Consider the following 57,671-nt stretch of genomic DNA (forward strand, 5'->3'; position numbering starts at 1 on the left):
CATTTCAATCCACACTCCCCATGCGGGGAGCGACAGCAAATATAGCTAAAACTATATTTGTAAATTTGTATGATTTATCCAGATCACGAGGATCTATAATCAATATTTGATGTATCGTCCCCCTTGTTCGCGTTATGATTTTAAGATATAGCTGCGATTTTGCGGTGCGAACCTCTCAAGGATTTTCTGATCGCTTAACGTTCGCACCTTTTACAACAGTAATGGTCCCTCAGGCTGGTAAGTGGGTTTGCAGCCAAAATGTTCGATCTTTCGATCATATCGATTACCCAAATAATAAAACCGTAAACTATCCTTTTCCGGGTCCATGATCGCACAGAGTTTTGCTTGCAGCATTTTACATTGGGCGGCATCCAGCAGGCACTCAAAAACCGAACACTGCACCCGCTGCCCATAATTGACACATTGTTTGGCAATCTGCCGCAATCGCTTTCTTCCGGCAGCATCCTCCGTATTCACATCGTATGTAATCAGTACTAACATTTTTTGCTCACTTCCACAAAAATGGCGGATATGCATCCAGATCTTCACGCAGGTATCGAGCCAGCAGCAGCGCCTGCAGATAAGTAACCAACCCCCAAGGAATTTTTTCTCCCAGATAGGGATGCGTCAACGTCTCTTTTTTTCGCTCCTGCCACCGTTTCAGAACGGTGCGCCGTGCGTCATCGCGCAAAAACACTCCACCGTTATCCTGCCGGACAAAATCTTCTTCCTTCAAAATACGGTTATTGATGAGTGTCAGTACGAAGCGATCTGCCACGCAGGGACGCAGCTCTTCCATCAGATCAAGCGCTAATGAACTGCGTCCCGGTCGGTCGCGGTGCAAAAAACCTACATAGGAATCTAATCCCACGCTTTCCAATGCCGCAGCACAGTCATACGAGAGTAAGCTATACACAAAGGAAAGCAGAGCGTTGGTCGGATTGAGCGGCGGTCTGCGGCTGCGCTTATCAAAGGCAAAGGTATCCCGATCGCCTAAGATCATCTCTTCAAACCCACCAAAGTAGGCATTCGCAGCCACACCCTCTAAGCCGCGCAGCTGTTCCAGATCTCCCGCCTGCAAAATTTGCGGAAGAAGCGCCTTCATCTGATCAGATACTACTTTCAGGCGTTCAGCGTCCACACGAAGTGCATGATCTCTGCGGGTGCGTTCAACGCTCCATCTTCCATTATGGATTTTTCCAAAAATCATGGTTCGTGCAATACGGCAGCTCTGATTTGGATCGTCTGCGGCACGGTATTGAGCGCGTCGCAGCAGCACATTTCCATTCGCTTCTCCGGTTACCCGTGCCAGAAACCGTCCGCGCGGCGTGCAAAACGATAGCGCAATACCACGCTGCGCACAGGCGCCCATAAGAGCTGGAGACGCGCCGGGATAGGAGAACGAGATAATCCCCGACAGTGTATGTAGCGGATACCGGGCAATGACCGTCTTGTCCCGATTGGCGACTATGTTTTCTCCGTCCAGCGTCAGATAGATATCTTCCGACGTGACGAACAAAGTATTGAGCAGATGTCTCATTCGTCTCCCTCCATCGCCTCTCCCAAATAGTCCTGTACAGATTTTTTGCGCATGAGCGCCGGCAGGCAAAGCTCCCTGAGCGAACAGGCGTTACAGGATTTGGAGGGTTTTACCTTCGGCGTATGGCCGCGCCGCGCCAGTTCGTGCATTTCCGCCGTCATCCGACGCACTTTTTCTCGCAGCTTATCATCCAAGGAAACGGTCATCCGGCGCTTGGTTTTACCGTAAAAGAGTGCGCCTTCCGAAATCGTACAGCACAAAGCTGCTTCCAGGCACATGGCCTGTGCGCATAACTGCAGGGCATCTGCATCATTTTCCTTGGGTTCTCCGCGTTTATATTCGATGGGATACGGCTGCCATCTGCCGTTTTCTCCCTGCAAGGGAACGCCGCCTTCGCAGGCACGAAACTCTACAACATCACATTGTCCGGATAACCCCAGTATAGGCGATGCAATCGATAGCCCCCGCACAATCAGGGTATTTCCCCTGCGCTCGCGTTGGCTGGCATCATGTGCACGCGCGTGCATCAGTTGCCCTTCTGTCGTGCGCAGGTTTTCTTTCCACTGTTTTTCTACATGGATAAGCGCCCATTGGCGGCGGCAAAAGGCAAAATGCTGAATGCCTGACAGCTGGAGGAAATCCTCCTCACGATAGATTACCCCATGCGCGTGCAGGTAACACCGGACGGCAGAGCATCCTGATCGACAGTGACAGTATAATCCTGATAACAACGTGCAGGCAGACCGTTGTCATCCTTTCGGGCAATCTTCACTGCCTCAAACAGCTTCCACGCCGGAGCGCAGCCCAGCTCGCTGTCGTGTTTGAATACAATCAGCTCGCGTACAGCCATCTTGCCCCGGGCAGCAGAGTGATCGTGCTCAAACATATTGAGGATGGCTTCCCACAACAGTGAGAGATCTTCCTCGGAAAATCCGGTCGTCTTGCGTGCTAGATTGGCAGAGATATAGCCCTCGCAGCGATAGAGACCATAAGGAATGATGTACTTGCGTCCCATCTCGGTGCCCTTCTTCTCTGCATCAGCCTCGGTTGTGATGGCCACACGGGTAATAGTTACTTCTTGCGGCACAACCGGCTCAACACTGCGGGCAAAGCCCAACTGTACCGGTCCGCGAACCTGTCCGCAGTTGAGTGCAGCCTTGACAAAGGTGGTCATAACCGCGCCAAAAGTACGGATATCGAAGAAGTTTTTGCACATCCAGTCCCGAATCTTGCAATCCAGATCGGGATCGTTTTTCTTTTTGTCCTTGACCGTCTTTTCGGTCACATCCAGTTCCGCATACGCCTCAGCATCACTGCGGTTGAGCGGCACGCCATCCTTAACATAGATACGATAGCCAGTCGCGTCCTCCTTGATGGTTTCTACATAATTGCGGATTTTACGCTTGAGACAAACATCGGTGACCAGTCCCAGACCGGTTTCGGGATCGACACGCGGCATGTTTCCTGCATCCGGATCTCCGTTGGGATTGCCATTTTCCACATCAAACAGGATTACAAATTCATAACGGTTCTTGATCGGTTCGGGCATTTTATTCTTCCTCCTTTTTTTTCATATCCTGATGGTAATAACCAATATAAAAACAATCAATTGCATCCGGAGAGAACCTTACCGGAATAGGCTGCGTGATTTTAGAAATCAACTCTTTTTTCTCCTGATTCAATGTTGTTGCAAGTCCCGGTTTATCTCGCATTAACTTCTTCATATGTGCCTCGCTGAGCGGAAACAGTCTGGAAAAGATAATTTTAGGCGTGTTGGCGGCTGAATTGAAATAGCTATCCTTGATTGTACGGCTAATTTTCCAATCAGCTGATGCTAGCTGTATTTTTTCCATAACAGAAAACAGTCGCCCCAACACATATGCTTGATTTATGCACGATTCATTTAAATTCATAGTAAACACCTCTGCTATTGATCCAAACTGAGGGAGATTTTCATATTTTTTAAGCATATAAGCTTTTAAGATCGCAATACGGCTTCGAGTAATATTCCGTTCTGCTCGTATGCGCAAAACAACACCATTGTGCAGAGATTCCGGATATCGCGTATTCATCAAAACAGCACGTAAAGTTTCACCAGCCATGACAGGCGAAACATTCTTGTCCAACTGCGCTCTGGCCTCCTCATATAAATTTGGTTCGTACTTTGATTGACTGCGAATCGTTGCGTATAGCAGCTTCCAGAGCGGGATGGTATCGAATTTGTCAAAGCTGGGCTTTACGATCTCCAAACGCTCTTGATGTGCCTGTACATTCTGGAGGAATGCGCCGAAAGTATTGCGCAGGAAAAATCGTACCGAAAGTCGTGCTGCGTTGGGTGACAGACCGAGTACATAGAATTCCATATTCGGATCCAAACGCTCAGCTTCAAACTCTACTGTCTGACCGGCACAGAGATTTTTCAGCGTACCTTGAATATCGGTCAGAGTATAAGAGGTTTGCTGACCGAAAAAGGCACAGCCAAACAGATTCTGATACGCGTCACCGCCGCCCTTGGCCCAACAAACGACGGTCGCATCGCCCATACGATACACATGATCACGGTCAGTGAGCAGATGATTGAGTGCTGCCGTATAGGCAAACGCCGCATATTTACTGGTTGGCGCATTCAAATTTTGCTCTTTTCCATAAGAACAGAATGCAGGTGCATTAAACGACACCACAGCCGCTCCACTTGACTGCGCTCCCTGTACATTCTTGATCGATGGATGCACCAGTTCCACAGGGCCTTTTTCGCCGGTAACCAGACAGACCATTTCTGGTCCATCATCAGCTGTTTGATAATATGTATTCCATGCCTGACGGACGGCAGGATCGGTATGGATAAATGTACCGTCGAAGCGGAAAACTAGATTGGCTCCCGCCATGATATCCTCCCAGTACTCAGTCAAAGCTGGATGTACCGCTGCCTGTTCAGGATTCCAAGTCCGGAAAAAGGCTAAAATTGCATCCGCTGCCGGACAGTTCATGTCTTTTAGAATGTCCTCGTGCAGCGCTTTGCAGGCAGCAAAGCATTCTGCACTGCGTTGCGGTTTTCCCTTATTGTCCACTCCCAATATATAGCTGGAATTATCACAGAGGAAATTTGCCGCAATACCGCTTGAGCGCTTGACTGGGGCGGGAAGAATGATGGATTGCGGTGCCAAAACAGTCTTTTTCCCCTTCATCTGTTCGGTTTGCAGAGAAATTACCCGCTCAAGTGTACCATCTTGGTCAATACACAAAGCAAAGGATACCTTGACCGGACTCCAGCCCGGTGCGGACAGTTGCCCCTGCCCCTCCAACGTCCGATAGTAATCGGTCAGCGCTTGTAAAATCATCGGTGCACCTCCCCACTTTCCAGTGTCGGAACATCCAGAACACCATCGCGCAGTACCGCGCGAAAAAACATAGGCTGGATATTTTCTGGGTCGGTGTAGTCCATATCCCACAGCATCCACCCGAGATCACGTTCACCTTTGAGTGATTCGGGACAGTCCGGAATCTGCTCGCACAACTTGAAATTGACCGGGAATTCACGGCATCCGAAATAAGGCTGGTGGTAAAACTGTCCTTTCCGGACACGACGCTTGATAATATCCTGAAATTTTCCCGGATTGTCTCCTGGTGCAGCGCGGTCAGTCATGTCAAAATGCGCTTCGATCACATAGTGTACATCGCGCAGCAGCATGGACGCACGCTGCTGGATATTCTCGGGTGTGCAAAGATATAGATCCCCTGTACCACGCTCCATCACCGTGCGGGCAGAACGTGCAGACACGGTAGCCTTAACCTCATTGCGCCGCAGATTGGTAAAGCGAATGGGAGAGCAGACATGAATCCGATCCACGCTCCACCTCATTCCAGGATGCCAGTAAACAGCTTCCATCAGTCCACGCGCAGCTGAAGGCGTCATCACGTCATAGCTGACACGTTCGACTTTCATTTCCGGTCTGGTGAACAGAGCGTAATCTCCCCATACTTCCAGACGAATTGGCATAGTATTTCACCTCACTCAAATTTATTTCTGTGAATTTCTGATTTCATCATAAACCCATAGATTACAAATGTCAATATAAATTTTCATGTAATATTTTATAGATATATAATTTAATTGACTTTGGAAGCACTCGTATCTATAATGAATATCGTCAGGTTGTTGAGCCTGTGGATTGAAACATGTAGTATTTTATAGAAGCGAACTGGTCAGAACCGGAGATACCGCCGTATCTCCGGTTCTGATTTTATATGAACAGCCCCTTCCCAAAGTCAAGCTCCAGCGATAGTCCGGTCTGCTCAGAATACAATGACAAATCACGTAAAATAGCCGTACCATCCGACACGATTTCCAATGCACCCGCTTCATCCAGTGCTTCAAAGTGCTGCTGATAAACCGATACCCCATATTGTCCCAACTGCCGGAACAAATTCCGGCTATGTTCACCTGATAAAAGACGCGCAATCAGTCCTTCGCCGTCCCCAACGGGGATGTAGATTGTATTGGTCTGGTTATCAATCAGATGAAAATCCCGTGCAATCGATCGGAACGGGAAAAATTCAGTCTGTATTCTGTGCAGGATCTTCTGCTTGTCCTGCGCATCTGTCCCTGTTAGATCCAGCAGTCGGCAGAAATAATCGTGAATGGCTTCACGGGACATGAGATCTTCATACTTTTGCATAACCTCTTGTCCGGCTCCGATTGACTTTGAAAATAGGGGCGGTGTTCGTTCCTCGCTTTGGAAAATGGTCACGACACTGTCTTTGGCATCTCGTTTTCCCTCCCGGTTGCATCTTCCGGCAGCCTGAAGAATGGAATCCAATCCGGCAATCTCACGGTAAACGGCAGGAAAATCCACATCGACACCAGCCTCGATTAGCGAAGTAGATACAACACGGCAGGTCCGGCCAGTTATCAGACGATTTCGGATTTCCGTTAATTGCGCACGCCGATGCGCCGGATGCATCAAAGTTGACAAATGAAAACATCCGTCGCCCGCAAGGCGTGTAAACAATTCTTGTGCACCCTTTCTGGTGTTAACGATGCACAGAACCTGTTTATGCCCGTTCAACCGATTGGCCAGTGCACTCCATTCCAACCCACCAGCTTGTGCAAAGGTTACTCTGTGAAAGATCTCCCATTCACAGGTGCTCTGCGGGCAAAGCTCAGTTATGGGGTGATCGGGCAGAAATTCTTGAAAAATCGGTTGCAAGGCGGGCTGTGTTGCCGTACAGAGCACGGCAGAAACACGATAATGAGCGACCAGTTGAGCGATTGCATGGACACATGGACGCAAATATGGAACCGGCATCATCTGCGCCTCATCAAAGATCACTACGCTGTTTGCAATATTGTGCAGCTTGCGGCACTGGGAAGAACGGCAGGCATAAAGTGATTCAAAAAACTGTACTGCGGTTGTCACCACGACTGGCATATCCCAGTTTTCGGTTGCCTGTGCCAGATGAATATTCCGTGTGTCTGCCTCACCTTCCAAGTCATATAGCACATTGGAATGATGTTCCAATACATTTTCGCTGCCCAACACTTCTCGGAACACAGCAGCGGTCTGCTCAATGATGGATGTATAGGGGATAACGTAAATCACACGATCCAGCCCATGTTGTCTGGCATGAGAGAGAGCAAACGCGAGCGAAGCGATGGTTTTTCCACCGCCCGTGGGCACGGTAAGGGAAAACAACCCACGACTGCGATTTTCGCCTTCCTTGATACAACGCTCCAAGATGGCACAGCGCTGACGGTTAATCTCCCGGACAGGCGGAAACCAGCCAGCAGTATATGCGCATAGCCTGTCCCATAGTTGTTCGATGGAAGCACATCGATCTGAGGATCTTGTGTTCCCTGTCATAAACGCTTCCGTATCCAGATAATCGGCGTCGACCAAACAGGAAGACAGCATACGGGTAAAAAACATCCCTTCTGCCAGGCCTTTTCTGGTGAAATCAGGAATATATGCTTGTGGTGGGTTAATCTCTGGCTTCCAAGCATCATACACTGGAAGTTTCCCTTGCATCGCACGCTTCATACGTCCATAAAAAGTAGCGGCATCCACGCAGTCCGTCTGTGCACCTCCATCTGGCAAACCACCATGATGGCCAGCGATTGCAAATGCTGCAAAGGGTTGACCGCGCTGATAGCATTCAAAAGCTCCTGCGGTTGCATGATCTACCCGGTGCGAGTCTCCGTGTATGCGTTTTTGAAATTCCTGAGAATATTTTCCGACATCATGCATTCCTCCGACCAATTCACCCTGATCGTCTGCTTGAAATGATTGCGCAAAATTTTGAGCCAATCGCGCTGCGCCAGCAAGATGGTCGCAAATAGTTTGTTCTCGACCATCTGCAGCAATATGTGCCAGATATGTTGTAAAAGGTTTCATGCAGATTCAATCCTTCCTGCTTCGAGAGTACTTATCAGGAGAAGCTAAGTCACATAACAAAGTTTCTTAACGCGCAATAGCCTGTTTTGTTGAAACGAAAAATCTATGAAAATATGTTAATAACCAAAGCATGCAGAGCAATATATGTTATAAAAATCCCGGGATAAACTTCGATATCTCGAGCATAATGTACAATCATTATAACAATTCTCATTTTTTGTTTCAATCCTATAAAGCACTCTTGAATGAGACGCATTTCAAACTTGGTTTCATGTAAGATGCTATTTGGCACATACACAAACAGTAACAATCATTTAATTTGACAATATTTTATAATAAAGAAGCGGCTGCACAAGAGGTGCAGCCGCTTAAAAAGATTTGGGTAAACAATATAGGGTTAGAAATCGTAGCCGCGCTCTTGCAACAGTTTACGCGCCGCTAAGTTTTGAGCTTTCGAACAGCTTTTTGTAAGCTTAAGGAGCTTCTCATCATCTTCGTTTTGATAAATATCCATCCAATGCTCCACATCCGCATTGAACTTCTCTGCTTTTTCATATGCTGCTTGACCCAGCGCACTTGCTTTTTCCCAGAATGACATAAAAAACCTCTCCTTGGTAGTGAATGAGAATTATTTCTTGGACAGAAAGCGCGAGAAAGGAGTTTTCTTGCTCTCGCGAGAGACAATACGGCCGGTACTGCGGATGAGATCGGGCACGGTGTCGCGCGTGTCATCCTGCTTGGAGCGGTTGCAGTGCCTGCACATACATTGCAGGTTCCATTCTCCATCAGCACCGCCTCTGCTTTGGGGAATGATATGATCGATATCCACATCACCGCGCCGCAGTTTCCGACCACATCTAACACAGGTATACCAGCCATGATTACCAGGGTTGTTGCCAAAATAAGTATCACGATAATTTGCCATCTGCTGCACCTCTTTCGTACATGGAAACGTACGGGATCATTTGTACCTTACAAGCATATATTATCTCAAAACGAGATAAAAGTCAATGCTGGAGTACAGCATCTTTACAATGGATACAAGGAGGCTGCCCATGTATCCAAATCGAATCAAAGAACTGAGAGAAGACCGTGATATTACCCAGCGGGAAGTTGCAGAATATCTCCAGGTTGCGCAGAACACATACTGTAACTATGAAAATGGGGTGCGTGAGATCCCGATTGAACTTTTGATCCGTTTGTCCCGGTTTTACAAGGTCAATGTGGAGTATCTTCTGGGATTGACCGATCAGGCAGCCATGCTGCCGCCATCTAAAACCTTTCATTCTCGCCACAGCATGTTTTCAAAAGAACCCAAAAAGTAAGACTCAAATAAAATCGAATATATAGTATAGAAGTGAAGCCGAAGGAGAAATCCTTCGGCTTTTACTATTCTATAAGGAGCTGATCCAAATGAAACCCCGTTACATCACCCGTGGTATCCAGACCACCATTCCGCCTTGGCTACAAATACTGTTGTGGTACATGCGCGACAGCATGGAAGTGCCCGAGCGGGATTATCTGCAAATCTTCCGATTATCCTGTGATGGCGAGCGCCAGCGCATTGAGCATGCTCAGGAACAGCCGGAGTATAAGCACGTTGTTGTGATTCCGGGCGAGCAGCCTGTTGATGCCAAAGTCTACATCATCGAAGATCCTGGCCACGTGACCATGTTGTTAGCAGACGAATACTAAAAGGAGGCTGTGAAAATGGAAGAGACAACCTACATTTGCGAGCGCTGTGGCGAACGAGTCCCGGTGGATGCCTGCACGATGGTAGCCGATACGATTTTGTGCCCGGATTGTGTGGACACATACACAACAGTCTGTGATTGTTGTGGCGAGCGGCTGTTCTTATCGGACGACCACGGAGACGAAAATATCACTTTGTGCGAGCATTGCTACGAGCGGCATTATACGCACTGTGAACGCTGTGGGCGCGTCATTTCATACAGCGATACCTACTACGAGGACGACGATGAGGACGAACCGCTGTGCTATGACTGCCTGCAAGCTCGTTTGCAGCAGGCGACGATCCACGATTACAGTTACACACCGCGATTGATTTTCCACGGAGAGCGCAGCAACGAACGCTTCTTCGGTGTCGAATTGGAGATCGACGGCAATGGCAAGAGCCACAAGAATGCTGGCGAAATCCTGAACATTGCCAACGAGGACGCACAGAATTTGTACATCAAAAGCGACGGATCGCTGGATTGCGGCATGGAACTGGTCACGCATCCGATGACCTTGCAATACCACCTAGAACAGATGCCATGGAAAAATGTTCTGCGCAAGGCAGTTGAACTCGGATATCTCAGCCACCGCACTACCACCTGCGGCCTGCACATCCATATCTCCCGCGCTGCTTTCGGAGAAACCGAGCAGGAGCAGGAACTGCCGATTGCGCGGCTGCTCTACTTCGTCGAGAAATTCTGGACTGAGCTCCTGCGGTTTTCCCGACGCACCGAGCGGCAGATCAACCGCTGGGCGGCACGCTATGGCATGAAATTATCGCCGAAAGCTGTGATGGAGTCGGCAAAGGACTCCCGTGCGGGACGCTATACCGCGGTCAATCTGACAAATGAGGATACTGTTGAGATCCGAATTTTCCGAGGTACGCTGAAATATAACACTTTAATTGCCACGTTACAGCTGGTCAATGCCATCTGCGACGTGGCTGTTTTATTGCCCGACGAGGAATTGCAAGAGCTGTCTTGGCACGGATTCCTTGACCGGATTCATGAACCCGAGCTCATTCAATATCTGAAGGAGCGAAATCTCTACAAAAACGACCCTGTTATGTACGAGGAGGACGAATGATGTGCAGCCTATTTGGACTGATCGATTACCAGAACGCCTTAACAACACGGCAAAAAAACCGGATTTTGCAGGTGCTTGGCAAAGAATGTGAGGTACGCGGAACTGACGCGACAGGTATTGCCTACAACTTTGGCGGCAGCATCAAGGTCTATAAACGCCCGCTCGCCGCACATAAGCTAAAGTTTCATGTGCCCAATGGTGTGAGTGTCGTCATGGGACACACCCGGCTTGCCACCCAAGGCAGACCGGCAGACAACTTCAACAATCACCCTTGGTCGACCGGAACTTTTGCACTGGCGCATAATGGTGTGTTGTGGAACGACAGAGCACTCCGGCAGACCGAGAATCTGCCGGACACCCACATTCAGACCGACAGCTATGTTGCCGTACAGCTGCTCGAACAACAGAAAACCCTGGATTTCACGACCATCAGCGCAATGGCGGAGAAAATCCAGGGTTCTTTTGTCTTTACGCTTCTCGACCGGGACGATAATTTGTTCTTTGTGCGCGGCGACAACCCGCTCGCAATCTTTGATTTCGACGGCTTCTACCTGTACGCCTCGACCGAAGAAATTCTGCGTCAGGCGATGCGCAAGCTGCGCCTGCACCACCGAGAAGCAATCCATACCAAGGAGGGCGATATTTTGAAGATTGATCGAACCGGTCAGTGCAGTTTGGGGCATTTCAATCCGAATCACAGCATGGAACACTTCTGGCGCCATCCTCGGTTTCGCATGCTGTCGTGGTTCGACGAAGTGGATGAGCCGGCGGCGATAGATGGACAGACCGACCTTTTGATCCAGACTGCGAAATCTATGGGTGTGTCCGAAGATGAAGTGCTGGCACTGCTCGATTTGGGGTACGATCCGTGCGAGATCGAGGAGCTGCTGTACAATCCGGCGCTGCTGCACGAAGCCGCGGCCGAGTTGCTTTGCGCTTACTATTAATAAAGAGAGGAGATGAGCCTATGGGTCTGGGGACCATTCTGGTCGTGATCGGTGAGATCATCGACCTACTGGAAGACGAGGACGACAGTTGCAACTAACTCTTTGCGTACAGAGGGCGATTTGTCTTTACCCAAATCGCCCTTTTCATGTCCACTTGATCTCATTCGATCAACAAGTCTTCCAGTTCTAACTCCCTATGACATGCCGCACAAACTTCTACAAGCACGCTCGCGTGAAGAATTCTCATAAACTTCTGTTGAGATTTCTCTGTGATCTCGAAATTGATCTTTTCAGGATCATATAGCACCGTTTCTGCCATTTTATTGCTCACATCAATAAAAAGCTTTTCCCACGCATCACCAAAAGTGCCTTGCTCAACAAGCTCATCCAGAATCAAACAGCCCAATATTACAGCACGCTCCAAGTACTTCGAAAAGACTTCCGCATACATCTGCGTTATTTGCAATGGCAAATCAAAAAGTCTTTCATAGATACTTGGAAAGCACACGTCATCCAGCCAAACCATTTTCAATAATGCCTGTATTTCCTCTTCATCTGAATTGCACTTTTCTAACCTTTTAACCTCATGCGTGATAGTATACGGACGCATTCTTCGCTCGAAGCGATACAAATTGATTCCATAGTATCCCAAGTCATCCAAAATGCGTGTTTTGATGGCTTTTTGAAGTTCTACATATTTCGAATACTCTAATTTTTTCAATTTAGAGCGAAACTTTTTATAAGCCTCCGTGATTTTCTCTTCGAAACCATCTTGATCTACAAATTTCATGGTGTTTCGGATGTCCGAGTACAAATTTTTTTGCCGTTTGAACACATCTTGCACATCATAAGACTCTTTTGCTAAATCATAATAAAATCTCCACTCATATTCAGCATCTTTCGAAATTGCATTCCATTGGCAATCTTTAATATATATTTTTCCTTGAGATAACAAACGATTACGATATTGCCTTAACCTATCAATTTCTGATCTTTCCAGAGATGGTGTTCGATAATTAAATGAAGTGACTTCCGAAAATCTCAAAGGACTGTGCTCAACTACGAAATCTTGTAGTGTTTTTCCCCGTATACGTTTGCTAGTATTCAAAAAACGAGCACAAAATAATAAACACACACACTTCTGATATATTGGATGCAATATCATAGCAAAGTGATGCTTCTTGTTTTGTTTTCCTTATCATGCTGCATAGCTTCTCTAAGATTTTCGTAACACGTTCTGCTGCACTCAATCCTTCCATATAACGACTCTCACTAAATTTAATCACTAAGTCACGCAATATTATGCAGTTCAAAAAACTCTCCTCGTTTTCTAACGTCGTGACATTCCACCGAAAATTCTTTGTTCTCTGCATCAGCTCATGTCCTGAAAACTCCACCAGCATGCCGCCCTTCACATTTTATAGTAAGTTTTAGTATATCACACCACATGCCCTATTTGAACATTGCGCATCTTTTCTACCTATTCATTTTTGTCACAACTTTTTGTCATTTGGTTTGGTAGACTGTACTCAAGATAAAGCCGCGGCACAAAGGAGTTTTCAACATGAAACCATTTCGCAAAAATCTCGCCCGTGTGTGTGAGTACGATCGCACCGTACGAAACGGTGCAATCGCATTCGAAAATCACAATTTTCTGCACAAAAATCAATCCGAACAACATCCAGACTTTGGGTCGTTGCTACTTCAGCAAGGGCTCGATTCTGGCATGTACTTCGGTCAAGCCCCTACTCGTTCCGCTCCTTATTTCATTGGTATGCCTGAAGGCTCCGATGGCAATATCATTGTCGTTGGCGGCAACGGCAGCGGCAAGAGCCGCTACATCGCAATGCCCACGCTCTCCACATGGCACGGTGCGATCTGTGCGACCGACATCAAAGGTGAGCTTTCCAATCACTATGCGCAGCTCTTTCGGTAAGGTTGTGTAACTCGGCCGCATATTATCTTCGATCCCACAGAGCCAGGCAGTCCCAGTTACGACCCGTTCTGGTGGCTCCTGTCGGACGATGAGAGCAATCTCCTCAGCAACATCTGGGACATCGTGCGCTCCATCATTCCGCTGTCACCCGAAGATAAACAGCCCTTTTGGGTGGAGACCGAACAGGGAGTATTCGCAGCGGCACTTTTGTATTACTTCCAGTGCGGCTTGAGCTTCAGCGAATCGGTATCGATGATCGTTTCCGAATCAATTTCTGCCCTCACATCCACGCTGCGTGCAAGCTCTGATATACGCATTCGGGCTCTGCTCGGCGAGATTTCGGAAATGAAAGCCGAAACCGTGGCTGCCGTCGATCGTGGCCTTCGCAACCATCTGATACTTTTCGCGATTGATCCGCAAATTTCTCACGCGCTTCGCGGCAAACGCGAATCTGCCCCCTGCTTTACTTGGGAGGATCTGCAAAAATATCAGATTTTTCTGCGAATCCCTGCGCACAAGGTAGAACAATGGAGCGGAGCGATCAACCTCATGTACGCGCAGTTTTTCCGTTATCTCGAACGCCGTCCCGAACGCTACACCCCTGAATCCGCTGCACATCCACAGCTTTTGCTGCTCATGGATGAGTTTGCACGATTTGGCAAGCTCGACAACATGACCGCTGCATTGTCTACCCTCCGCAGCAAGAAGGTTAATATCTGTCTTTTCGTACAGAGCATACAAATTCTACGGCTCGGAAGATCGCCGCATCATCTTCGATAATTGCCAGTATCAGGCCATCCTGCGTGCCAATGATCCCGAAACTCAAGAGTGCCTAAGCAAGCTCATCGGTACCACGATCCAACGGCAGCATGGCATCAGCAAACAACTCGACCGGGATATGAGTAAATCCGGCTTCGGTCTGCAGATCAGCGAGACCCGCGACTGGGTTATCCATCCGCACGAGCTTGGGGCATTGCACGATGTGCTTCTGCTCACGCCCAGCGGATTCTTCGAGGTCGAGAAAAGCAGCTCTCCGATCGGCAGCTACAAGGATATCCTGACGAAAATCGTACACGACGAGCCGGATAACGTCGCTCTCGAAAAGTTGATTTTACACCACAACACACAAATCCCCAAACAAGAAAATGAGGAATGCGTCATGTCGACTATGGAAGAACGTCAAAAAAATGCAAGCGAACGCGCGAAGCAGTTCGAACAGCAGCAACGCAAAACACAGCGTCAGACAAAAGCAGCGCAAAAAAAGAAGGACGAGCGGCGCAAGTTTATCGTCGGCGAGCTGGTCATTCAGTACTTCCCCAAGCTCCTTGAAATCGATCCCGGTACGACCCAGGAGGAGACCCAGAAACGCTTCCAAAACTTCGCTGTATTCTTAGAAGTACTGTCCAACTTTCCGTATCTGCACGAGCTCCAGGAGCGAGCTGTACAGCTCGTAACAACCAATGTGTAAGTGGACACAAAGAGGGAAACATCATGGCGAATTACCATCTTGAAGTACAGGCAATCAGCCGCGGCCAAGGGCGATCACTCACCCGACTCGTGAACTACATCAGCGGCGAACGGCTTTCTGATTGTTACAACCGGAGAATCTATTATAACCGCAGAGACGACGTGCTCGAATGCCGGATTTTCCAGCCGCAGCATGCACCTTCCGAGTTTTATGAGCTTCAATCACTCTGCAATGCCATCGAAACTGCCGAACGACGCTGCGATGCCAGAACTGCGCGGGAGTTCAAAGCCTCTCTACCGAACGAACTCCCTTTTGCGGAACTGCAAAATATTGTCGCTACATATATCACAGACAATTTCATAAAATACTGTTTATGCGCTATCTCCGCAATTCACGGGGGCCGAAATCCATCGGACCCTTCCAAAAACAACCCACACGTACATATCATCGTTCCAACACGCGCTGTCGAGCCCAGCGGTTTCAGCGAAAAAAAGGATCGCGAACACGACAAGCGCCCGTATATCCAGCACTGGCGCGAGCAATGGGCCAACGTACAAAACGAAGCCTATGCACGCTGCGGCCTAGATATCCGGGTCAGTCACGAAAGCTTGGAGGTGCAGGGTATCAATCGCGTGCCTACCATTCACCTCAGCCGTATCGACTGGCGAAAAGAACAGCGAGGCGAACGCACACCCGCTGGAGATCGAAAACGTGCCATCGAACGAGAAAATAAGATGCGCGAACTCTGCCAAAAACCTCATCTGCCCTATTACGACCTCGATTACACACGTTAAATTCACAAGAAAGGTTGAACACCATGAAAATTGTCGCAGACGTACCCGAATGCATTGCCAACCAGCTCGACGAGCTCACCGCGCTCTGTAATCGCTATCCCCAGAAAGTTCCCCTTGGCGAAGTTGCAAAACTTCTCGGCATTGACCGCGCCTCTCTTGAGGCCATGGTCATGGCACAGCGTTGTCCGTTCGGAATGGGCTGGCTACGTGAGACCGCAACCAATCGAACCTTTTTCATATCGACCGTCAAGCTGTACACTTGGTACACCGAATTCGTCATCAAGGCGATGCGGGAAGATCCCAAACTAATCCAATAATTGCAAAATTACATGATCACACAGTAGAGAAGCCGCTCCATCCATATTTGGAGGAGCGGTTTTCTTGACCCCAAATTCATCAAATTAGAAAGGAAACCTCATATATGCCCAGAAAAAAGTCAACGAAACGAGCCGACGGCAGCTACGAGTACAAGGCAACGATCGGCAAAGATCTGCACGGCAAAGCAATACGTAAATCATTTTATTCCAGCAAGAGTCTGGCACACGCAAAAGCCAAGGCACAAGAATACATCATCGCCTCTCAGGTATCAGCTCTGACCGGTCAATCCGTATCCGGTGCAGGACAGCATGACACCTCCTTTTCACATTGGGCAATGCAGTGGCTGGAGACCTATAAACACTCGTCCGTCACGCAGAATACCTACCACTCGTCCTATTATCTCCCTATTACGCGCTATCTAATTCCCTTTTTCGGCGATGCCGATTTGGCCGCGATTCAACCGATTGACGTACAGCGCTTTTTCAACCAGCATCGCAATCTGTCTTTGTCATATCTCAAAAAGATCAAGATGTGCCTGTCCGCTGTTTTTGATTGCGCCTGTGAGAACGGAATTGCCTGCCGCAATCCTGCCAAGCATATCCGGCTTACAAGCACAGCGCAAAAACAAACCAAGCGTGTTTATACCGACCAGCAAATCGCGACTGTAAAATACTGCGCCCGCATGGACTTCCCTGCTGCATACATCCTGCTCGAACTTGGTCTGCGTCGCGGCGAACTCTGTGGACTTAAATGGTCTGACATCGATCGCAAAGCACGCACCATTCGGATCGACCGATCAATTCGCGTTACATCCGGCGTGGTCTCCATCACTGAGCCCAAACATGGCTCACATCGTGTATTGCCGCTCTCCGATGAGTGTCTTGAGGTATTTTCTTCCATTCCCCGGCATGGCGCGTACATCTTCCCCAACGCGGTTGGAAAGCCTTGGGATCCAAATGGTTTCGCCAGAGCCTTTACCAAATTCATGGATACCCTCCCCTCTCAGATTCCGCGCCTGTCCCCACATGAATTGCGGCATACCTGTGGCACGGCATTGCGCCGGCGTGGTGTGGATATCTACACCATCCAGCAGTACCTCGGGCACCGCGACATTGAAGTCACTGCAAACACCTATGTACATAGCGAGGTGGAAGCACTGCGATCTGCGTTGTCTGGTTCCAGCAATACCACGACAAATTCACGACAAAGTGCACCGTAAACCGCTCTGAAACGCCCGATTTCTCAGCTCTGTTCTGTAAAGTCCTCTATCAAATTTCGCAACTTTTACATCAAATCAAGCTACTATTACATATAACACCCTCTCTTTTTCATATCATTTTATATCCAAAACCCATTTCCTTCCGGTTCTGAATGTTGGGGGTTCGAGTCCCTTCGGGCGTGCCAAAAAGTCCTTGATCTCATCTTTACGATGATTTCAAGGACTTTTTTATTTATAAAATTTCTCTTTCCCATGAAAAACGAAAGGCACCCCGACCACACGGCCGGGATGCCTTTCTTCAGAAAAGGGATTGTTTTATTCTTTTTATGCACTGAGGTCTACCGAACGCAGTGTATCCACGCCCTCGGCTTCCAGTACCAGCACGATACCGTTATCGTCCAGCATCGCATAGTATCCGCCGTTGCCATCGGAAGCACCAATAGTGATGGTATAAGATGCGGTACCGTCCTCAGTCGTATAGCTGACCTTAAGGGTCTGCGGTGCATCCAGACCATACGTCTGCTTGCGTGCGGTATCGGTCACACCATAGTCGGCACACGACAGAACGTACAGATTACGCACAACATTGAGGAACGTATCCATTGTGCTATCCTGTTCAATCGTGCGCGTGCCCGATGCGTCGGTGATCTGCCACTTGGCGACTTCCTCTTCTTCGGTCTCGTCCTCGCTGTCAGACGCCTCGCTCGCCTCACTCTCGTCGGCAGAAGCAGTCTCCTCTTCGAGCACACGGGTCACCGTGGTATCTCCCCAAACGATTTCGGTCAGGGAATCCTCGGTTGCATACGGAATGTTCTCGTATTCAATCCAACCATTCAAGCCCTGATCAAGACCCTCAGGCAGGTAAGCCGTCGTTGCATAGACCGTATCGTTTGCCTTCAAATAGGTCACGCTATCCTGCACACTAGCGGTCACAGTCACGGTCTGGCTGCCGTCGGACAACTCCATCGTATAGTCCGGGGCATCCAGTCCGTAATCAGCATCGGCGTCCGGATTGTCCAGCTTGCGGTCGGCCGTGATCTCTTCGATCTCGTCGACAAACTCCTGCACCGCCGTGCTATCGATCGGACAAGCCGCGTCATCGGCATAACTCCACGCATCGTCGGTCTTGGTCAGATGCCATGTACCCTCTGTGTTGGTGTAAGTCAGATCGGTGACATCCAGATCGGTCAGTTCCTCGATTGCGACCGTCTCTTCTTCCTCGGTTTGCTGTCCTGCCAGTGCAATATACGCGCCGCCCAGCACGATAAACGCCGCGGCTGCGATACAAAGATTTCTCGTCTGCTTTTTCATACCCGTCTCCTTCTGCGCAGCCAGTGTGCCAGTCCGACACCGAGCACGCCGAGCGGGATGATGGCAATGAACAGCATCCCCCATGCACCTGCGCCGGTAATGAGGTTATACGAGGTCGAAAGCGACTTGGCCGGAATGGAAATGTTGCTGACATCGTCAAAGTTTGCTGTCACAGCGTTCATAAACAGATCCTGATTGCTCAGGTTGCTGAACTGACCGATGATGCTGTCGTCGATCAGGCTGGCCGGCAAAACGCACATGGTCGCGGTCAGGGTCTCCGCCTCTTCTGTGGTTTCTTCGGTCGTCTCATCGGTCGAAGTCTCATCGGTAGTTTCCGTGGTTTCTCCACTCTCCGCTGTTACCTCCTGCTGTGCAATCGCACCCAGCAGATACTGTCCCTGGGTCTGACCTTCGTTGGTCACCAGGTAACCATTCGTGCTGGTCTGCATCACCGTGCTGAGCGTCACATTCTCGACGGTCGGGTCGGTCTCAAGCATACCTACCGCATTATACAGCAGAATCAGAGAGTCGCTTGTCATATCGGCTGTGATCGACGTACCGGTATAGATCTCCGGGAAGATGTCATAGCCGTTGCTGTAATAGCGCTCGGCATCGGCAATATAGCCGTTCTGGCGCTGCATACCGTAGGCTGCAAGCAGTGCATTGAGGTTGGGCTGGTCATTCTCGGTCTGTGCGAGCAGGATGATGACGTTTCCTCCCTTGGCCATATAGTCCTTGATAGCCTGGGTTTCGGTTGCATCCAAATCCTTCTGCGGTGCATTGATCACCAGCAGATCGCAGTCTTCCGGAATGCCGCCATCTACGACCAGATTCACCGTGTCAGTGCTCAGATTTGCCTTATCAATGGCATCCTGAATACTCGAGCCCAGCGACTGTTCACCGTGTCCCTCGGTGGTATAGATGACATGATCGGTCGGCGCGGATACGCTGACGATAGCTGCGGTCAGCTGACCTTCGCCGTCGAACGAATCCTCGACCGCTTCATAGCTGTACATGGAATAGGTGTGTGTGATAATCTCGCTGAACAGGATATTGCGGCTCTCGCCGGTCGCCTCACACGAGACAACGACTGTGCCATCCTCGGCACCCAATTCCTGCGCCTCTGCCGGATGCAGTACCGGGTCGACTGTCTCAACCGAAATATGGCTGGACAGCGATGCGTACTCGTCTACCAGACGCTGAATACGGGTATCCAGCGAGTCTGGCTGAGAGACGATGGTCAGGGTGACATCCTCGCTCAGTTCCTCCATCGCCGTTTTTGTCGTGTCACCGATCTCAAACAGGCTGTTGCTGGTCAAATCCAGCATGCGGGTACTGGTCGGCAGCAGTCCCACCAGCATATTGACAACAATCAGGATGGCCAGCACGATGGCGGTCATACCTGCACTGTACGAACCATGCCGGAAACCGGCTGCGTGCAGCGACTGCTTAATGGCAGCACCTGACGGACGCGGCAGAGACAGATGAATGCGTCTGTCCTGCGGTTTGGTCTGCGGCTCGGTCTGGCCTGCCTCATTCTGTTTCTTTCTCCCGAACATGTTATGCCCACCTCCGCTTCTGTAACGACTGCACGGTCAGGAAAACGCCAAAGAACGCCAGGCTGAGATAGCGTACAACCGCGGTCAAATCAAGCAGGCGGTAGTTTGCCAGCTCGACAAAGCCGGTATAGACGTCAAAGGTGCCCAGCGTCTTGGCCATCAGTCCTTCAAACGTCGTGCTGCTGACCAGATATGCGATGATGAGCGCTACGGTCAGGATAACAAACACACCGACCGCAACATAGGGATTGCGTGCAAGCGCGTAGTAGAGAGCGGCAAGCAGGGCGACAATCACGATCATGCCGATGAGGTTGCCGCGTGCGCTGGTCGGGAAATACTCAGCCAGTGCATCCCACAGATAGAGCACGAGCAGTACGCCGAAGCTGGCAACTGCGGCGATGAGCTGGCTCTCGGTGATCGAAGACAGGAACATGCCAATGGCGATGTACGCACAGCCCAGCAGGAAGTACAGGCCGATTGCCGCCCAGTCGCTTCCAAGACTTGCCGTACCACCGGTCATGATAATCAGCGGGCATAAACAAAACAGCAGACACGGGATGGCGAACACTGCCACCATTGCAAAATACTTGCCCAAAACGATATCCCAGACCGTAACCGGTGCGGACAGCATGAGCTGTTCGGCATGGCTGTGACGATCTTCCGCAAACGACTTCATGGTGAGAATGGGAACTGCAACCATGAGCATAAACAGCATATTTCCGATCGTGGCCGAAAAATACGGGTAGCCGTTGACCAGATTCAAAACCATGAAGTAAATGCCTGTCATCGCGGTCAGTATCGCGATAAACACCGGCCCGAGCATGGTTTGGAAGTACGAGCGTACTTCACGTGAAAAAATGGCTTTCATGCGCCCGCCTCCTCTCGCTCAAGAACCAGTTCTGCATCGGTATGGTCATCGGTCAGCTCGAGGAAGATTTCCTCAAGCGATGCCTTTTCCCGTTCGAGCTTGAGAATGGGATTCTTAGCCTCGGCGCACGCATAGAAGAAATCCTCGGTGACGCGGTCATCCACCGCACCGAAGCGCAGTTCGGTTTGACCGGCACGTGCGCCTGCGCTGATCTCAACCGGAATGCCGGGCAGCATCGTGCTGCACAGTGTGCGCATCTCTTCCGGCGTTGCCCGCACGCTTGCGCACAGTGCACCGCCTGCGTGCAGCTGCGCCTCCAGATTTTCCGGGGTATCGCTCGCGACCAGCTTGCCGTGAGAGAGAATAAAAATGTAGTCACAGACCGCGCTGACCTCGGACAGAATATGCGAGCTCAGAATCACGACATGCTCTTCGCGCAGCGAGCGGATGAGGTCACGAATCTCGAGAATCTGTCTGGGGTCAAGACCGACGGTCGGCTCATCCAGGATGACAACATCCGGATTGCCGAGCAAGGTTGCGGCCAGTCCTACACGCTGCCGATAGCCCTTGGACAGCGTGCGAATCAGGTGATCCTGCTCTTCCAGCAGGCCGGTCTTGCTCATCGCCTGCACCACTTGCTGTAACTGTTCGAGTCTGGGGACTTTCTTGAGCTTTGCCGCAAAAGTCAGATATTCTCGCACAGTCATCTCCGGGTAGAGCGGCGGCAGCTCGGGCAGATAGCCGATGCGCTGTTTGACCTTTTCCGGCTCCTGCTGCAAGTCCATACCGTCCACGATGACCGTGCCGCTGGTCGGTGCCAGACAGCCTGTCATAATGTTCATCGTCGTACTTTTTCCTGCGCCATTCGGCCCGAGAAAACCGTAAATCTGCCCTTTCTCTGCCGAAAAGCTCAAGTGGTCGACCGCCAGATAACCGCCGTATCGCTTGACCAAATCTTGTACTTCAATCATTTTGGGGTTCCTCCCTCCGTAGTCCTTATGGCTATCTTATCGTTCAATTGAGGAGATTGGATGACCGCTCTATGTACAATCCGGGTAGATTGTGTGTACATTATAAGGCGTTTCGGCAACAAAAAAGGAACTCCACAAAAGTGGAGTTCCGGTACTATGCATTTACTTTTCCGTATCCCAACCGGGCACATGATCTTCATCGTGCCAGTAGTCGAGTTCTTCCGGCTTCATGCCAATGTGACTTGCGAAGAATACAGGGTCCTTGCCCTCCTTGCGCTGGCGGTCGTAGTCGGCCAGCACCTTGAGCGCCTGATTGCCCAATACCAGGATGGCAAAGATGTTCACGATCGCCATGCAGCCCATCAGGATGTCTGCAAGGTTCCAAACCGTGTCAAAGCTTGCCTGGGCGCCAAGGAAAATAGCAGCAAGACAGGTCAAACGGAAGACAAACAGCAGGCGCTTGTCGTCCTTGATAAAGCGCAGGTTGGACTCGGTGTAGTAGTAGTTGCCCACCAAGCTGGAGAATGCGAAGAAGAAAATCGCAATGGTGATAAACAGGATACCAATCGGGCCGAAGGTGCCGCTGACTGCGTCCTGAACATAGGTGATGTCCTGCGAAACCGGTACACCGGAAACCATCAGGATCATCGCGGTGGTCGAGCAGATGACCAGCGTGTCGAGGAATACCGACAGCGTCTGAATCAGACCCTGCTTTGCCGGGTGAGAGACAGCTGCCGAAGCTGCTGCATTGGGTGCAGAACCCATACCAGCCTCGTTGGAGAACAGGCCCTTCTTGATACCGGTTACGACTGCACTGCCAGCAAAACCGCCGACGATTGCCTGTGCGTCAAATGCCTGGCTGAAGATCTCCTTGAATACGCCGGGAACAGCCGACAGATGGGTGAAGATCATAACCAGACCAATCAGAATATAACCGCCTGCCATAATGGGAACGATGACCGAGGTGATGAAACCGATACGGTGTACGCCGCCGAAGATAACCAGACCGGTCAGCGCCGCTATGACGATACCAATGATCATCGGCCACATGCTGTTGTCAAAATCCGGGATATAGAACTTGATTGCGGTTGCAATGTTGTAAGTCTGAAGGCCGTTAAAGCCGTAAGCAAAGCAGGCAATCAGAAAGACCGAGAACAGGCATCCGAGCCAGCGTTTGCCGATACCGCGCTGGATATAGTACGCCGGACCGCCGCGGAAGGAATCACCGTCCTTGACCTTGTAGAGCTGGGCGAGTGTAGACTCGATAAATGCGGATGCGCCGCCGATGACCGCCATCAGCCACATCCAGAACACCGCACCCGGGCCGCCGGTCGCGATCGCCGCCGCAATGCCCGCGATGTTGCCCGTACCAACACGCGAAGCGGTGGAGATCATAAGGGCCTGGAAGGATGACACCTGTTTGACACCGTCATCATCGCGGGATTTCTCCTTGAGGATGCGCATAACGTCGCCGATGCGCCGGATCTGGACAAAACCCGTCCGGATGGTGAAGTATACACCCGATCCGATCAGCAAAAAGATCAGAATGTAGGTGTACATGAAGTTGTTCAAGCTTCCTAAATACTCGTTCAGCATTCAGTTCCTCCTATCTTTTTTCCGTGCATAGTACATCTATCATACAGGAAAGCCGGAAAAATTACAAGGATGAATCAATTATCTTCTTTAGCTTGTCCGAAAAACTGGCAAAGTATCCGAACCCGGACAAAGTTTTCTAGCCAAAGCATACAAAAAGAGCCCTGCATATTGCAGGACTCTTTGTCAGATTCATGCAGAGGTCAGCCGCAGAATAATCACTGGAATTCCTCGATCGACTTGCTGATCGTGTGCGCAATCGGCTTCCACTCGATCTTGCGGAAGAGTGCGACAATCGCGATCGGAATGTAGGTGAAGATAAACAGCGGGAAGGTGAAGGTGTAAAGCACCTTGCGCGCTGCCGTGGTATTGATGTGCTTCCACTCGGTGATTACCGTAACCGCGCCGAAGAACAGCAGGGTCAGATAAAATCCGCCGAAGGAGGACAGAATGGACGACAGGGTGACACGAACCACGCCGACTGCAACCGGTGTGCTCAGCAGTGCGCTGACCAGCAGGAATGCGTTGACTGCAACCGAAGCCAGAGTCAGAAGCATGGCCGGTGCAACGGTCATCAGCATGTCGTAGCACGAGAAGCTGCGGCGCTTCACTACACCGCCGAACAGCTTGCGGCCGTAGCGTGCGAATACCTGATAGAAGCCCTTCGACCAGCGCAGACGCTGATTCCAAGACTGCTCAAAGGTGACCGGCTGCTCGTCATAGAGCACAGCGGTCGAACAGTAGCCCACACGCTCGCCCTCGCAGGCGCAGTCGATGGAGAACTGGATATCCTCGGTCAGCAGATGGTACTTCCAGCCGCCGCGTGCACGCAGTACATCGCAGGCAACCAGGAAACCGGTGCCGGACACCGCACAGTTGGTGCCCAGGATCATGCGCGAATTGTTCAAGAACTTGGACTCACGCAGGAACCACAGTGCGCTGCCTGCCGAGATCCAGTTCGAGTCGAAATTCTTGGAATTTCGGTAGCTGGTGATGACGCGATAGCCGCTGTCAAAGACCTTGTTCATCTCGGCCACATAGTTGCGGTCGAGCAGATTGTCGGCATCGAAAATGAAGTAGCCCTCATAGCCTGCCGATGCATATTCCTTTTCAATGCGCTGGAACGCGTAATCGAGCGCATATCCCTTGCCGACCTCGGTGCGGTTGAAGCGCTTGAATACGATCGCGCCCGCGCGTTCGGCAACCTCTGCGGTATCGTCGGTGCAGTTGTCCGCAACGACGAATACGTCTAAGAGCTCTGCTGGGTAATTTTGCATTTTTATACTGCGCACCAGCTCGCTGATCACTGCCCGCTCATTGCGTGCGGAAATGATGGCCGCAAACTTGTGCTGTTTCTTTGCCTCAGGCATGGGTGTACGCTTGCGATCGTGCCAGAGCGCAGCGACGACATAAAACAGCTGATAGGCATAGAACACGGTAAACAATGCAAAAATCAGCAGGTTGAACCCTTGTATGAACTGTAACACTTTAATTCCTCCAAATGGCCCCGCCATATCCGGCTCCGGCAGCCTCTGCCGTGCCTAATTGTACAATCCTCAATCTTTTCCGCCTGATATTATACCATTTATTTGCGCAGAGGCAACAAGCATTTGTGCCAAAAGCGCACCATAAAAATGACAAAGTATCGGCAAGTTGTGCATTGCATTTTTGAAATCCAGATGAACCGCACAGATAGCGGTCTGATTTTCGCCAATTTCTCGCGTCGTTCTTATCCATTATGCACAAATCCCGGTTTTCATTTTACCTCGTGCACGGACTGCGCAGACGGTCGATTTTTGCCGGTCACAGCTGAAAGGATGATACCCAAAATGACACCAACGATCGCCGGCAGCACCCATCCCAGGCTGTCGCCATAGAAGGGCAGCATGCGCAGCGCACCCATGCCGGGCAGCGCAACGCCAAGACCGTCGAGCGATGCCAGCACGCTGACAACACCGGTCAGCAGGATGGACACCGGATAAATGAGCGTAAAGCGTCCGATGAACGGATGCGCGAATGCCAGCGCGATGAGCACGATGGCGACCGGATAAATGGCACCCAGCACCGGAACCGATACCTTGAGGATTTGGTTTAAGCCAATGTTCGAAATGAGCATGCTGACCACAGCAAAGAATACCGCCCAGGTTCGATAGCCCCAGAACGGGAAGATCTTGGTGAAATAGTCGCTGCAGCACGAAATCAGGCCGATGCAGGTGTTGAGGCAGGCGATGGCAAAGATGAGCGCCAGGATGATGAGTCCACCCTGCCCGAACAGTTCGAGCACGATCGAACGCAATACCTCGGTGCCGTTTGCCGCACCCGAAAAGATGGTACCCGACTGCACACCGATGTAGGTCAGTGCGCTGTAAACGGCCAGCAGAACGATGCCCGCCAGCACGCCCGCACGGCAGGTTTCTCCGACCACTAACCGGTTATCTTCCACGCCTTTTGCCCGGATATTGAGGGCAATGATAAAACCAAAATTGAGCGCCGCAATGGTGTCCATGGTCTGATAGCCTTCCAGAAAACCGGTAACGGCAGGGTTCTTGACATACGCGCCCACAGCCTCGCCCGGTGCATCAAAGGTATGCAGCAGACAGCCGACAAAGACGACCAGAATGAGTGTCAGCAGTGCAGGGCCAAGCAGTTTGCCCAAGCGATCGGTCAGCTTGTCCGGTCGGAGCGCCAGTGCCAACGCAACCGCAAAAAATACGATCGAATAGATCAGTTGCGCCGTGCCATTGGAAATTCCTTCGGGCAAAAACGGTACGGCTGCAATCTCAAACGAGGTCGTCGCCGTACGCGGAATGGCCAGACAGGGACCGATGGACAGATAAATTAAAAAGGTAAAGACCGACGCGAAGATCGGATGGACACGTCCGGCCAGAACGGGCAGGCCGTCCGACTTTGCGACCGCAATAACACCCAGCATGGGCAGGCCGACCGCGCTCACGCAAAAGCCGATGAGCGCCGGAATGGCCGACGTGCCGGCCTGTTCACCCAGAAACGGCGGAAAAATCAGATTGCCCGCTCCAAAAAACATGGAAAACAGCGTCAGACCGACCAGCAGGCGCGATTGTACATTTAATTTCATTCGTTGGTTCTCCCTTGCGCGTCCGCGCAGTCCTGTAAATATTCGGTGCGGCTTTTGGACAGACACACCTCATCAAAAATTCTGCCGTCCCAGGTACGAGATGCCGCGCGCAGTCTGCCCTCGTATCGCATGCCGAGCTTTTCCAGCACGCGCTGAGAACGAGTATTGTCGGCATAATAGTACGCCGAGATGAGCTGCACCCCCATCTCCTCAAAAGCCTCTGCACAGACAACCTTTGCAGCCTCGGTCGCATAGCCCAGTCCCCAATACGGGGTAGCCAACCAGTAACCCAGCATGCGGGCGTGCGGATTGTCTCGCTTGGGGTCAGCCATCAGGCCGATGGCGCCGATCAGACGACGGTCGAATCCGCGCACGATTGCCCAGGTATCCGTCCCCATAAAGACCGTGCGCAGCACGTCCTCGCTCTCCTGCACGCTCTCATGCGGTTTCCAGTCGGTCAGGCGGCTGACCTCGGGATCGCTGCACAGTTCATAGAGCGCCGGTGCGTCATCCAGCGTAAACGGACGCAGGCACAGACGGTCGGTCGCCAGATATGTCAGACCAGCGATCTGATGCAGGGCGTCACCCAGTGCGTCGATGATGATGTCCGCCGGAGTCAAATCCTGATTGCCCGAATCCGGGTTGCGCAGCGCAATACAGGTCATACCTGCCGCCTTGGCTGCACGTACGCCGTTGGACGAGTCCTCGATAACGATGCAGTCCTCGGGCTGTACACCCATGTGCGCCGCTGCCTGCAAAAAGATATCTGGCGCGGGCTTGGGATGCTCCACCGTCTCGCCCGAGATCAAAAATTCAAAGCAGCCGTCCAGACCGAGTGCCGTAACGACTTCGGTGATCTCGTACATGGGCGAGGACGAAGCCACGGCCATGCGATAGCCGCGACGCGCCAGTGCACGCACAAGCTCGGGCGAACCGTCCACCGGGGTATGTCCGCGTTCTTTCAAAAATTCGATCTTTTGCTGGGTGTAGGCCTGATGCAGCGCATCGGTCTGGCCGTTCAGTCCAAAGTCACGATCGAGCGTGCTCCAGAAAAAAGTCGTGGTCGAACCGATGAATTGGGTGTAATATCCCCAGTCCATCGTCCGCCCGACTGCGCGGTCGAGTACCCGGTTGAGCGCCTCATAATGCATGCGCTCGGTGGCGACCAGCACGCCGTCCATATCAAACAGGATGGTTTTCATAGTTTTTCCACTCCTTTCTCTCTTCTTCCGATTTGATTTCACCTTATCATACAACATTTTTATGCGATACGCCATAGCCTGCACCACTTTTCGTATACTTGCATAAGAATGAGATATCTGAGAGTTTTTTTACGCTGATTTTTGCATCAAGGAGGCACCAATCTATGCCAAGCATCTATTTATCTCCCAGCACACAGGAGTTTAACCTGTTCTATGACGGCGCGGGCAGCGAAGAATATTACATGAACCTGATTGCCGACGCGATGGAGCCCTATTTGACCGCTTCGGGCATTGTCTACACCCGCAACACGCCGGAAATGACAGCCGCCACCTCCATCCTCGTCTCCAATGCCGGAACCTACGACGCACATGTCGCTCTGCACTCCAACGCCGCACCCGAAAGCCTTGCGGGAAAGCTGCGCGGCATCGACATCTATTATTATCCCGGTTCCGAGCGCAGCCGCCGTCTGGCTGATGCCATGGTTGCCCAGCTGCGCGAGATCTACCCCCTGCCCGACAAGGTACAGGCACGCCCGACCACCTCGATCGGTGAAGTCTCCCGCACCCGTGCCCCGGCTGTGCTGGCCGAACTGGGCTATCACGACAACCCGGATGATGCGGCCTGGATTCGCTCCAACATCGTCCCCATTGCCCGCCGTCTGGTCATGGCGCTGACCAACTATTTCGGTATTCCCTTCCTGGAACCCGAACCCATTCTGAGCGCGACGGTCGATCTGGGATTCGGCAATCTCAACATTCGCTCCCGTCCCTCACTCGCCGCACCCATTATCGGTCAGGCGCCGGACGGTGCACAGGTCAGCGTACTCGGCTCGTGGAACGGCTGGTATGTCATCCGTTATGGCAATATTGAAGGCTACGCCCGCTCGGAATACATCACGCTCAATTACTCCTGATCCCCTGTTCACTTTTCCGCCGACTTCCTGCCCATGCTCTGCCTTTGTTCTGTTCTTTTTGCACAAAAACGCAGATTTTACCGATTCATCCCCAAAAAGTATTCTTGCAAATTGTCATCCCCTGTCGTATAATAATGTACACTATGGAGGTGGATCGGAATGTACAAGATTCTTGAAAAAAAGACACTCAATGCAAATACCAAGCAAATGGTCATTGACGCGCCGCACGTTGCCAAAAAGGCACAGCCGGGTCAGTTCATCATCCTGCGCGTGGATGAGGACGGCGAGCGCATCCCGCTGACCATCGCTTCTTACGATCGCGAAAAGGGCACGATTATGATTATCTTCCAGGAGGTCGGCGCTACCACCAAGAAGCTCGGCCTGCTGAATGAGGGCGACTGCCTGCATGACTTTGTTGGTCCGCTCGGCCGCGCATCCGAACTGGAAGGCCTCAAGAAGGTCGCTGTTGTCGGCGGCGGTCTGGGCTGCGCGATCGCTTACCCGCAGGCAAAGGCGCTGCACGAGATGGGCGCTGAAGTCGATCTGATCGCTGGCTTCCGCAACAAGGACATCATCATTCTGGAAGACGAAATGCGTGCTGCCTGCACCAACCTGCATCTGGTCACCGATGACGGTTCCAACGGCCGCAAGGCTCTGGTTACCCAGGTGCTCAAGGAGCTCATCGACGCAGGCAACCAGTACGATGCTGTCATCGCCATCGGCCCCATGATTATGATGAAGTTCGTCGCTGAGACCACCCGTCCCTACGGCATCAAGACCATCGTCTCCATGAACTCGACCATGGTTGACGGTACCGGCATGTGCGGCGGCTGCCGTCTGTCGGTCGGCGGCGAGATCAAGTTCGCCTGTGTCGACGGTCCGGACTTCGACGGCCATCTGGTCGACTTCGACGAGTCCATGCGCCGCAGCGCGATGTATAAAAAGCAGGAGGCTCACGCCGTCGAGGCACACGAGTGCAACCTGCACAAGATGGAGGTCAAGTAATCATGGCGAATATGTCTCTCACCAAGGTCCCGATGCCCGAACAGGACCCCAACGTCCGCAATAAGAACTTCGAGGAAGTTGCAACCGGCTATACCGCTGAAATGGCAATCGAGGAGGCAACCCGCTGCCTGAATTGTAAGAACAAGCCCTGCGTCTCCGGCTGCCCGGTTGGCGTACAGATTCCTGAGTTTATCGCTCTGGTCGCAGAGGGTAAGTTCCTCGAGGCTGCTGCCAAGATCAAGGAAACCTCCGCGCTGCCTGCTGTCTGCGGTCGTGTATGCCCGCAGGAAAGCCAGTGTGAGTGCAAGTGCGTCCGCGCCATCAAGGGCGAGGCAGTCGGCATCGGTCGTCTGGAGCGCTTTGTCGCAGACTACGCGATGGCACACGACACCGCTGAGATCGTAAAGCCCGAGCCCAATGGCCACAAGGTCGCTGTTGTTGGTGCAGGCCCTGCCGGTCTGACCTGCGCAGGTGATCTGGCACGCAAGGGCTACGCTGTTACCGTCTTTGAGGCACTGCACACCGCTGGCGGCGTTCTGATGTACGGTATTCCGGAATTCCGTCTGCCCAAGGCCATCGTGCAGAAGGAAATCGACAACCTCAAGGCACTTGGCGTTGAGTTCGTCCTGAACTTCGTTGTCGGCCGTTCCGAGACCATCGACGATCTGTTTGCAGACGGCTACGAGGCCATCTTTGTCGGCTCCGGCGCTGGTCTGCCCACCTTCATGCACGTTCCGGGCGAGAACTACAACGGCGTTTACTCGGCAAACGAGTACCTGACCCGCGTAAACCTGATGAAGGCTTACAAGGAAGACGCTGCAACCCCGATTCTGCGTGCAAAGCGCGTCGCAGTCGTTGGCGGCGGCAACGTTGCCATGGACGCAGCTCGTTCGGCAAAGCGCATGGGCGCAGAGGAAGTTTACATCGTATACCGCCGCGGCGAGGCTGAGCTGCCCGCACGTCTGGAAGAAATCCACCACGCCAAGGAAGAGGGCATCGTCTTCAAGTTCCTGACCGCTCCGGTTGAGGTTCTGGGCGATCCCGATACTTACCTCGTTACCGGCATGAAGTGCCAGCAGATGGAGCTCGGTGAGCCCGACGCATCCGGCCGCCGTCGTCCGGTACCGATCGAAGGTTCCGAGTTCGTTCTGGATCTGGACGCTGTCATCGTGGCAATCGGCACCAGCCCCAACCCGCTGATCCGCTCGACTACCCCGGGTCTGGAGACCAACAAGCGCGGCTGCATCGTAGCAGACGACGAGCACGGCATCACCTCCAAGGACGGTGTATTCGCTGGCGGCGACGCAGTCACCGGCGCGGCAACCGTTATTCTGGCAATGGGTGCCGGCAAGCGTGCTGCGGCTGCAATGGACGAGTACGTTCAGAACAAGAACAAGTAATTTTCCCCGTTTGGGTCGCAAAAAAGCAGAGGCAAAACGCCTCTGCTTTTCTTTTTGTATGAAAAATCAGTATGCAATGACCTCGTAGCCGTCATCGGTGACCAATACTTGAATTTCCCACTGCGCCGACGGCAGTTCGTCATCGGTATAGATCGTCCAGCCGTTGTCGCTGTCCTGGAAAATGTCAGGCGCACCCATGTTGACCATAGGTTCAATGGTAAACATCATACCGGGTGCCATTACCATACCGGTACCGGCCTTGGATGTATAGCTGACCCACGGGTCTTCGTGGAATTCCAGACCCACGCCGTGACCGCCGATCTCACGCACGACCGAGTAGCCGTTGGCCTTGGCGTGATCGTTGACCGCCTGACCGACATCGCCCAGCAGACCAAAGGGCTTGACCTGCTCGAGCCCCTTCTCGACGCATTCCTTGGCCACACGCACCAGCTTTTCCCACTCGGGCAGCACCTTGCCGATGCAGAACATACGCGAGGAATCCGAGTAGTAGCCGTCCACGATGGTGGACACATCGACATTGATGATATCGCCGTCCTGCAGAATGAGTTCTTCGGACGGAATGCCGTGGCAGACCTGATTGTTTACCGAAGTGCACACGCTCTTGGGGAATCCCTCAAAGCCCAGCGGTGCAGGAACACCACCGAGACGCAGCGTCTCCTCGTATACCCAGCGGTCGATCTCAGCCGTCGAGATACCGGCACGGATGTGCTCTGCGACGTAATCGAGCACGGCAATATTGACCTTTGCACTGCGGCGAATGCCCTCAATCTGCTCCGGGGTCTTGATGAGCTTGTGCGGCGGGATGACATGACCTTCTGCCTTGAGTGCAGACAGCTTTTCATCAAAGTCCGCGTGGCATTTCTTATATTTCTTGCCGCTGCCGCACCAGCAAGCGTCATTTCTTCCAAGTTCTGACATGATCGCAACACCTTTCCTATCAGATTACGGACGCAGCTGCGCCCAGAAAAACGGAGAACCGGCACAGCAGCCGGTTCCCCTTCCATTCAAACTTAGAGCAGATGCGCACGCAGTTCCTCGCCGGACTGAGCGCACAGGTAAGCCGGTGCGATATCCAGCATGGTCTTGCCGCCGGTCTGACCTTCCTTGTTCATGCGGTAAGCCGCACGTGCGCAGGCAACCAGAACCGAGCCGGTGAACTCGGGGTTGGAGTCCAGCTTGAGGCTGTACTCGATGATGTGCTTGCGGGAACCGTCACCAGTCTTGCCGGCACGGATGACAAAGCCGCCGTGCGGCAGGCCTGCATGGTCGCGCTGCAGCTCTTCCTCAGAGATAAAGTGTACGGTGGTCTCGTACTCGTCGAAGTAGTTGGGCATGGTCTTGATCTCGTTCTCGATGCGAGCCAGATCTGCGCCTTCCTCTGCAACAACGAAGCACTCACGGGTGTGCTTGTCGCGGGTGGTCAGCTCGGGATTCTTGCCGGCGCGAACAGCCTCAACCGCAGACTCTACCGGGCAGGTGTACTGACGTGCATCCTTAACGCCCTCGATGCGGCGGATTGCATCCGAGTGACCCTGGCTGACACCACGGCCCCAGAAAGTGTAGTCCTTGCCCTCGGGCAGGATTGCGTTTGCGTAGACACGGTTGAGCGAGAACATACCCGGATCCCAACCGCAGGAGATCAGGCCGATCTTGCCAGCCTTCTTCGCAGCTGCGTCAACGGCTGCAAAGTGCTCCGGAATATGTGCATGGGTGTCGAAGCTGTCGACAACGTTGAACATCTCGGCATACTTGGGGGTCATCTTGGGCAGGTCGGTTGCACTGCCGCCGCAGATGATCATAACGTCGATCTGCTCCTTCATCTTCTCTGCATCATCGGTGTGATATACCGGCGCACCAGATGCGACCTTGAGCGAAGCCGGATCGCGGCGGGTGAATACGCCGACGAGTTCCATATCAGCGTTCTGTGCCAGTGCGGACTCTACGCCGCGGCCCAGGTTGCCGTAACCTAAAATACCAACTTTAATCATTGTTCATCTCTCGCTTCCATATAGATTTGAACCGACCGTTCGGCAGAACGGCGGTATGGATTGCATTCTGTTTTTATTATACCGCATTTCGCAAAAATGGAAAACGGCTGTGTGTTAGTCAAAGAAAACAAATTTTACTATACGAAAACGGTCATTCTTGTCATAATTGAAAAGCGTGTCTGATTCACGATTATAAAGTCATCAATCCGATGATTTTTCAGTGATTTATCGTCGTCTTTTCAGATCGTGGACTTCTCTTTACGGTCGCTGAGCACGGTGACCAAGACCGCGCCCAGTACGCATACACAGCCCAGTGTGCTGCGCAGGTTCATGCGTTCCCCAAGGAACAATGCGCCCGATACCACGCTGCCGATGGGTTCAAACAGGCAGAAAATGGCAGCCGTCGGCGCACCAAGCACCTGAATACCGCGCTGGAGCAGCCAAAATGCCACAAACGAAGTGCACATGGCGATGATGAAAGTATAGAGCATGGCGCGCGGCGGCAGAACAAAGACGATCTGGTGCGGAATCTGGTCGACAATCAGCACGGCAAGGGCGTTAAACAGCCCCATATAGCAGGCAACCTTGGTGCCGTTCATGTTGCGCAGATCGGTCTTGTCCATGCCGGTCAGATAACAGGCATAGGTCACTGCCGAAGCCAGCGCCAGAACCAGACCGGGTACTGCATCCGCACCGGCTTTGTCAGCAAACAGCATCACGCCGACCAGTGCAATGACCAGCGCTGCAATCTTTTCCCGCTTGAGCTTCTCGTGAAAGACCACAAAGCACAAAACTGCGGTCACCATTGGGTACATGAAGTGCAGCGTTGTCGCCGTGCCGACCGAGATATAGGCATAGGACTGATAGAGCATGAAGGTGGTGGATGCGCGAAACGCGACGCCGACGAGCAGCATGAGCCCCAGTTCCTTTTTGGTCAGGCCGAACGGAATCTTTTTAACCAGCATGACGATGAGCAGCACGGGTACGACCAGCAGGTTGCGATAAAAGGTCAATGTATTGGCATTACTGCCCATATCGAACGTCTGGCTGGCCAGTACGGGTGTGACACCGAACAGCAGTGCTGAGATGACGGTATACAGCACGCCGCGTGCCTTGTGTGCGCGGAACGCGCGATCGGATAGCATTGGTGTGTTCATATCGTTTCCCCTTTTTCCTTCTTTCACACCATTATAACGCACCCATTTCCGTCCTGCAATCATCATTTCACGCGCTTGCCAACTGCCGTCGTGACGTGCTACAATGACAGCAGACAGCCCGAGAAAGGATGACCCTGAATGGATCTCACATTATTAGAAAAACAGAGCTTTTGGCCGCATTTATCGCCCGAAGACCAGCAGCGCGTGCGCGAGCAGGCATTGACCGCGCACTTCTCCGCCGGACAAGCCGTAAAGATGGGCAGCTGCAACTGTATCGGCCCGCTGTTTGTCGTGCGCGGCATCCTGCGGGTCTATCTGCTCAGTCAGGACGGACGTGAGGCCACGATCTACCGTCTGCGTCAGAACGATGCCTGCATGCTGTCGGCTTCCTGTGTGCTCTCGGCCATTACCTTTGATGTACAGATCGATGCCGAGACCGACTGCGACCTCATCATTATCCCTACCTCGTTGTTCTCCGATCTCATGTCGCATAATCTGTACGTAGAGAACTATGTCTATCGCAGCAGCACCGAGCGTCTGTCCGACCTCATCCAGGCCGTTGAGCGCATGTTCTTCCTGACCCTGCGCCAGCGCGTCGCCGCTTTCCTGGTCGATGAGTCGTCGAGCACGGGCAGCGATCATGTGACGCTGACACAGGAACAGCTCGCCAAAGCCATCGGTTCGGCGCGTGAAGCGGTCAGCCGTATTTTAAAGCAGCTTTCGGCGAACGGCAGCATTGAAGTCTCGCGCGGCGGCATTCGCATTCTGAATAAGAGCCTGCTGTACGCAGAATTGCAGGCTGCCGATCTCTGATTCGGTCGAAAAAGCGAAAAAAACTGTGTTTGGTGGTTAAAATTTGCGTGCGTCTATGGTATAATATATTTGATAAAGAGAGTTAATCGCATTTATGCCGTCAGTGATCTGCTGACGATCCAATAGAAAGGAAGATTCCCTTATGACCAAACAGGAACGTGCGCTGGAAATCATCGAGCGCCTCAAGCGTGAATACCCCGACGCGACCTGCACGCTCGACTATAACGAGGGTTGGAAGCTGCTGGTCAGCCTGCGTCTGGCTGCGCAGTGCACCGACGCACGCGTCAATGTTGTTGTAGAAAAATTGTACGAAAAGTTCCCTGATGTCGCCTCTCTGGCCGCAGCAGACGTGGACGAGATTGAAAAGATCGTCCATCCCTGTGGACTAGGCCCGAGCAAGGCGCGCGATATCAGCGCGTGCATGAAGGTACTGCGTGACCAGTACAACTGCGGCATTCCGCAGACCTTTGAGGAACTGCTCAAACTGCCCGGTGTGGGACGTAAGAGCGCCAATCTGGTGATGGGTGACGTGTTCGGCAAGCCTGCCATCGTGACCGACACCCACTGCATCCGACTGGTCAACCGCATGGGACTGGTCGACGGCATCAAGGAGCCCAAAAAGGTCGAGATGGCGCTGTGGAAGATCATCCCGCCCGAGGAAGGCAGTGACTTCTGCCACCGTCTGGTCTACCATGGCCGCGATGTCTGCACCGCACGCACCAAGCCGCACTGTGAAATGTGCTGTCTGCGCGATATCTGTCCGCAGATCGGTGTATAACTGAATAAAAACAGATCGCCCGCTCGGCACTTGTCCGAACGGGCGATTTTCATTTATTCGGGATGATAAATTTGGAAACTGTCCTTGCCGCGGCGTTTGACCGCGTACAGTGCGGCATCCGCCTTGGGATACAGCTCAGCAAAGGTCGTGCCGTCTATGGGTGCACGTGCGACACCGATCGACGCACTGATTGACAGCGAGGTTTCTCCCTGCGTGTAGGTCCTGCGCAGTGCCTGTCCCAGCGCACCGGTCAGCTTTTCGATCACCGCATCGCTGTCCAGATGCTTGAGCAGGATGACAAACTCGTCACCGCCCAGACGCGCGATCAGGTCGTCCCGTCGGAACTGATGACGCAGCGCATCGGCTACATCGCGCAGCACCTCATCGCCCTTGGTGTGACCCATGGTGTCATTGATCTCCTTGAAGTGGTCAAGATCCAGAATCAGGAAGGCCTGCATGCGCTCGGGCTCGCTTCCCAAATACAGATCGACCCATTCCTCGAAGGTCTCACGGTTAAACAAACCGGTCAGAAAGTCGTGCTGCGAGCGGCGGCTCAGGTGAATGGCCTGCTGCCGACGGCGCTCGATCTCCATATCCTTCTGTTTCTGCTCCTCGTAGTTTTCCAGAACACCGACCACACGCGTGTCTGCGCCCAGTCGATAAACGTCGAGCAGCATGATCTTAAACCAAGTCATCTCACCGAACATGCGCAGCTGCACGATCTCCGGTTCTCCGGTCTTGGCGCGCATCAGGTCGGCATAGGTTTTCTGGTAAGTACCATAACAAGTTGCATCCAGTTTTTCCTGCGCAAACAGTACAGACGGTCGAATATCCGCAAGATTCAGCGTATAGTTTCCGCCTTCAAAGCGCGGACTGTGCAAAATAACCTCATGTTTGGGCAAATCGGCTTCGAATGGAATATCCTTGGTCTTTTGGAGCACCAGCTGGAACATACGATTATGCACTTCCAGTGTGGTGTTTTTGTCGCGGATCATATAGTAGACACGTCCGATGTAGAGCAGCGGAATCAACGCACCCGCGAGCAGGCACAATAGAATCTGCACCAGCATGTGCAGCGAAATCTGCCGCATCGAGCTGGCATATTCGGTAATGTTCTGCTCGGGCAGCGCGGAAAAGACATACCATTGGTTGATACCGATGGGCTGATAGCTGACATAACGGCCATCGTCCTCATACGTACAGTAAAACGTGCCGCTTTCTCCCTGATGCATGTTCTCTGCGATCTTGTCGGCTGTCGTGGTATCGTGGTAGTCATACCGTTCCAGTTCGGTCCACAAGTCAGTACTGCCATCTGCCCACGCGTCTGCACTGTTGGACCGGGTAATATAATTTCCCTGACTGTCAACAATCTGGAAATAGCAGTCGCCCTCGGTCTCCCACTCAACATCGTACAGGATATCTTCAATCAGATACCGTCCATACAGTATGCCTGCAATTTCCCCGCGCTGATGCATGGGGATGGCCAGCAAGAGGTACGGTTGCCCTTCCTTATTATAAGCGGTATCCGAAATATAGCGATTGCCCGCCAATACCTCCTGAACAAACTGTACATCATAGATATTGGCTGCTTTGCCGTTGACATTGCGCGCGTTTCCCTGCAGATCAACAACGCCCATGTCGGAAAAGTCGGTCTTGGTCACAACCAATTCCAGCTTCTCCATCACGCCGTCTTCGAGCAGCTGCTGCTCAGGTTCAATGAGAATCTCAGCGTTCTCCAGAATCTGAAAACATGACTTGATTTTTGTATCAAAGGTTCGGGTGAAATATCCGGCAAGCTGGCTGACGCTGGACATATTTTGCGCATAAATCACCTGATACATTTTTTTGCTGAAGTGAAAAAAGGACAGCGTCGTGAGCACGGCAATGACCGCCAGACCTAACGCAGTCAGTCCGACAATCTGCCGCAGATTGGTTCTCAAAAAAGAGGTGCGCACGTCGGGATGTGTCCGCTGCATACCGGCCCTCCTTTCAAGCTCGGAAAAAATGTGTTGAATTTGTAGTTACACCTACATTATAGCGTTTTTCTGTATCCAACGCAAGAGACGTCTGCACATAAAAATACAAATTTTATCCGCAGTAAGCCCCGGGAATTGCTGAAAACGGTCTGTTTTTTGTCGATTGTCTCAAAATTACTCAAAACGGTTGCATAAACAACCATTTTGCGCCACAAAGTCCCCTTCCCGGCATTTGTCCGACCACTTCCCGGCAAGCGATTTCTGGCCGTGCCGGTTCTGTCCGGCAGTTTGGTTTCTTTTCTGCATGACATTTTGCACAAACTGTGATAGGATAAAAGCATGGAAACACATCCACATACAAGATTAGAAAGGAATCGGTTGCATTGGCGATCAATAAACATATGCAGGCAGCGCTCAAACTTCTGTCTTATCCCGCTGCCGCAGACCTCGAAAAGGTCTATAAAATTGAGCGTGCTCTGTACACGCTCAAGTCCTCGCCGCTCTCTCCCCTGTATCACCTGTGGGACCAAAAAATCGAGTCCATTGACGGCACCCCCATCCGAGTGCGCATCTACACCCCCAAACAGCAGACCAGCAGTCAGCTGCTGCTGTTTTTCCACGGCGGCGGCTGGGTGTTTGAGAGCGTGGACACCTACAATCAGGTTTGCAAGGCGCTGGCCAAGGCAACCGGCTGCCGGATTGCCTCGGTGGAGTACCGCCGCGCCCCTGAGTTTCCCTTCCCGGTCGGTTTGGAGGACTGTTACGCGGCAGCCAAGGCCATTTACGCCGATCCCGAACAGTTCGGCGTGCAGCCCGAGGATATCACCCTCATCGGCGACAGTGCCGGCGGCAATCTGACCGCCGCGGTCTCGCTTTTGGCGCGTGACCGGGGTGATTTTACGGTCAGCCAACAGATTTTGATTTATCCGGCAACGGCTGCCGATCACTCGGAATCCTCTCCCTTCCCGTCTGTACACGAGAACGGCGAGGGATATCTGCTGACCTCCTATCGTGTGCAGGAGTTTATGCGCCTGTACGCCGGTCAGGATGACAGTGCATTTACAAATCCGTACTTTGCACCGCTTTTGATGAAAGATCTTAGCCGTCAGCCGCGCACGCTGGTCATCACAGCCGAGTTTGACCCGCTGCGCGACGAGGGCGAAGCCTATGCCGCTGCGCTCTCCCATGCCGGTGCGCAGGTTTATCTGCACCGCATGCCCGATGCCCTGCATGGCTTTATTTCCCTGCCCGCTCGCTTCGTGCAGGTCCAGCGCGCGCACGCGCTCATTGCAAAATTTTTGGGAGTTGATACCGTATGCGCAGACAACACAAACCGGACTGGTACCGGTTGGACAACGCAGCTAAAATTTTCCCGCCGACGGTTCACGGGGCGGACACCGCGGTCTTCCGACTGACCTGCGAGCTGACCCAGACGGTCGAACCAGCCGTCCTGCAAGCCGCACTCGACCGCACGGTCGAACAGTACCCCAATCTGCGGACGGTACTGCGGCGCGGTGTGTTTTGGTACTATCTGGAACAGACCGAACGCCGTGCACGTGTCGTACCTGAGCATGCTCCGCCGTGCTCACCGCTCTACGAGGACAGCCGCTCTTCTCTGTTCGAAGTCAGCTATTGGAAAAATAAGATCAATTTTGATGTATTCCACGTCGTTGCAGACGGTGCGGGCGCCATCGAAATGCTGCAGACACTGGTGACCGAATATGTGTCGCTTGCGCACGATTTAGACCTGTGCCAGCCGCCCAGAGCCGCGATGGATGAGCGCATGGAGGATGGTTTTCAGAAATACTATAAGTCGGACGGACGCAGCAGCAAGCGCGAACGCAAGCCGCGTGCCTATCGCCTGCCCCACCGCGGCGGTGATCTCAAAGTCTACGAGGGTGTGTGTGATGTCAAGCAGGTGCTGGACGCTGCCCATCGGTACAATACGACGCTGACCGTCTATCTGGCCGCTGTCATGTTCCAGGCAATCCACGGCGGTATGTATGTCCGTGACCGCAAAAAGCCGGTCGTGCTCACCGTCCCGGTCGATCTGCGCTCTTACTTTCCCTCGCACACCGCGCGTAACTTTTTCAGCATCATCCGCGCATCTTACGCATTCAACGAGCGCAGCGGTGAATTCTCCGACATTTTGGAGCAGACCGCTGTCGCGTTCAAGCGGGAACTGACTGCGGAAAATCTGGCAGCAAGGCTTAACACCCTGGCAGCGCTCGAGCATAACTTCCTCCTGCGTCCCATTCCGCTCTTTATCAAATATCCGGTTTTGCTGCTGTCTGGATTGATTTCCGACGTTGGCGAGACGGCTGCACTGTCCAATATCGGTAAATTCCAGCTGCCCGACGCGGTCGCACCCTATGTCAAGGCATTCGGCGTCTTTGTCGGCACCGATGCTCTCCAGCTGTGTACTTGCAGCTACAACGGACAGCTTCATCTGGGCTTTACCACCACCATGCGTGACCCGTCTGTCATTCGCCGCGTCTTTGCACGTCTGACGCAGGACGGCGTCTCGCTTGAAGTTCGCAGCAACACCATGTATGGGGAGGGATCGTAAATGCAATATTGTCCGCTGTGCCAGGTCAAGGTTGCAGGCAGCAAGCGCTGCTGTCCGCTGTGCCGCGGCAAGCTGACCGGTGAACCTGACCCGCAAAGTGAGATTTTCCCGCAGGTCGTCGCACCGCACCGCCGGGCGCGTGTTGCGCGGCGCATCATCACGCTGTGTGTACTCATCGTGATTGCCTGCTCGATTCAGGTCGAGACCATTTGGCATCCCTCGAGCAACTGGCCCTATCTGGTCATTGCCGCGTCGCTGTGCACATGGCTGGCTGTCATGCTCGGCATTTCCCGCCGTCGTCTGCTCATGCAGAACCTGACTGCACAGGCACTGCTATTCTCCATTTTGTCGGTTGCATGGGACATCGGCACCGGCTGGCACGCCTGGTCGATCGAATGGGTGATCCCCATTCTGCTGCTCGGTGGTGTCGGTGTGCTGCTCATCCTAAAACTCATTCTGCACGTCCCGATGGTGGATGCGGTTGGCTGGATTGGTGTGCTGTCCATTCTCGGATGGATTGCGCCGATTGTGCTTATGCTGCTCGATAAAGTGCAGGTCAAGCTGCCCAGCATGATTTGTTCGGGTGGTTCGTTCCTCACCTTAGTGATACTTGTGGTATTTTTCCACCGGTACATGCGCGACGAGGCTGCGCGAAGGTTTCATTTGTGATGACGATAAGATAGAAAAAGTCCGCAGAAGTATTCTGCGGACTTTTGGTTTTTGCATAATTTGTGGATTCCCGGGGCGGACACCGAGAATCCAAGGAGATTTCGCGGCTTGAGAGCCGCGACTCAGGGCGCTGCCCTGAGAACCCGCAGCCTTTGAAAAGGCTGGCGAAACTTTCAATATTGGGTGCGGAGATTATTTCAAGAAGCCTGCGATGATGCGCTCCTCTGCTTCCTCAGCAGTCAAACCGAGGGTTTCCAGTTTGAGCAGCTGTTCGCCTGCGATCTTACCAATGGCAGCCTCGTGAATGAGCTGTGCATCCAGATGGGTTGCATCGAGTGCGGGCTGTGCATTGACGCGACCATGATCGGCCAAAATAGCATCACATGCAGAATGACCGGTGCAGCGATTGTTGCCGCGGATAGAAGAGACAAACTCCTGATAGGACTCACCCTTTGCGACCGAGCGCGAAACCACGTCAGCCGAGCAGTCCTCACCATCCAGCGACACGTCAAACACGGTCTTGGCCCATTCCTTGCCATCGGTCAGAATGCGCTCGCGTACGATGAGCTTTGCACCCTTTTCCAGCTTACCGGTCGTGCTGCGCTCAGACACATCTACGCCGCGCAGCTGCACGGTATCCATCTCGAGGACAGCGTTTTCCTTTAAATAGATATCGGTGATGGGGTCGATGCGCTTGAGGCTGCCCGTACCCGTACCGATATGCTTTTCCTGATACAGGACATGTGCACCCGGCTCGAGGAAAAAGCGGTGAATACCATTGTGACGAGCTTCGCCCTCATTGTCTGCGTGTACGCCGCAGCCTGCAACGATCACGACATCTGCATCTGCACCGACAAAGAAATCGTTATACACCAGATCGTTGACGTCGCTATGGGTGACACAGGCCGGGATATATACGGTCTCGCCCTTGGTACCCGGATCGATGCGGATATCCAGACCGGGCTTGCCGTCTTCCTTGGATGTGATCTTAATGTGCTCAGACGACTGTCGTCCAGCGCACTGACCATCCTCACGGATGTTAAATGCACCCTTGAAGGAGCCCTTGAAATCTGCGACCAGACGCAGAAGCTGTTCGGTTACGTTATTCATACGGAAGCACGCTCCTTTCCAAGTGGACAGCGCGGCGTGGACTCATCAGCCAGCAGCATGGGCAGAATGAGCGAAGCCGGGCCGGCCTGACGGACACGTCCGTCGGCAATGACAACGATCTCGTCTGCGATGGACAGAATACGCTCCTGATGCGAGATGACGAGCAGCGTGCTCTGACGGGACGCACGCAGATCCTGGAAGGTCTCGACCAGACGTGCAAAGCTCCACAGGTCGATACCGGCTTCAGGCTCGTCGAAGATGCACAGCGGTGCACGGCGTGCCAGAACAGACGCGATCTCGACGCGCTTCATCTCACCGCCCGACAGGCCGGAATCCAGCTCACGACCGATATACTCATCGGCGCACAGACCGACGCGGCCGAGCAGGTCGCACAGTTCATCCTCACTCAGTTCATGTCCGGCTGCGATTTCCAGCAGATCACGCACTGTCAGTCCCTTAAAGCGCACCGGCTGCTGAAAGGCATATGCAATGCCCAGACGTGCACGCTCGGTGATATCGAGACCAGAAATGTCCTTGCCGTCAAAAATAATCTTACCCGAGGTCTGGGTATGCAGTCCGGCGACGAGCTTTGCAAGCGATGTCTTGCCGCCGCCATTCGGGCCGGTGACAACGACCAGCTTGCCGTCTTTCGCGGTCAGACTGACGTCCTTGACGATATCGGTTCCGTCCGGCAGCGACCAGGCCAGATGTTCCAGGGTCAGCATATAATCAAACGCCTCCTATGTTGGCTGTAAATTTCTGCTCTTCTATTATAATTGAGCAGTCATTCATATGTCAAGCGACACCGCTCGGCAGAATGGACAAAAATAGACGATTGTGGTATCATATCCCTGTCAAAAGCAATTCGACCACGGGCAGGGCTTTCCTCTGCCTCAATTTTTCACATAGAAACGAAGGTGTAACACAATGGAAAACATCATTATTATCGGTTCCGGCCCCGCGGGTACTGCGGCAGCGCTGTATGCGGCGCGTGCAGGACTCAAGCCTCTCCTGCTGTCGCAAGGCATGGGTGCGCTGGAAAAAGCCGAGCGAATTGAAAACTTTTATGGCATCCAGCCCATGAGCGGTGCCGAGCTGCACGCACAGGGTGAAGCACAGGCCAAGGCGCTGGGCGCACGCATCGTGCGCACCCAGGTTCTGGGGGTCTCGGGATTTGACACCTACACGGTGACCACGACCGACGGCGCTTATGAGGCCATCGCGGTCATTCTGGCAACCGGTGTCAAGCGTGCCGCACCGCCGATTGCCGGTCTGCGTGAGCTCGACGGCCGCGGTGTGAGCTATTGCGCCGTATGCGACGCCTTTTTCTACCGCGGCAAGCGCGTTGCCGTGCTGGGCAGCGGTGATTACGCACTGAGCGAGGCCGAAGAACTGGGCATGGCTGGTTCGATCACCATTCTGACCGGCGGTGCTCCCCAGACCTTCAGCAAGCCCTGCCCTTACCCGCTGGATACCCGCCCGATCGAGGCAATTGTCGGCGAAGAACAGGTGGAAGGCGTGCGCTTTGCGGACGGTGAGACTCTCCCGCTCGACGGTGTGTTTATCGCACTGGGCACGGCAGGCGGCAGCGAGATGGCACGACGCATCGGCGCGGCACTCGATGAAAAGGGCAACGTGCAAGTAGACCGCGAGATGCAGACCGCTCTGCCCGGTCTGTTCGCCGCAGGCGACTGCACGGGCGGCCTGCTTCAGGTCGCCAAGGCCGTACACGACGGCACGGTTGCCGGTCTGTCTGCCATCCAGTACGTCCGCACCTATCGCAAGAACCATCCCGAACTGTGACTTGGTCACGGATAAATCCATACGAATGCGGTATACTGATACCAACATCAGGAAAGACTGATTGCAAAGATTGTAATTTACAGACCGAAAAGGAGTCGATAGATATGGCAAAGCAGATCACCAAGCAGAACTTTGAGCAGGAAGTTGTAAACGCAGGCAGCCCCATCCTGCTGGACTTTTGGGCAACCTGGTGCGGTCCCTGCCAGCGTCAGGGCCCGATCATTGACCAGATGGCAGCAGACGGCCTGAACGTCGGCAAGATCAACGTTGACGAGCAGCCCGAACTGGCTCAGCACTTCCGCGTTATGAGCATCCCCACTCTGGTTGTTGTCAAGAACGGCAAGGAAGTACAGCGTGCCGTTGGCCTGCATGCCCGCGAGCAGCTGGAAGAGATGCTGCGCAACGCATAAACCATTCTGAGATACAACAAAAGCCGGACATTTGTCCGGCTTTTTCTCATTTATTCAGCTTGATCGTTTGTCTTTTTTGTTAAAACCAGCACAGTTTCTACATGTTTTGTGCGCGGGAACAAGTCAAACGCCCGCGCGGTCTGCGCATAATAGCCGTACTCGGCAAAACGCTTGAGATCACGTGCCAGCGTTGCCGGATCACAGGAGACATAGACGACCTTAGGCGGCTGCATGCGCGCGATGGCCTCCACAGCCTGTTCGTCCAGACCCTTGCGCGGCGGGTCGACGGTCAGCACGTCCGGGCGCTCTCCCCGCTCGGCCAGCATCATGGCTGCCTGACCGGCATCAGCACAGATAAAGGATACATTTCCCACACCATTGCGCGCGGCATTCTCCTTGGCGTTCTCAATGGCCACGGGAACGATCTCGACGCCGATGACCTTGTCCGCCTTAGCAGCCAGCGCAAGCGTAATCGTACCCGCACCGCAGTACAGGTCAACAACCGTCTCGCCGCCGTGCAGGTCGGCCAGTTCCAGTGCGCGCGCATACAGCTTTTCGGTCTGGGCGTGATTGACCTGATAGAAAGCATGCGGCGACAGCTGGAACACGTTGCCGCACAGGCTGTCCTGCAAAACCGGCTCGCCCCACAGCGTCACGGTGTGCTGTCCCAAAATGACGTTATCGCCGCGCTTATTGATATTGACCACGATACCGACCAGCGATGGCTCGGCCTTGGTCAGACGTTCGATCAGATCGTCAGCCGCAGGCAGTTTGCTGCGCGTGGCAATCAGGCACAGATGAGTCTCCCCACTGACTGCGCCCGTGCGCACATAGATATGTCGGATGAGTCCCTTTCCAGTCTTTTCGTCGTATGCGGTCACATTATGCGCATCCATCCACGCACAAACAGCAGCCGCCAGACGGTCAGCCCGCTCCGACTGAATCAGGCAGCGCTCGGTCTTGACGATATCGTGACTGTGCGGACGGTAAAAACCGGTGTAGGTGCCATGCGCGTCCTGTCCGACCGGATACTGCGCCTTGTTGCGGTAATGCGTCGTCTCATCTGCGCCGGTGATACCGTCCAGAATACCCGGTGTACCGCCTAGGTGGGACAGCGCATCATCCACCTTTTTGAACTTAGCGCGCAGTTCTGCCTCGTAGGAAATGTGCTGGAAGCAGCAGCCGCCGCACTTTCCCGCAACCGGACAAGCCGGCTCGATGCGGTCGTGCGAAGGGATGATGACGCGATCCAGTCTGCCGAAGGCCATGCGCTTATTGACCTTGACGATGCGGATGTCGCACTGGTCACCGACCGCGGTATTGGGTACGAAAACTGCCATTCCCTCAATCCGCGCAACACCGCTGCCCTCGGCTGTGTAGTCCACGATCTCCGCGCGGTAAATTTTGTTTTTCTGTATTGCCATGGTGGGTCTCCTTCTATCCTGTGCTCGATTCGGCACGGATGCGTAAGGTTCCGGCCGTTTATCTGGTCATTGCTCCAAAAACTGTGATGGGATCAGCAATATTATAGCATATCGCCCGCCAAATAGCCAGACAGCAAAAAGCCCGGATCTGATACGATCCGGGCTTTTCCTGTACTTAGACCTTGGGCAGCAGTTCCTGCTCGATGGCAACATCGACCGTCAGGCCGGAGAAGCCAACTGCAGCGAATGCATCGATAAAGCGGGTCGCCGAAGCAACCAGCAGCGAAATGTTATCTGCTACAAAGGTAATGACCTTTTCGAGGTCCAGGCTGGCATCAACCAGCGTGTTATGCTTGAGGTAAATCTGACCAGCAGGCTGGAAGAAGCCAAACTGACCGAGTGCGGAAAAGTCGTTGCAGTAGCGGCAAGCCTTTTCTACCTGTGCCTGATTCTGCTCGGGCACGTTGTTAAAAAGGGTGACAAAGAACTGCAGCAGGCCGCTGTTCTCATCGGGAAGCGAAATCGGAATGAAGCACGCCTCAATCGTTGCCTCCTTGGCAACCTTTCCCAGACGCTGGCTCTCAGCGCGCAGCATCAGCGGGGTGTGTTCGGTCTGCTCGATGAGCTCGGAACGGAAACCGTTCTGACCCAGCACATCGTTCATGCAGCCTAAAATCTGTTTCTGCTTATTTGCGTCCATGGGTTATCCTTTCTTAATACCAATATCGATCCGGAAATGTGCCTTGTCAAAGTGAATCTTGTGCACATCCGCATACGCCTTCTGGATGGCCTCATCCAGAGTCGGCGCAGTTGCAGTCACGCCCAGTACGCGGCCGCCGCTCGTCACGATCTGGCCGTCCTTCAGGCTGGTGCCCGCATGGAAGACAAAGGAATCGGTCACATCGTCAAGACCAGTAATGACCTTGCCCTTTTCGTATGCCTTGGGGTAGCCGCCCGATGCCATGACCACGCAGCAAGCTGCGTCATCCTTCCACTTGATGTCGATTTCTTCCAGCTTCTCGTCGATGACTGCGTTAAAGATATCGTACAGGTCGGAGTCCAGTCGGGACAGCACAGCCTGGGTCTCGGGATCGCCAAAACGTGCATTGTACTCGATGACCTTGGGACCCTTGGGGGTCAGCATGAGGCCAAAGTACAGAACGCCCTTGAACGGACGGCCTTCGGCTGCCATCGCGGCAACGGTGGGCTTGAAAATGGTTTCCATGCACTGTGCAGCAATGTCCTCAGTGTAGAAGCGAGAGGGCGAGAATGCGCCCATACCACCGGTGTTCGGGCCTTCGTCGTGATCGTAAGCGCGCTTATGATCCTGCGCCGAGGGCATGGTCTTGAGGTGCTTGCCGTCAACGAATGCCAGAACCGACACTTCAGGACCGGTCAGGTATTCCTCGATGACCACGCGCGCGCCTGCGCCGCCGAATGCGCCGCCGTCGATCGCGTCCTTGACTGCCGCAATGGCGTCCTCTTCGGTCATCGCAACCGTAACACCCTTGCCGAGTGCCAAACCGTCAGCCTTGACGACGATCGGTGCGCCCTGCTCCTTGATGTATGCGATGGCAGATGCAGAGTCCTCGAATACCGCATAGCCCGCGGTCGGGATGTTATACTTGTGCATGAGATCCTTGGCAAAGGACTTGGAGCCCTCGATCACGGCTGCGTTCTTGCGCGGGCCAAAGGCGCGGATACCAGCGGCCTCCAGCGCATCGACCATGCCGAGTGCCAGCGGGTCATCGGGCGCGACCATGACCAGATCGGGCTGGTTTGCCTTGGCAAAAGCGACTACGCCGTCAATATCGGTGGCCTTGATGTCCACGCACTCTGCAACCTGCGCAATACCGCCGTTGCCGGGTGCGCACCAGATTTTATCTACCTTGGGGCTCTTCGCGAGCGTCACGCAGATGGCGTGCTCACGTCCGCCGCCGCCGATTACCAGAACTTTCATTGATGTTCCTCCTTTTTCCGGGTAAACAGACCCATCAGGGTGCAGGCTGCACAGACCAGTGCAAAAACGCATGAGAGCAGCAGATCAATCTGTCGACCGACCTGCACAAGCCCGGTCAGCGATACGATTTCCAGCACGGCAAACACACCTACTGCAATCGTACTGTATACGTTCGCGCGGTGCATCCAAACATTGCCGTCCTGCTGCAAGGCTGCGGTGCCGTTGGCGATACCGATATAGCCGAGCAGGCGTGCGATCCATGCAAATGAGCCTGTCCAGTGGGATGCCACCAGTAAAACAAAGCCGATCAGGCAGCTTTTCCCACCTGTTTTCCGATCCATAACCTGTTTGTTCTCCTTCTATAACAACAGAGCGGGTAATCCCGCTCTGTTTTGGTTGGGTGCATCGTCAGACCTTACGGTCTGCAATCTTTTAGTGATGGAACAGGCGCGCACCAGTGAACGACATGACAATGCCGTACTTGTTTGCGGTCATGATGACATGATCGTCACGGATGGAGCCGCCCGGCTGTACGATATACTGTACACCGGACTTGCGTGCGCGCTCAACGTTGTCACCGAACGGGAAGAACGCGTCCGAACCGACGGTGACACCGGTCTGGGTTACAATCCACGCCTGCTTTTCCTCGCGGGTCAGCACTTCGGGCTTGACCTTAAAGGTATTCTGCCAAACGCCCTCTGCCAGAACGTCCTCGTACTCGTCCGAGATATAGATATCGATTGCGTTATCACGGTCGGGACGGCGGATACCGTCAACAAACTGCAGACCCATTACCTTGGGATGCTGGCGCAGATACCAGTTGTCTGCCTTCTGACCTGCCAGACGGGTGCAGTGGATACGGCTCTGCTGGCCAGCACCGACGCCGATGGTCTGGCCGTTCTTGACGTAGCAGACCGAGTTAGACTGAGTGTACTTGAGCGTGATGAGCGAAACGATCATATCACGCTTTGCCTCGTCGGTCAATTCCTTATTGTCAGTAACAATATTGTTCAGCATGTCAGCATCGATCTTGAGGTCGTTGTGACCCTGCTCGAAGGTGATGCCGAATACGTCACGACGCTCGATGGCCTTGGGCTCGTAGTTCGCGTCGATCTTGACGACGTTGTAGCCGCCCTTGCGCTTGGTCTTGAGGATAGCAAGGGCTTCGTCGGTGTAGCCGGGTGCGATGATACCGTCGGACACTTCGACTGCCAGCAGGCGTGCGGTGTCTGCGTCGCACTCATCGGACAGGGCAACCCAGTCACCGTAAGAGCACAGGCGGTCGGCGCCGCGTGCACGTGCGTATGCGCATGCGATAGGCGACAGCTCGCCCTCAACAAAATAGATGGCCTTCTCGGTGTCGCTCAGCGGATAGCCCAGCGCGGCACCAGCGGGCGAAACATGCTTAAACGATGCCGCAGCCGGATAGCCGGTTGCCGCCTTGAGCTCGCGCACGAGCTGCCAAGAGTTGAAGGCATCCAGGAAATTGATATAGCCCGGACGGCCATTGAGCACCTCGATGGGCAGCTCTCCCTCGTCCATAAAGATGCGTGCGGGCTTCTGATTGGGGTTACAGCCGTATTTCAGCTCTAATTCTTTCATGTTTTTGCTGCCTCCGCTTACTTCTGATGCTTGTTCTTGATGACGGTCTGGGTCTCGCCGGTCTTGCGGTTGATATAGCGCACAAAGAGCGAAATCTTATTGTTCTCGTCCAGTGCATTCCACAGCTGATCGGCATAGGTGTCGATGGGGGTATCCTCGACAAAGACGCACTTAGGCTCGCCGCGGAAGAAGGGCAGCGGGTTGCCATCGCACATGTAGGTGTGGATGAAGTGACCGCGCCCCTTGACCGGCTTGTCATACTCGAAGAAGAAGCGCTTGCAGGCATCCGGGTCGCTGTGGAAGTACTTGAGGATGGACAGCGCGTAGGAACCGTCTTCGTTCATCACCGCAGAGATACGGGAGGTGAAATTGGGCTCGTCGGGCTCAAAGCGACGGGTGCGCAGCGCATCAATGTAGCTCTTGCCCTCGGCCAGTGCGTCGCGGATGGTGTCGGTCTGGTCACCGTTGGTCACGATGGTGCGGCCGCCGTAAACACGTACCGGATGGTAGATAATGAGCGACGGATCAGAGCACTTGGAGGGGTCGAATGCCTCGGTGCGGATGCCGTCCTCGGTCTCGGTGAATACACGGTTGCGGCTGTTTTCGCTGCGGCCCATGATGAAATATACCATAACCGAGGTGTCACCATCGGGCGTGGTGCCCATCATCAGGCCACGGCCGGGATAGGTATTGCCTTCCAGCTCTTCTGTGATATGAAAAACGTTGGAAAAATCGGAAACGAACATGCTAGACATAGAAAATGCCCCTTTCAGTTATCATTCAATGGTCACACGGTCATCTTGGACGTGCAGCTTGCCCTGACAGAACAGGCTGACCGCACGCGGCAGCAGAATGTGTTCTGCCTGCGCCATGACGCGTTTTTGCAGCGTTTCGGGGGTATCGTCCGGCTCGATCTCGACCGCCTTTTGCAGGATGATCGCGCCGCCATCCACGACCTCGGAGACAAAGTGCACGGTCGCGCCGGTCACCTTGACGCCCTTGCGCAGTGCAGCTTCGTGCACGCGCAGACCGTAGAATCCCTCGCCGCAGAAGGACGGGATGAGGGACGGATGGACGTTGATGATCTGATTTTGCCACTTGTGGCAGAAGGAATCGGGCAGGACGGTCATAAAGCCGGCCAGCACGATCAGGCCGATACCGCGTGCCGTCAGCTTTTCATGCAGCGCCGCACCGTACTGCTCGGCGTCCGCGAAATCGCGGCGGCGCAGCACGTCGGTCTCGATTCCCGCCTTGGCCGCGCGCTCGAGTGCGTACGCGTCCGGGTTGGACGAGAGCACAAAGTCCAGCTTGCCGTCCTTGATCTCACCGCGTGCCTGCGCGTCGATGAGTGCCTGCAAGTTGGTGCCGCCGCCCGAGACGAGAACTGCTATCTTGGTCATATCGCTCTCCCCTTCTCGTCTTATCGCAGCTGGATACCCTTTTTACCGGTCACGCACTCACCGATGATGTAGCCGGTCTCGCCTGCGGCTGCGATGGAAGCGAGCGCCTTGTCTGCGTCCTCCTTGGCAACTGCCATAACCAGACCCAGACCCATATTGAAGGTGTTGTACATATCGCGCTCCGGGATGTTGCCAGCCTTCTGAATGACGCGGAAGATGGGCAGAACGGGAGCGGCTGCCTGCTCGATGGAAGCGCAGATATTGTTCGGCAGCATACGCGGAATGTTCTCATAGAAACCGCCGCCGGTGATGTGGCTGATGCCCTTGACATCCACGCCGTTGTCCAGCAGGGTGTTGACTGTCTTAACGTAGATCTTGGTCGGGGTCAGCAGTGCTTCACCGATGGTCATGCCCAGCTCGTCACTGTAACGCATAACTGACTTCTCATTGACGCCCAGGGTCTTGCGCACGAGCGAATAGCCGTTGGAATGTACACCGGAAGAAGCGACACCGATCAGCACGTCGCCAGCCTGCATGCGGCTGCCGTCGATCATCTTGGGCTTGTCGACCATACCAACCGAGAAGCCCGCGACATCGTACTCGTCCTCGGGATAGAAACCGGGCATCTCAGCCGTCTCGCCGCCGATCAGTGCACAGCCTGCCTGACGGCAGCCCTCAGCGATACCGATGACAATATTTGCGACGCGCTCGGGGACATTCTTGCCGACTGCAATGTAGTCGAGGAAGAACAGGGGCTTTGCACCGCAGCAAGCGATATCATTGACGCACATTGCAACGCAGTCGATGCCGATGGTGTCATGCTTGTTCATCAGGAAGGCCAGCTTGAGCTTGGTGCCCACGCCATCGGTGCCGGAGACCAGCACCGGCTCCTGCATTCCCTTGAAATCGGGTGCGAACAGACCGCCGAAACCGCCCAGGGTACCGATAACGCCCTTGGTAAAGGTGCTCTCGACGTGGGGCTTCATGAGCTTAACGGCCTCATAGCCTGCAACCACGTCAACGCCTGCGGCTTTATAACTTTCAGAACGACTCTCGATCATAAAAATCTCCCTTCAAAATCATGCAGGGCCTATCGGCCCGGTACGGACGGCAGAAAATGCTGCCATCCGTCCTCTCTCTGACCAAATCTTACTGAATTTCCATCTCAAAAATGTTTTTTTCCACGCTCTCGGGTACCGGCATGGGATAAACGCCGGTAAAGCAAGCGTCACAGAAGGAGCACTTTGCGCCGACTGCAATCTTGTTTGCCGCCTCAACCGACAGGAAGCCCAGCGAGTCAACACCGATGATCTGGCGCATCTCCTCGACCGTACGGTTATGTGCCAGCAGCTGATCGCGGTCGGGAATGTCGGTGCCGAAGAAGCAGGGATGACGGAACGGCGGTGCGGAAATACGCATGTGTACTTCCTTTGCGCCCGCGTCGCGGATGAGCTTGACCAGACGAGCCACCGTGGTACCACGCACGATGGAGTCGTCGACCATGACAACGCGCTTGCCCTCAACCGTGCGGCGCAGGGCGTTGAGCTTCAGACGTACCGAGCGCTCACGCTTGTCCTGACCGGGCTGGATGAAGGTACGGCCAATATAACGATTCTTAATCAGACCCACGCCGTAGGGAATGCCCGAATACTTGGCATAACCGATTGCGGCAGGGATACCGGAGTCCGGGACACCGATGACGACATCGGCCTCGACCGGGTGCTCCTCGCACAGATAACGTCCGGCCTCCTGGCGAGCTTCGTCGACCGAAGCGCCGTCGATGACCGAGTCGGGACGTGCGAAATAAATATACTCAAAGACACAGGCTGCGCTCTTCTCGTGAATGCCGCAGTGCAGCGAGCGAACCTCGCCCTTATCGACGACAACGACCTCACCGGGCTCGATATCGCGGACGAACTCTGCGCCCAGTGCATCCAGTGCGCACGACTCAGACGCGAAGATGACCGCGCCGTCCTCGCGCTTGCCCATGCACAGCGGACGCATGCCGCGCGGGTCACGGGCTGCGATGAGCTTGCGGGGAGACATGACGACGATGGAGTATGCGCCGATGATCTCCTTCATGGCCTCGACGACCGCCGCCTCGATGGACGGGGTGATCAGGCGCTTGCGCACGATGGCATAGACCAGCGCCTCGGTGTCCGAAGTCGAGCGGAAGATACCGCCGCCCATCTCCATCTGTCGGCGCAGCTCGGGTGCGTTGACCAGATTGCCGTTATGTGCAACGGCCAGATTGCCCTTGACGTGGGTGATTGCCAGGGGCTGCGCGTTCTCACGCGAGGGCTGACCGGTGGTCGAGTAGCGGACATGACCAATCGCCATGTTGCCCTGCATGCCGTCCAGAATCTTCTGGTTAAAGACATCGTTTACCAGACCGACGTCCTTGTGGCAGCGAATCACGCCCTTATTGCACACAGCGATGCCGCAGGCCTCCTGACCGCGGTGCTGAAGGGCGAAGAGTGCGGTGTATGCCTCATGTGCCGGGCTGATCGGTACGCCTTCGGGTACGTAGATACCGAATACGCCGCATTCCTCGTGAACCGCGTCGCTATCAAACGGCGTGCGCGGCAGCTTCTTCATTTTATACTTCATGCTTTTCTGCAACCTCTTAAAACAAACATATCAGGTGGAAAGAAAGGGAGCGTTTCAGCGGCCGCTGGTCGCCGAAACGCATCCGATTGTTTTTCCGTGTTCTGCTCTTACTTGCCCATGACGCGGCGCATGATCTCCTGGTATGCCTCCTCGACACCGCCCAGGTCACGACGGAAGCGATCCTTGTCCAGCTTCTCGCCGGTGGTCTTATCCCACAGGCGGCAGGTGTCGGGAGAGATCTCGTCAGCCAGAATGATCTTGCCGTCCGGAGTCTTACCGAACTCCAGCTTGAAGTCAACCAGAGTGACGTTCAGGTGATCGAAGTAATCCTTCATGACCTCGTTTACCTTGAATGCCATTGCCTTGATCTCATTGATCTCGTCCTCGGTTGCCAGACCCAGAGCCAGTGCATGGTAATCGTTGATCAGCGGATCGCCCAGATCGTCGTTCTTGTAGGAGAACTCAATGGTCGGTGCCTTGAACACGATGCCTTCCTCAACGCCGTAGCGCTTTGCGAAGGAACCAGCGGAAATGTTGCGGATGATGACCTCGAGCGGTACGATGGAAACCTTCTTGACGACGGTCTCACGCTCGGAGAGCTGCTCAACGAAGTGAGTCGGTACGCCCTGCTGCTCGAGCAGCTGGAACATGTGATTAGACATGACGTTGTTGATAACGCCCTTGCCCGCAATCTGACCCTTCTTCTGGCCGTTGAATGCGGTCGCATCGTCCTTGTAATCTACAATGTACAGATTCGGATCGTCGGTTGCGAATACCTTCTTAGCCTTGCCTTCGTACAGCTGTTCTTTCTTCTGCATGATTCCATTCTCCTTTTATATCTGGTAAATTAAAAAAAGCAAATTGATCGACCCGGCTGCGCTCAGGCGAACTGTGCGCGTACCTTTTCGTCCTTGGCAGCGACCTCATCGGCCATGTCTGCCTTAAACTTGGTCAGCTGATCGGAAAGTGCTGCATCCTCGATTGCCAGCATCTGTACTGCCAGGATCGCAGCGTTATCTGCACCGTCTACTGCAACGCAGGCAACCGGAATACCCTTGGGCATCTGCACCATAGAAAGCAGGCTGTCCAGTCCGCCCATCATCGAGGTCTTGATCGGTACACCGATGACCGGAAGCGTGGTATACGCCGCGATGACGCCGCCCAGATGTGCTGCCTTACCGGCCGCCGCGATGATCACGCCGAAGCCGTCTGCGCGGGCATTCTTTGCCAGCGTCTCAGCTGCTGCCGGGGTGCGATGGGCCGAAACGACGCGCACTTCATAGGGTACACCGAACGCATCGAGTCGCTTCATGCAGCCTTCCATAACCGACAGATCGCTGTCCGACCCCATGACGATACAAACCTTTTTCATAAGTTTCCTCCTGGCTCCAAAAAATCTTTTTTGCCTAAAAAATAAAATGCAGGCGCGGCTCTTCACCGCTTCCTGCATTTATTCTTAAAAGTATGCAATTCTGCCCTGAACGCCTGCACGATGGGCTAAGAAGACCGTGCTTTTGGGTACAAAGGTGCGACCGCAGGACGGTTTTGAACCGTTCAGCCAAACATGATTCATGCCGTCACGACCTTTCCCCACGGAATCCGGGCAGTTTATGGAAAACCATTGGTTTCCTCTTGATTCTATTGTACATACCCAGTTCGGGTTTTGCAAGAGAGGTTACCAAAAATCGTACGATTCCACAAAAACGTCCAGACCACACGCGGTCAGGTTGGTGCGAAACGACTTACCTTCCGGCTTCTGCCGCCTCGATGAGCGCAGCCGCACCACGGCTGTTCTCGTGCTCACGCTCACGCAGCAGGGCTGCGGTGGCGCGTACTTCCTCGTCGAGCTTGCCCGAGACGCACTCATCAATCAGCGGGCGCAGCTTGTCCGCCGTGACCTCTTCGATCTGAATGCAGGTACGCGAACCGATATATTTGAGGAAGCCGTCGACCTTGATGTCGTAGCTCATGCCGATGACCGGTACGCCGCGGCCAGCCGAGAACATCAGCGAGTGCAGACGGATACCGATGACCGTCTTCATGCGTGCGAGCATGCCAATGGTTTCCTCGATGGGCAGACGGCGCTCGATCATATAATGCGGACAGTGCAGACGGTCAGCGATCATACGCGCCGGGGTCAGGTCGCTCGGGAACTCAATGGGTACAAAGACCGGGATGAGTCCATAGGTCTCGTATGCGTATTCTGCCGCCTTGACGATCTCGTCCGCAACTGCTTCCAGACCGTTCCAGCTGCGCAGGCCAAAGCCCAGATACTTGCCGTCGACCGGAATGCCCAGATCTTCCATGACCTGATCCATCTGCGCCTCGCTTGCCGGGTGCAGGATGATGGTCGGGTCAGCTGCCAGCTTGATCTCGGGTTCTACAATGCCCATGCGGGTCAGCTCACCGCGAGACAGGTCATCACGCAGCGTGATGAGGTCGACCGAGCGGTTGATCGTGCGGGTGGTGTGTCTGCGGTTGCCCGGTCGGCGGATGGGGCCGATGCCGCAGCCGTACATCATGACCTTACAGCCCAGCTTTTTGGCTGCATCCAGCGTAAACAGGTAATATTTGAGCGACCGGGTCGAAGTCACGTCCTGCATGAGGCTGCCGCCGCCGTTGATGTAGAGCACCGAATGGCAGAACCGCCACAGCACGGCAAAAATATTGAAGGTGTACACCGCATTCGTGCGATAGAGCAGACGCGTCTCGTCCGGACGGCGCGACATGACCGTAATCGGACGGTCGGGGTCGTAAGCGCGCATTTCCTGCACGATACCGCGCAGAATCGCATCGTCACCCGCATTGCCCTTGCCGTACGCACCACAGATCACAATGCCGTCGCGTCGGGTCTTGGGCTTGTGATACAAGCGCAGCAGCTTCTCGTAGTTGGCTTCCTGCGTGCGGCACATGGTGTCGAGCGAGTATTCACGCGTCGCCTTCTCGTACAGACGATCGGCAAACAACTTGCGGCGTGCCGGGTCTTTGCCAAACTTGATGAGCTGCTGGGTCAGCGTCTCGTGGTCACGCGGCTGGAAGATATAGCCGTTTTCACCCGAGTCAATCAGCTCGCTCATGCCGCCGACATCCGAGCAGATGGTCGCACAGTGCTCCAGAACACCCTCCAGAATGGAGTACGGGAAGGTCTCGGACACCGAGGTCAAAAGGTTAATGTCCATGGACGCAAAGAACTCGTTGACTGGCGATACCCAACCGCAGAACGTCACACGGTCGGCAACGCCCAGGTCTTTCGCCAGATCGCGCAGCATTTTTTCGTCCTCGCCATCGCCCGCGATGAACAGGCGCAACTGGGGTACTTCCTTGACCGCGCCTGCAAAACCGCGCACACAGGTTGCGATGTCCTTAACCGCGGTCAGACGCGCAGCAATGCCGCACAGCACATCGTCGGGCGCGATATCCACGTCCCAGTGTTCCTTGCAATAAGCCGCACGGTCAACACCCTGCATCGGATTGCCGAAATCCATACCGTTATAGATGGTGAAAATCTTTTCCGGGTTGAAGCCGCGCGAAATGAGCGTGCGCGCCATGCGGTCAGCGACCGCCTGATGGAAATCCAGAAAGCGCAGCGCGATGGTATTTGCCAGACCGTTCGTCCACTGCTTGAGCGGATTGCCCAGATAGTCATAGCGATAGTCCGAGTGTACGGTGGTCAGCACCGGAATGTTCATCTTCTTGCCGCGCAGCATCGCGCCGACCAGATTGGCCTTGCCGCCGTGACAGTGAATGACGTCAGGCTTGAAGTCTGCGATGATCTTGCGCACCTCATCCCGGCAGTACAGCGGGTTGAAACTCGGAATGACGCGCACGTTGATGCCGTTCTTTGCGGCTTCACGCGGGAACGGGCCGTCGCGGAATGAGATCAGCATGACCTCGTTGCGCTCACGCAGCGCCTGAATGAGCGTCATAATATGGGTCTTTGCGCCGCCGACATCGCCGCCGCCCATCATTTGTAAAATTCTCATGCAGTTCCTCCATGATTGTTTTCTCGTATCCATACCCTATTATA

At 53.7% G+C, this 57,671-nt stretch carries 53 protein-coding genes and 1 pseudogene; 18 read left to right on the top strand and 36 right to left on the bottom strand.

Going from position 1 to position 57,671, the window contains the following annotated elements; all coding sequences use genetic code 11:
• Positions 1–210 precede the first annotated feature (210 nt).
• The 9 genes from cas2 to B5D52_RS07960 form a co-directional block, all read right to left on the bottom strand.
• A complete protein-coding gene (gene cas2, locus B5D52_RS07920) occupies positions 211–501 on the bottom strand; it encodes a CRISPR-associated endonuclease Cas2 (protein WP_016148211.1) in 291 nt (96 codons plus the stop codon).
• A gap of 7 nt (positions 502–508) precedes the next feature.
• Entirely contained in the window at positions 509–1,540 is a 1,032-nt protein-coding gene (gene cas1c, locus B5D52_RS07925; protein ID WP_016148212.1) for a type I-C CRISPR-associated endonuclease Cas1c, read from the bottom strand.
• Positions 1,537–2,196 carry a CRISPR-associated protein Cas4 gene (cas4, locus tag B5D52_RS07930; protein WP_078689185.1) on the bottom strand — a complete coding sequence of 220 codons (660 nt, stop codon included), beginning with the start codon at positions 2,194–2,196 and terminating at the stop codon, positions 1,537–1,539. The genes cas1c and cas4 overlap by 4 nt, the downstream gene beginning before the upstream one ends.
• Complete coding sequence (gene cas7c / locus B5D52_RS07935; protein WP_016148214.1) at positions 2,196–3,089, bottom strand: type I-C CRISPR-associated protein Cas7/Csd2; 894 nt, start codon at positions 3,087–3,089, stop codon at positions 2,196–2,198. Before cas7c ends, cas4 begins: the two co-directional genes overlap by 1 nt.
• A gap of 1 nt (position 3,090) precedes the next feature.
• A complete protein-coding gene (gene cas8c, locus B5D52_RS07940) occupies positions 3,091–4,878 on the bottom strand; it encodes a type I-C CRISPR-associated protein Cas8c/Csd1 (protein ID WP_016148215.1) in 1,788 nt (595 codons plus the stop codon).
• Positions 4,875–5,537, bottom strand: coding sequence for a type I-C CRISPR-associated protein Cas5c (gene cas5c, locus B5D52_RS07945; RefSeq protein ID WP_016148216.1), 663 nt, complete (start codon positions 5,535–5,537; stop codon positions 4,875–4,877). The genes cas8c and cas5c overlap by 4 nt, the downstream gene beginning before the upstream one ends.
• Positions 5,538–5,781: 244 nt before the next feature.
• On the bottom strand, positions 5,782–7,932 hold the full coding sequence (locus tag B5D52_RS07950; RefSeq protein WP_016148217.1) for a CRISPR-associated helicase/endonuclease Cas3: 2,151 nt from the start codon (positions 7,930–7,932) through the stop codon (positions 5,782–5,784).
• Between the two features lie 397 nt (positions 7,933–8,329).
• Positions 8,330–8,530 (bottom strand): hypothetical protein, encoded by a 201-nt coding sequence (locus tag B5D52_RS07955; protein ID WP_016148218.1) that lies wholly within the window; start codon positions 8,528–8,530, stop codon positions 8,330–8,332.
• A gap of 30 nt (positions 8,531–8,560) precedes the next feature.
• Positions 8,561–8,857 carry an HNH endonuclease gene (locus tag B5D52_RS07960; RefSeq protein ID WP_016148219.1) on the bottom strand — a complete coding sequence of 99 codons (297 nt, stop codon included), beginning with the start codon at positions 8,855–8,857 and terminating at the stop codon, positions 8,561–8,563.
• Positions 8,858–8,987: 130 nt separating this feature from the next.
• On the opposite strand from B5D52_RS07960, the gene B5D52_RS07965 reads away from it, so the two are divergent.
• The 4 genes from B5D52_RS07965 (at position 8,988) to B5D52_RS07980 (ending at position 11,702) form a co-directional block, all read left to right on the top strand.
• On the top strand, positions 8,988–9,257 hold the full coding sequence (locus tag B5D52_RS07965) for a helix-turn-helix domain-containing protein (protein WP_016148220.1): 270 nt from the start codon (positions 8,988–8,990) through the stop codon (positions 9,255–9,257).
• An 88-nt stretch (positions 9,258–9,345) separates the two neighbouring features.
• Complete coding sequence (locus B5D52_RS07970; RefSeq protein ID WP_016148221.1) at positions 9,346–9,627, top strand: DUF960 family protein; 282 nt, start codon at positions 9,346–9,348, stop codon at positions 9,625–9,627.
• Between the two features lie 15 nt (positions 9,628–9,642).
• Positions 9,643–10,755 carry an amidoligase family protein gene (locus B5D52_RS07975; protein ID WP_016148222.1) on the top strand — a complete coding sequence of 371 codons (1,113 nt, stop codon included), beginning with the start codon at positions 9,643–9,645 and terminating at the stop codon, positions 10,753–10,755.
• A complete protein-coding gene (locus B5D52_RS07980; protein WP_242825649.1) occupies positions 10,752–11,702 on the top strand; it encodes a glutamine--fructose-6-phosphate aminotransferase in 951 nt (316 codons plus the stop codon). The genes B5D52_RS07975 and B5D52_RS07980 overlap by 4 nt, the downstream gene beginning before the upstream one ends.
• A 160-nt stretch (positions 11,703–11,862) precedes the next feature.
• Here the strand turns inward: B5D52_RS07980 and B5D52_RS07985 are convergent, their stop codons facing one another.
• Complete coding sequence (locus B5D52_RS07985; protein ID WP_143149521.1) at positions 11,863–12,747, bottom strand: hypothetical protein; 885 nt, start codon at positions 12,745–12,747, stop codon at positions 11,863–11,865.
• Between the two features lie 729 nt (positions 12,748–13,476).
• On the opposite strand from B5D52_RS07985, the pseudogene B5D52_RS16505 reads away from it, so the two are divergent.
• The 4 genes and pseudogenes from B5D52_RS16505 (at position 13,477) to B5D52_RS16700 (ending at position 17,437) form a co-directional block, all read left to right on the top strand.
• Positions 13,477–15,106: pseudogene (locus B5D52_RS16505) on the top strand (type IV secretory system conjugative DNA transfer family protein).
• A gap of 23 nt (positions 15,107–15,129) precedes the next feature.
• Positions 15,130–15,900 (top strand): MobA/MobL family protein, encoded by a 771-nt coding sequence (locus tag B5D52_RS08010; protein WP_016148228.1) that lies wholly within the window; start codon positions 15,130–15,132, stop codon positions 15,898–15,900.
• A gap of 23 nt (positions 15,901–15,923) precedes the next feature.
• Positions 15,924–16,217 (top strand): hypothetical protein, encoded by a 294-nt coding sequence (locus B5D52_RS08015; protein ID WP_016148229.1) that lies wholly within the window; start codon positions 15,924–15,926, stop codon positions 16,215–16,217.
• Positions 16,218–16,321: 104 nt separating this feature from the next.
• On the top strand, positions 16,322–17,437 hold the full coding sequence (locus B5D52_RS16700; RefSeq protein ID WP_016148230.1) for a tyrosine-type recombinase/integrase: 1,116 nt from the start codon (positions 16,322–16,324) through the stop codon (positions 17,435–17,437).
• Between the two features lie 324 nt (positions 17,438–17,761).
• Here B5D52_RS16700 and B5D52_RS08025 read toward each other — a convergent pair whose 3' ends face one another.
• The 8 genes from B5D52_RS08025 to B5D52_RS08060 form a co-directional block, all read right to left on the bottom strand.
• Complete coding sequence (locus B5D52_RS08025; protein WP_016148231.1) at positions 17,762–18,748, bottom strand: DUF4340 domain-containing protein; 987 nt, start codon at positions 18,746–18,748, stop codon at positions 17,762–17,764.
• Positions 18,745–20,307 carry a GldG family protein gene (locus tag B5D52_RS08030; protein ID WP_016148232.1) on the bottom strand — a complete coding sequence of 521 codons (1,563 nt, stop codon included), beginning with the start codon at positions 20,305–20,307 and terminating at the stop codon, positions 18,745–18,747. The genes B5D52_RS08025 and B5D52_RS08030 overlap by 4 nt, the downstream gene beginning before the upstream one ends.
• Position 20,308: 1 nt before the next feature.
• Complete coding sequence (locus tag B5D52_RS08035; RefSeq protein ID WP_016148233.1) at positions 20,309–21,175, bottom strand: ABC transporter permease; 867 nt, start codon at positions 21,173–21,175, stop codon at positions 20,309–20,311.
• Positions 21,172–22,146 carry an ABC transporter ATP-binding protein gene (locus B5D52_RS08040; protein WP_016148234.1) on the bottom strand — a complete coding sequence of 325 codons (975 nt, stop codon included), beginning with the start codon at positions 22,144–22,146 and terminating at the stop codon, positions 21,172–21,174. The genes B5D52_RS08035 and B5D52_RS08040 overlap by 4 nt, the downstream gene beginning before the upstream one ends.
• Positions 22,147–22,308: 162 nt before the next feature.
• Positions 22,309–23,742 carry an alanine/glycine:cation symporter family protein gene (locus B5D52_RS08045; RefSeq protein WP_016148235.1) on the bottom strand — a complete coding sequence of 478 codons (1,434 nt, stop codon included), beginning with the start codon at positions 23,740–23,742 and terminating at the stop codon, positions 22,309–22,311.
• A gap of 215 nt (positions 23,743–23,957) precedes the next feature.
• Positions 23,958–25,226 (bottom strand): glycosyltransferase family 2 protein, encoded by a 1,269-nt coding sequence (locus B5D52_RS08050; RefSeq protein WP_242825650.1) that lies wholly within the window; start codon positions 25,224–25,226, stop codon positions 23,958–23,960.
• A gap of 269 nt (positions 25,227–25,495) precedes the next feature.
• Entirely contained in the window at positions 25,496–26,833 is a 1,338-nt protein-coding gene (brnQ, locus tag B5D52_RS08055; protein WP_016148237.1) for a branched-chain amino acid transport system II carrier protein, read from the bottom strand.
• A complete protein-coding gene (locus tag B5D52_RS08060) occupies positions 26,830–28,035 on the bottom strand; it encodes a GNAT family N-acetyltransferase (RefSeq protein ID WP_016148238.1) in 1,206 nt (401 codons plus the stop codon). Before B5D52_RS08060 ends, brnQ begins: the two co-directional genes overlap by 4 nt.
• 164 nt (positions 28,036–28,199) lie before the next feature.
• On the opposite strand from B5D52_RS08060, the gene B5D52_RS08065 reads away from it, so the two are divergent.
• The 3 genes from B5D52_RS08065 (at position 28,200) to gltA (ending at position 31,354) form a co-directional block, all read left to right on the top strand.
• Entirely contained in the window at positions 28,200–28,949 is a 750-nt protein-coding gene (locus B5D52_RS08065; protein WP_016148239.1) for an N-acetylmuramoyl-L-alanine amidase, read from the top strand.
• 159 nt (positions 28,950–29,108) lie between these two features.
• Complete coding sequence (locus tag B5D52_RS08070) at positions 29,109–29,954, top strand: sulfide/dihydroorotate dehydrogenase-like FAD/NAD-binding protein (protein ID WP_016148240.1); 846 nt, start codon at positions 29,109–29,111, stop codon at positions 29,952–29,954.
• A 2-nt stretch (positions 29,955–29,956) separates the two neighbouring features.
• Positions 29,957–31,354: an NADPH-dependent glutamate synthase gene (gltA, locus tag B5D52_RS08075; RefSeq protein ID WP_016148241.1), complete on the top strand. Its 1,398-nt coding sequence runs from the start codon at positions 29,957–29,959 to the stop codon at positions 31,352–31,354.
• A 66-nt stretch (positions 31,355–31,420) separates the two neighbouring features.
• Here the strand turns inward: gltA and B5D52_RS08080 are convergent, their stop codons facing one another.
• The 3 genes from B5D52_RS08080 to B5D52_RS08090 all read right to left on the bottom strand — a co-directional run bounded on the left by B5D52_RS08080 (position 31,421) and on the right by B5D52_RS08090 (position 34,520).
• Positions 31,421–32,293, bottom strand: a complete 873-nt coding sequence (locus tag B5D52_RS08080; protein ID WP_016148242.1) for a methionyl aminopeptidase — start codon at positions 32,291–32,293, stop codon at positions 31,421–31,423.
• A gap of 92 nt (positions 32,294–32,385) precedes the next feature.
• Entirely contained in the window at positions 32,386–33,363 is a 978-nt protein-coding gene (locus B5D52_RS08085) for a diaminopimelate dehydrogenase (protein WP_016148243.1), read from the bottom strand.
• Positions 33,364–33,602: 239 nt separating this feature from the next.
• A complete protein-coding gene (locus B5D52_RS08090) occupies positions 33,603–34,520 on the bottom strand; it encodes a DMT family transporter (RefSeq protein ID WP_016148244.1) in 918 nt (305 codons plus the stop codon).
• Positions 34,521–34,658: 138 nt separating this feature from the next.
• Between B5D52_RS08090 and B5D52_RS08095 the strand changes: the two genes are divergently transcribed.
• Together B5D52_RS08095 and B5D52_RS08100 are read left to right on the top strand one after the other, a co-directional pair.
• Complete coding sequence (locus B5D52_RS08095) at positions 34,659–35,333, top strand: Crp/Fnr family transcriptional regulator (protein ID WP_016148245.1); 675 nt, start codon at positions 34,659–34,661, stop codon at positions 35,331–35,333.
• Positions 35,334–35,475: 142 nt separating this feature from the next.
• A complete protein-coding gene (locus tag B5D52_RS08100; protein ID WP_016148246.1) occupies positions 35,476–36,111 on the top strand; it encodes an endonuclease III domain-containing protein in 636 nt (211 codons plus the stop codon).
• 53 nt (positions 36,112–36,164) lie between these two features.
• Here the strand turns inward: B5D52_RS08100 and B5D52_RS08105 are convergent, their stop codons facing one another.
• The gene (locus B5D52_RS08105) at positions 36,165–38,087 is read right to left on the bottom strand and encodes a sensor domain-containing diguanylate cyclase (protein ID WP_016148247.1); all 1,923 of its coding nucleotides are present in this window, start codon (positions 38,085–38,087) and stop codon (positions 36,165–36,167) included.
• 383 nt (positions 38,088–38,470) lie between these two features.
• On the opposite strand from B5D52_RS08105, the gene B5D52_RS08110 reads away from it, so the two are divergent.
• From B5D52_RS08110 to B5D52_RS08120, 3 genes are read left to right on the top strand one after another with little or no spacing between them, the layout of a single operon-like run.
• The gene (locus B5D52_RS08110; RefSeq protein ID WP_016148248.1) at positions 38,471–39,502 is read left to right on the top strand and encodes an alpha/beta hydrolase; all 1,032 of its coding nucleotides are present in this window, start codon (positions 38,471–38,473) and stop codon (positions 39,500–39,502) included.
• On the top strand, positions 39,403–40,656 hold the full coding sequence (locus tag B5D52_RS08115; protein ID WP_040332867.1) for a hypothetical protein: 1,254 nt from the start codon (positions 39,403–39,405) through the stop codon (positions 40,654–40,656). Before B5D52_RS08110 ends, B5D52_RS08115 begins: the two co-directional genes overlap by 100 nt.
• Complete coding sequence (locus tag B5D52_RS08120; RefSeq protein ID WP_016148250.1) at positions 40,657–41,325, top strand: DUF6320 domain-containing protein; 669 nt, start codon at positions 40,657–40,659, stop codon at positions 41,323–41,325.
• Positions 41,326–41,517: 192 nt separating this feature from the next.
• Here the strand turns inward: B5D52_RS08120 and B5D52_RS08125 are convergent, their stop codons facing one another.
• A complete protein-coding gene (locus B5D52_RS08125; protein ID WP_016148251.1) occupies positions 41,518–42,435 on the bottom strand; it encodes a SufB/SufD family protein in 918 nt (305 codons plus the stop codon).
• Entirely contained in the window at positions 42,432–43,160 is a 729-nt protein-coding gene (locus tag B5D52_RS08130; protein WP_016148252.1) for an ABC transporter ATP-binding protein, read from the bottom strand. The genes B5D52_RS08125 and B5D52_RS08130 overlap by 4 nt, the downstream gene beginning before the upstream one ends.
• Positions 43,161–43,362: 202 nt before the next feature.
• On the opposite strand from B5D52_RS08130, the gene B5D52_RS08135 reads away from it, so the two are divergent.
• The gene (locus B5D52_RS08135) at positions 43,363–44,238 is read left to right on the top strand and encodes an NAD(P)/FAD-dependent oxidoreductase (protein ID WP_016148253.1); all 876 of its coding nucleotides are present in this window, start codon (positions 43,363–43,365) and stop codon (positions 44,236–44,238) included.
• A gap of 104 nt (positions 44,239–44,342) precedes the next feature.
• Positions 44,343–44,648: a thioredoxin gene (gene trxA / locus B5D52_RS08140; protein WP_016148254.1), complete on the top strand. Its 306-nt coding sequence runs from the start codon at positions 44,343–44,345 to the stop codon at positions 44,646–44,648.
• Positions 44,649–44,698: 50 nt separating this feature from the next.
• Here the strand turns inward: trxA and rlmD are convergent, their stop codons facing one another.
• The 12 genes from rlmD to B5D52_RS08200 all read right to left on the bottom strand — a co-directional run bounded on the left by rlmD (position 44,699) and on the right by B5D52_RS08200 (position 57,627).
• Positions 44,699–46,072: a 23S rRNA (uracil(1939)-C(5))-methyltransferase RlmD gene (rlmD, locus tag B5D52_RS08145; RefSeq protein ID WP_016148255.1), complete on the bottom strand. Its 1,374-nt coding sequence runs from the start codon at positions 46,070–46,072 to the stop codon at positions 44,699–44,701.
• Between the two features lie 175 nt (positions 46,073–46,247).
• Entirely contained in the window at positions 46,248–46,772 is a 525-nt protein-coding gene (locus B5D52_RS08150; protein ID WP_016148256.1) for a hypothetical protein, read from the bottom strand.
• Positions 46,773–46,775: 3 nt separating this feature from the next.
• A complete protein-coding gene (gene purD / locus B5D52_RS08155; RefSeq protein ID WP_016148257.1) occupies positions 46,776–48,032 on the bottom strand; it encodes a phosphoribosylamine--glycine ligase in 1,257 nt (418 codons plus the stop codon).
• Complete coding sequence (locus B5D52_RS08160) at positions 48,029–48,373, bottom strand: hypothetical protein (protein WP_016148258.1); 345 nt, start codon at positions 48,371–48,373, stop codon at positions 48,029–48,031. Before B5D52_RS08160 ends, purD begins: the two co-directional genes overlap by 4 nt.
• A gap of 91 nt (positions 48,374–48,464) precedes the next feature.
• The gene (locus B5D52_RS08165; RefSeq protein ID WP_016148259.1) at positions 48,465–49,634 is read right to left on the bottom strand and encodes a phosphoribosylaminoimidazolecarboxamide formyltransferase; all 1,170 of its coding nucleotides are present in this window, start codon (positions 49,632–49,634) and stop codon (positions 48,465–48,467) included.
• 17 nt (positions 49,635–49,651) lie between these two features.
• The gene (locus B5D52_RS08170; protein ID WP_016148260.1) at positions 49,652–50,389 is read right to left on the bottom strand and encodes an IMP cyclohydrolase; all 738 of its coding nucleotides are present in this window, start codon (positions 50,387–50,389) and stop codon (positions 49,652–49,654) included.
• Between the two features lie 21 nt (positions 50,390–50,410).
• The gene (gene purN / locus B5D52_RS08175) at positions 50,411–51,034 is read right to left on the bottom strand and encodes a phosphoribosylglycinamide formyltransferase (protein WP_016148261.1); all 624 of its coding nucleotides are present in this window, start codon (positions 51,032–51,034) and stop codon (positions 50,411–50,413) included.
• 20 nt (positions 51,035–51,054) lie between these two features.
• Entirely contained in the window at positions 51,055–52,095 is a 1,041-nt protein-coding gene (gene purM / locus B5D52_RS08180) for a phosphoribosylformylglycinamidine cyclo-ligase (protein ID WP_016148262.1), read from the bottom strand.
• Between the two features lie 88 nt (positions 52,096–52,183).
• Positions 52,184–53,644, bottom strand: coding sequence for an amidophosphoribosyltransferase (gene purF, locus B5D52_RS08185; RefSeq protein WP_016148263.1), 1,461 nt, complete (start codon positions 53,642–53,644; stop codon positions 52,184–52,186).
• Between the two features lie 107 nt (positions 53,645–53,751).
• The gene (purC, locus tag B5D52_RS08190; protein WP_016148264.1) at positions 53,752–54,462 is read right to left on the bottom strand and encodes a phosphoribosylaminoimidazolesuccinocarboxamide synthase; all 711 of its coding nucleotides are present in this window, start codon (positions 54,460–54,462) and stop codon (positions 53,752–53,754) included.
• A 62-nt stretch (positions 54,463–54,524) separates the two neighbouring features.
• Positions 54,525–55,016 carry a 5-(carboxyamino)imidazole ribonucleotide mutase gene (purE, locus tag B5D52_RS08195; protein ID WP_016148265.1) on the bottom strand — a complete coding sequence of 164 codons (492 nt, stop codon included), beginning with the start codon at positions 55,014–55,016 and terminating at the stop codon, positions 54,525–54,527.
• Positions 55,017–55,386: 370 nt separating this feature from the next.
• Complete coding sequence (locus B5D52_RS08200) at positions 55,387–57,627, bottom strand: glycosyltransferase family 4 protein (RefSeq protein WP_016148266.1); 2,241 nt, start codon at positions 57,625–57,627, stop codon at positions 55,387–55,389.
• Between the last annotated feature and the right edge of the window lie 44 nt (positions 57,628–57,671).

The sequence above is a fragment of the Butyricicoccus pullicaecorum DSM 23266 genome (genome assembly GCF_900167005.1).
GTDB classification, from domain to species: Bacteria; Bacillota; Clostridia; order Oscillospirales; family Butyricicoccaceae; genus Butyricicoccus; species Butyricicoccus pullicaecorum.

Excerpts from the sequence above, each read along its gene's own strand:
- cas2 (WP_016148211.1), bottom strand. The coding sequence starts at position 501 with ATGTTAGTACTGATTACATACGATGTGAATACGGAGGATGCTGCCGGA.
- cas1c (WP_016148212.1), bottom strand. The coding sequence starts at position 1,540 with ATGAGACATCTGCTCAATACTTTGTTCGTCACGTCGGAAGATATCTAT.
- cas7c (WP_016148214.1), bottom strand. The coding sequence starts at position 3,089 with ATGCCCGAACCGATCAAGAACCGTTATGAATTTGTAATCCTGTTTGAT.
- cas8c (WP_016148215.1), bottom strand. The coding sequence starts at position 4,878 with ATGATTTTACAAGCGCTGACCGATTACTATCGGACGTTGGAGGGGCAG.
- cas5c (WP_016148216.1), bottom strand. The coding sequence starts at position 5,537 with ATGCCAATTCGTCTGGAAGTATGGGGAGATTACGCTCTGTTCACCAGA.
- B5D52_RS07950 (WP_016148217.1), bottom strand. The coding sequence starts at position 7,932 with ATGAAACCTTTTACAACATATCTGGCACATATTGCTGCAGATGGTCGA.
- B5D52_RS07955 (WP_016148218.1), bottom strand. The coding sequence starts at position 8,530 with ATGTCATTCTGGGAAAAAGCAAGTGCGCTGGGTCAAGCAGCATATGAA.
- B5D52_RS07960 (WP_016148219.1), bottom strand. The coding sequence starts at position 8,857 with ATGGCAAATTATCGTGATACTTATTTTGGCAACAACCCTGGTAATCAT.
- B5D52_RS07965 (WP_016148220.1), top strand. The coding sequence starts at position 8,988 with ATGTATCCAAATCGAATCAAAGAACTGAGAGAAGACCGTGATATTACC.
- B5D52_RS07970 (WP_016148221.1), top strand. The coding sequence starts at position 9,346 with ATGAAACCCCGTTACATCACCCGTGGTATCCAGACCACCATTCCGCCT.
- B5D52_RS07975 (WP_016148222.1), top strand. The coding sequence starts at position 9,643 with ATGGAAGAGACAACCTACATTTGCGAGCGCTGTGGCGAACGAGTCCCG.
- B5D52_RS07980 (WP_242825649.1), top strand. The coding sequence starts at position 10,752 with ATGATGTGCAGCCTATTTGGACTGATCGATTACCAGAACGCCTTAACA.
- B5D52_RS08010 (WP_016148228.1), top strand. The coding sequence starts at position 15,130 with ATGGCGAATTACCATCTTGAAGTACAGGCAATCAGCCGCGGCCAAGGG.
- B5D52_RS08015 (WP_016148229.1), top strand. The coding sequence starts at position 15,924 with ATGAAAATTGTCGCAGACGTACCCGAATGCATTGCCAACCAGCTCGAC.
- B5D52_RS16700 (WP_016148230.1), top strand. The coding sequence starts at position 16,322 with ATGCCCAGAAAAAAGTCAACGAAACGAGCCGACGGCAGCTACGAGTAC.
- B5D52_RS08025 (WP_016148231.1), bottom strand. The coding sequence starts at position 18,748 with ATGAAAAAGCAGACGAGAAATCTTTGTATCGCAGCCGCGGCGTTTATC.
- B5D52_RS08030 (WP_016148232.1), bottom strand. The coding sequence starts at position 20,307 with ATGTTCGGGAGAAAGAAACAGAATGAGGCAGGCCAGACCGAGCCGCAG.
- B5D52_RS08035 (WP_016148233.1), bottom strand. The coding sequence starts at position 21,175 with ATGAAAGCCATTTTTTCACGTGAAGTACGCTCGTACTTCCAAACCATG.
- B5D52_RS08040 (WP_016148234.1), bottom strand. The coding sequence starts at position 22,146 with ATGATTGAAGTACAAGATTTGGTCAAGCGATACGGCGGTTATCTGGCG.
- B5D52_RS08045 (WP_016148235.1), bottom strand. The coding sequence starts at position 23,742 with ATGCTGAACGAGTATTTAGGAAGCTTGAACAACTTCATGTACACCTAC.
- brnQ (WP_016148237.1), bottom strand. The coding sequence starts at position 26,833 with ATGAAATTAAATGTACAATCGCGCCTGCTGGTCGGTCTGACGCTGTTT.
- B5D52_RS08060 (WP_016148238.1), bottom strand. The coding sequence starts at position 28,035 with ATGAAAACCATCCTGTTTGATATGGACGGCGTGCTGGTCGCCACCGAG.
- B5D52_RS08065 (WP_016148239.1), top strand. The coding sequence starts at position 28,200 with ATGCCAAGCATCTATTTATCTCCCAGCACACAGGAGTTTAACCTGTTC.
- B5D52_RS08070 (WP_016148240.1), top strand. The coding sequence starts at position 29,109 with ATGTACAAGATTCTTGAAAAAAAGACACTCAATGCAAATACCAAGCAA.
- gltA (WP_016148241.1), top strand. The coding sequence starts at position 29,957 with ATGGCGAATATGTCTCTCACCAAGGTCCCGATGCCCGAACAGGACCCC.
- B5D52_RS08080 (WP_016148242.1), bottom strand. The coding sequence starts at position 32,293 with ATGTCAGAACTTGGAAGAAATGACGCTTGCTGGTGCGGCAGCGGCAAG.
- B5D52_RS08085 (WP_016148243.1), bottom strand. The coding sequence starts at position 33,363 with ATGATTAAAGTTGGTATTTTAGGTTACGGCAACCTGGGCCGCGGCGTA.
- B5D52_RS08090 (WP_016148244.1), bottom strand. The coding sequence starts at position 34,520 with ATGAACACACCAATGCTATCCGATCGCGCGTTCCGCGCACACAAGGCA.
- B5D52_RS08095 (WP_016148245.1), top strand. The coding sequence starts at position 34,659 with ATGGATCTCACATTATTAGAAAAACAGAGCTTTTGGCCGCATTTATCG.
- B5D52_RS08100 (WP_016148246.1), top strand. The coding sequence starts at position 35,476 with ATGACCAAACAGGAACGTGCGCTGGAAATCATCGAGCGCCTCAAGCGT.
- B5D52_RS08105 (WP_016148247.1), bottom strand. The coding sequence starts at position 38,087 with ATGCAGCGGACACATCCCGACGTGCGCACCTCTTTTTTGAGAACCAAT.
- B5D52_RS08115 (WP_040332867.1), top strand. The coding sequence starts at position 39,403 with ATGCGCAGACAACACAAACCGGACTGGTACCGGTTGGACAACGCAGCT.
- B5D52_RS08120 (WP_016148250.1), top strand. The coding sequence starts at position 40,657 with ATGCAATATTGTCCGCTGTGCCAGGTCAAGGTTGCAGGCAGCAAGCGC.
- B5D52_RS08125 (WP_016148251.1), bottom strand. The coding sequence starts at position 42,435 with ATGAATAACGTAACCGAACAGCTTCTGCGTCTGGTCGCAGATTTCAAG.
- B5D52_RS08130 (WP_016148252.1), bottom strand. The coding sequence starts at position 43,160 with ATGCTGACCCTGGAACATCTGGCCTGGTCGCTGCCGGACGGAACCGAT.
- B5D52_RS08135 (WP_016148253.1), top strand. The coding sequence starts at position 43,363 with ATGGAAAACATCATTATTATCGGTTCCGGCCCCGCGGGTACTGCGGCA.
- trxA (WP_016148254.1), top strand. The coding sequence starts at position 44,343 with ATGGCAAAGCAGATCACCAAGCAGAACTTTGAGCAGGAAGTTGTAAAC.
- rlmD (WP_016148255.1), bottom strand. The coding sequence starts at position 46,072 with ATGGCAATACAGAAAAACAAAATTTACCGCGCGGAGATCGTGGACTAC.
- B5D52_RS08150 (WP_016148256.1), bottom strand. The coding sequence starts at position 46,772 with ATGGACGCAAATAAGCAGAAACAGATTTTAGGCTGCATGAACGATGTG.
- purD (WP_016148257.1), bottom strand. The coding sequence starts at position 48,032 with ATGAAAGTTCTGGTAATCGGCGGCGGCGGACGTGAGCACGCCATCTGC.
- B5D52_RS08160 (WP_016148258.1), bottom strand. The coding sequence starts at position 48,373 with ATGGATCGGAAAACAGGTGGGAAAAGCTGCCTGATCGGCTTTGTTTTA.
- B5D52_RS08165 (WP_016148259.1), bottom strand. The coding sequence starts at position 49,634 with ATGAAAGAATTAGAGCTGAAATACGGCTGTAACCCCAATCAGAAGCCC.
- B5D52_RS08170 (WP_016148260.1), bottom strand. The coding sequence starts at position 50,389 with ATGTCTAGCATGTTCGTTTCCGATTTTTCCAACGTTTTTCATATCACA.
- purN (WP_016148261.1), bottom strand. The coding sequence starts at position 51,034 with ATGACCAAGATAGCAGTTCTCGTCTCGGGCGGCGGCACCAACTTGCAG.
- purM (WP_016148262.1), bottom strand. The coding sequence starts at position 52,095 with ATGATCGAGAGTCGTTCTGAAAGTTATAAAGCCGCAGGCGTTGACGTG.
- purF (WP_016148263.1), bottom strand. The coding sequence starts at position 53,644 with ATGAAGTATAAAATGAAGAAGCTGCCGCGCACGCCGTTTGATAGCGAC.
- purC (WP_016148264.1), bottom strand. The coding sequence starts at position 54,462 with ATGCAGAAGAAAGAACAGCTGTACGAAGGCAAGGCTAAGAAGGTATTC.
- purE (WP_016148265.1), bottom strand. The coding sequence starts at position 55,016 with ATGAAAAAGGTTTGTATCGTCATGGGGTCGGACAGCGATCTGTCGGTT.
- B5D52_RS08200 (WP_016148266.1), bottom strand. The coding sequence starts at position 57,627 with ATGAGAATTTTACAAATGATGGGCGGCGGCGATGTCGGCGGCGCAAAG.